The organism is Aeoliella straminimaris (genome assembly GCF_024054565.1).
GTDB classification, from domain to species: domain Bacteria; phylum Planctomycetota; class Planctomycetia; order Pirellulales; family Lacipirellulaceae; genus Aeoliella; species Aeoliella straminimaris.
In genome coordinates, this window is record NZ_JAMXLR010000026.1 from 173,015 (window position 1) to 230,685 (window position 57,671).

A 57,671-nucleotide genomic window follows, 5' to 3' on the forward strand; every position below is an offset into this window, starting at 1 on the left:
CTAAGCAATAACAGAGCTTCATGCACGAGCCTCGACCCATCCGGTCGAGGCTCGTTGCTTTTCCCTGAGGGATCTTCCCATGATTGATCTGCCAACGGTGCTGGCGCTTGCCATTCCGCTGGCACAGGGTGCGACCGAGCAGCGGGCGATGCATCGCACCGGTTCGGCCAGCCGTCCGCGACACGCCGAGTGGACCTTCTTCGCGGTGAACATTCCGTACTGGTTGCTCATCGGACTGGGCACTGCGGAGCACCTCGTTCGCCCAACGCGGCCAGGCTGGATCATGCTCGCGGTGGGCAGCGTGCTGGCGACGGCCGGTGTGGCGATTCGGGTGACGTGCCACCACCAGCTAGCGGGCGCCTTCTCGCCGTACGTCGAGCTAGCCCCCGAGCACCAACTGATCGACACCGGCTTCTACGGCATCGTCCGCCATCCGATGTACCTGGGCACCTTGATGATGCTGGTCGGCTTGCCACTGCTGCTGGCCTCGCCTGTTGCGGCAGGGTGCGCGGCGGCGGCCACGGCCGGGCTGGTATTTCGCATCGTCAAGGAAGAGCAGTTGCTGCGGGGCGAGCTGCTCGGGTACGACGAGTACATGCAGCGGACCTGGCGGTTGGTTCCGGGCGTCTGGTAGCAGTGCAGGCGGCCCGGCTGCGCGGTGCTAGCGGCAAACTCTGCCGACCTTTGTCTACCGGTATCGGCAACCCATGCCGATAGGGGGCCAGCTATCGGCGGCCCGCGGGCGTGCTGTCACGGACGCGGAAACCTGTTTTCTTCTTGCCTGTCAGGCACTTAGGGACATTCTGAAATTCCCCTTTGGCAATTGGCACGCGTCGTGCTTTAGACGTGACAAGTCCGAAGGGGGGCGTGACGCTAGCACTATATGTTGTCATGCCATACGGAATGTACATGTCGGCCGAAGGCGCACAGGTCCAGCAGCAACGGCTGGAGGTGATCGCTAATAATCTGGCCAATGTTAACACCGTCGGCTTCAAGCCCGACGTGGTGAGCTTTCAATCGCGCCTGGCCGAAGCCTTTCAACAGGGCGACGGCTACGAGGGCGACCGCACCAAGAACAACGTGGGCGGCGGTGTCAACGTAATCGACACCACCACCGATTTCACCGCCGGGCGGCTCCAAACCACTGGCAACGACTTGGACCTGGCCGTCATTGGCGATGGGTTCTTTCAGGTCCGCGACCAATCCGGCCAACAACTGCTCACGCGAGCAGGCAACTTCTCGATCGACAGCCAAAACCGCCTGGTCACGCAGAACGGCATGCTGGTGCTCGACTCCGGCGGCAGCGAAATCACGCTCGACCCGCAGTTACCATTCGAAATCTCGGCCACAGGCCACGTCAGCCAGAATGGCTCGCGGGTCCCCATCGGACTCGTTGGTCCCCAGTCGCTGGGCGACCTGGTGAAGGTGGGCCACAACCTGTTCCAACCGCTCGGCCCCGTAAGCCAACTGGAAGCCGGACGACGAGAAGTTCGCTCCGGTGTACTCGAAATGTCGGGCACCCAAAGTGTACGTCAGATGACGGACATGATCGAAACCCAACGAGCTTTCGAAGCCAATGTTCGCATCATCCAAAGTCAGGACAGTATGACGGGCAATCTGATCAGCAGAGTACTGCAAGCCTGATAGCGTCGACGACCTTCCACAGACCAAATCACTCTTCCCCCATCCCCCGATTCCATCATGAGTGTTCAAACCCTCTACACGGCCGCCACAGGCATGGAAGCGCTCGAGACCAAGCTCGACGTGATTGCCAATAACATGGCCAATGTCAACACCACGGCGTTTAAGAGAGACCGGGCGAACTTCGAAGACCTGTTCTATCGACAGATTCGTGCCCCCGGTGCCGAGAACGCCGACGGCAGTCGCACACCGACCGGCATCGAGGTCGGTCTTGGTGTTCGGGTTCAAAGCACGCAGACCGAGCAAGTGCAAGGTGCATTTCAAACCACCGAGAAGCAACTCGACGTCGCCATCGAAGGCCGTGGTTACTTCCAGGTGCAGAATCCCAACGGCGGCGATCCATTTTACACTCGGGCCGGCAACTTCGGCATCAACGCCGACGGCGAATTGGTGCTGGGTTCGGCCAATACCGGCTACCGCATCGAGCCCTCCATCAACATTCCCCAGGACGCGGTGGAGATTGTGATCTCCAACGACGGGGTCGTGCAGTATCGCAACGCCGGTGAGACCGACCTGACTCAGGGAGAACAAATCCAGATCGCCACGTTCGTCAACCCGGAAGGACTGATGAAGCTGGGCGACAACCTCTACAGCAAGACGGTCTCGTCAGGAGACCCCACCATCGGCAATCCGGGCGATCCCGGCTTCGGTCAGCTCCGCCAAGGCTTCCTGGAAGCTTCGAACGTGGAACCGGTTACCGAACTGATCGACCTGATCACCACCCAACGGGCGTTCGAGCTCAACAGCCAGGTGGTACAAGCGGGCGACCAGATCATGCAAGTGGTGGCCAACATCCGCCGGTAGTCTCCCCAGCGAACTCTAACCCCTCGAACTGAACCGTGAATTTCGACCTGATAACAAAACGGATTGCCATCACGACCTTCGTGGTCTCGGCACTGGTTTGCGGCCATGCGTTGTCCGCCGACGTGGTGCTTCGCGAGAAGGTCACGCCCGTCAAGTCGGTCATTTCACTGGGCGACATTGCCGACATTCAGAACGTGGACAAGGCCGAGCAGCAACGACTGGCACTGATGCCGCTGTGGGTGGCGCCGCCGGTCGGCGAAAAACGGTACGTTACCACCAATCAGGTTCGCGAAGTGCTGAAGAGCCGCGGCTTCGATGCCACCGACCTGAAGGTGTACGGCGCGCCGCGAGTGGCCATCGGCTGGGACAACCAACCGCGCCTCGAGCCAACTCCACCTGTTGCCCCCCAGCCCGAACCAAGCCCTGTGGCCAGCAACTCCATGGGTTTTCGCGTTCCGCCAACCACCACGCTCGGCCCGGCTCCTCAACCGGTCAAACGCGATCCAATGTTTCTCTCCGGCGAGCAACAGGATCAACTGGCCGACCAGGTTCGCGAGGCCATCGTACGTTACCTCGAAGATCAGTCCGGCAAGATCGGATTGGTGGACGTCGAATTCGATCTGTCCCGCCGTCATGGCGAACTGCTCTCGGCTCAGCAGAGCGAAATCCTGGTCAGCGGCGGTCGCAGCCCGTGGTTCGGCCGGCAGTCATTGGAAATATCCTTCGTGGGCGAGAAGGGACCGCTCGAGCTTCCGCTCAGTGTCACGGCCTACGACCTGACCCCCGTGTTGGTGGCCAAGCGATCGTTGGCCAAGGGCCAACTTATCTCGGCGGCCGATGTCGCCATTGAATCGCCCCCTCGCGATGCCCGGGTTGCGTCCAACCACACGATGGTCTACTCGCTGGAAGGAGCGCTGGGGCACGAAGCGGCTCGGGCCATTCGCGAAGGCGACGTCGTCGCAGCCGAGATGTGCCTGCCGCCGCAGATGATCACGCGTAACGAAATCGTCGAACTGGTTTCGGCCAGTGGCGGCATCATCATTCGTCGCCAGGCGAAAGCACTTACCGACGCCCGCCAGGGTGAAATCACCGAGGTGGAACTGCCCAATTCGAAGGAGCGGTTGGTGGCCCGCGTTGTCGGCCCGGGCAAGCTGGCCACCATGGGCAGCACACTCACCACAATTCGCAGCAGGCAGCCCCTGCCTCCTGCAGGATACCGATAATCGATTGCAGCGCCACGGCGAACTACCAACTCCACGAATCGAATCATGATGAACTACTTCACCCCACGCCACCTGACGCTCTTTGCGGCGATGCTGATGTTGTCGGTGGCGATGGCCTCGGCGCAAGAAGGCAGTTTGATGGCCCAGCCGCAACAAGCGGACAATGGCGATCTGCTGCCATCCGGTCCATTGACGCTAGATCAGACTTCGTTCCTGTTCCGCCCTGTGCCCCCCGAAGCGCAACGCGAGGTACGGCCGAACGACAAGATTATTGTGATCGTCGACTACCGCACCGCGATGTATAGCGATGGCACCACCCGGAGCCGGAAGACCTCCAACTTCAACGCCGCGTTGCTGGACTGGATCGGCTTCGACGGCCGCGACATCTTCGCCGCACCGCAGTCGCGCGGCGACCCCACGATCGCCGGCCAGCTGAACAGCCAGACGCGAGCCCAAACCGAATTGGAACTCGAGGACTCGCTCACGTTCAAGATTGCCGCCACGGTTGTTGACATCCGTCCGAACGGCGACCTGGTGATCGAGGCCCACCGGCAGGTTCGCAACAATGAAGAAGTTTGGATGCAGTCGCTGCGAGGTGTTGTGGCGCGGCAGTTCGTGAACCCCGACCGCACGGTCCGCAGCGATGCAATCGCCGAACTGGCCATCGATAAACGCGAGATGGGCCAGGTTCGCGACGGAACCAATCGTGGTTGGCTAAACAAGTGCTGGGGCAAGTGGAAGCCGTTCTAAACGGACGTTCCTCACCAAACTCTGTCTTTTTCTTCTTCCCTACCAACACGAGAGAGTCTTTCAGGATGATCCTCCCTCGAATTCAGTTCCCGACGCTTCCCACCGTGCTGGCGATCGCCCTGCTGGCCTTGGGCCAAAGTGCGTCGGCGGAAACGGAGCTGCGGAACATCTGCCGCCTGAAGGGGCAGGAAGAAAACACGCTTACCGGCCTTGGCCTGGTGGTGGGACTGAACGGCACTGGCGAAGCCGGCGATCGTGCCACGATGGAAGCCATCGCTCGGGTGATGGACCTGCTCGGCAGCCCCGTAACTGCCAGTGGCGGCTATCTCGATCCGACAGCGGTGAACGAACTGAAGAAGATCAAGAACGTCGCACTCGTCATCGTTCGGGCCACGGTGCCGGCCACCGGCGTACGACGGGGCGAACAGCTCGACTGCACGGTATCGGCACTGAACGGAAAGAGCCTGTACGGCGGCCAACTGTCATTTGCCGCTCTGCAAGGCCCGAATCCCCAAGATGGCCAAGTGTACGCCACGTGCGCGGGAGGGATTCACGTGGAGAGCATCGACGCCCCCACGGTGGGCTTCGTCCACAAGGGCTGTCGCATGGAAGCCGACGTCCGTACGCCGTTTTACCTGGAACGCAACGGCGAGAAGTTCATCACCCTGGTTCTCGATCCCAACCACGCCAGCTTTCACACGGCGGCCAACATTGCCGAGCGGATTCGCATGGACTACGCCGGCTACTACACAACCACCGACCTGACCGCCCGCGGTCTGCAAGGCAATACGCAGTTTGTTCGCGCAATCGACGCCACGAACATCGAAGTCAAAGTGCCGACAAGCTATCGGAATCAGCCAGTACAGTTCGCCTACGAGTTGCTCGAACAGAAGATCAGCGAGGAGGACGCCGAAGCTCGCGTGGTGATCAACAAACGCACCGGCACCGTGGTGATTAGCGGCGATGTACGAATTGGCGATGTGATTGTCGTCCACAACAACATCGTGGTCGAAGCCGGCACGCCAGTTGAATTCACCCAACTGGTCGACAACGCCTCGGTGAATCCCAGTCTGCAACGGCTGGTCACCCAGCTGAACAATTTGAAAGTGAACGAGCAGGACGTCATCGAGATCATCCAGCGAATCGCCATCGCCGGCAAGCTGCACGGCAAGCTGATCATCGAATAATTGCGACCATTCACCTCAAGAACTTCGGGACCACTACCGTGAACATCGCCTCGACTCTTGCCTCGGCCAACTACGACCTGCCCCAGGTTTCGACCTCGGCCAACCGCCTGCGTGCGGAGCAATCTACGTCGTCGCAGTCGGTGAAGAACGCCGAGCGTGTATACGACGCCTTCTCGAAGTTCGTCGGCGAGACCTTCTACGGCCAGATGACCAAGTCGATGCGGTCGACAGTCGACAAACCGGCCTATTTCCATGGTGGTCGGGGCGAGGAGGTCTTCCAAAGCCAACTCGACCAGCAGCTCGCGCAAGAGTGGGCTGAGCAATCGGGCGACCGCTTCGCGGAGCCGATGTTCGAGCAAGCATTCCCCGAGCATGCCCAAGTGCTTCGCGAGGCTCGCCAGGCAGCCAATGTCGCCGAAACCAAGAACGCCCCGTCGCTGCAGGACCTGAACGGACTGCGACGCTACTAACCTGAGATTCCTGATCGGCCTCGTGACGTCCAGCTCACCCACTTTCACCAACAGCCCTTGATATGACTGATCAAGCCACTACGCAGCCCGCGGCCACTCCCACCACCGATTGGGAGGCACGCATCAGCCAGCTGCTATCGAATCTTTCCAGCGTGCAGGGGGACCTGCTCGCGTTGCTGGGCGAGAAACGCGAATCGTTGGCGGCCGGCGAGTACGAAAAGCTCGACTCGTTCACGAATCGGGAGGCTGAGCTAGTGAGTCGGCTGGAACACTGCCATACCGAACGCGAACAACTGCTGGGCGAAGCCCGCCGCGAGGGTCTGCCCGCCGGCAGTGTCCGCTCGCTGGCGCAAGCACTGCCAGCGACCGAGCGGAGCGATTTGCAGACCTCTGTCGATCAGGCACGCAAGCAAAGCCGATTACTACAACATCACAGTCTGACGAACTGGGTAGTGGTGCAACGCACGTTGCTGCACCTGTCGCAAATGATCGAGATCATCGCCACCGGCGGCCGCATGAAAGCCACCTACGGCACCAGCGCCCATGCCAACAGCAGTGGGGCGTTGGTCGACCAGGAAGCGTAACCGCAAACAGCAAACATCCCGACGAGGCGTCGCTCGTCGGCGGTTGGGCCAGCCTGCCTACTCACCTACTCACCTACTTACTAGCAACCTCAACCTAACATGTCGCTCTTCGGTTCCCTTCAGATGGCCAGCAACACCCTGCAAGCAATGCAGGTGGGTTTGCACGTGGTGGGCAATAACATTGCCAACGCCAATACGCCAGGGTACATCCGCGAAGAGGTGGTCTACGCTCCCGCGCCCGTGCAGAAAAAGGGCGATCTGGTGCTGGGCCTGGGCGTGGTGGTCGAGGGCATCGTCCAGAAGGTCGACAAATTCCTCCAGGAACGGCTCCGCAACTCAGCCAGCGACCGGTCCAACGCCGAGGTGCAGGAGAAAGCGTACGCAGACCTCGAACAGATCCTCGGCGAACTCTCCGACACCGACCTGAGTTCCTCATTTAGCAGCTTCTTCGGAGCGATCGACGAGGTACTCAATGTGCCGGACGATCTTTCGAATCGCAATCTGGCCGTGCTGGCCGGCAAGAACCTGGTGCGCGACTTCAATCGCTTCTCCACCCGCACCGAAGACTTGCACGAGCGACTCGACATTCGGGTAAATGAGATCGCCGGCGAGATCAACGAATTGTCGGAGGAAATCCGCAAGCTGAACCTGCAGATCACGGAGGTGGAAGGGGGCGGCCTGTCAGGTAGCGATGCCGGTGGGCTCCGCGTGCAACGCGACAACGCCGTGGCCGCCCTGGCCGAGCTGGCCGACGTTCGAGTGGTCGAACAACCAACCGGCGCGTTGACGGTCACCGTGGGTGGAGAGTACATCGTCACCGATGGCATCCGCCGCGAGGTGTTTGCCGACGACAGCACCACCGCCGGCAGGAATACTTCGATCATCCGATTCCACGACACCAACGCTGAACTGGATGTTAGTGCCGGCGAGATTCGCGGCCTGTACGCCGCCCGCGACGAAATCACCGGTGGAGTACTCTCCGACCTGGACGAACTCGCCGCGACGCTGGCATTTGAGTTCAACAAGATCTACTCGCAGGGTCAGGGCGTCGAAGGGTTCAGTCGTGTGAGCAGCGTCGACACCGTGATCGACAGCGCCGCGGCGCTCGACGAAGCGGGTCTAGCATTTACGCCCGTCAACGGGGCGTTCGATATCCTGATCCGCAATACCAACACCGACAAGGTGGTTACCCAGACCATTCGCGTCGACCTCAACGGCTTGGACGACGACACCTCGCTGGAGGACCTGGCCGCTGAGATATCGAGCGTGTCCGGTCTCACGGCCTCGATAACATCCACCGGTGGGCTGAACATTGCCACGGACGCGGCCAACACCGAATTTGCCTTCTCGGGCGACACCAGCGGCGTCCTGGCAGCACTTGGGATCAACACCTTTTTCACCGGTTCGACGGCCGCCACGCTGGGCGTCAACCAGCAACTCGAAGGCATCGACAACGCGGGCCTGTTCGCCGCCAGCCTGGGAGGCATTAAGGAAGACGCGCGGAACGCCGAGCGGATGGTGGAGTTCTTCACGCAGTCGCTCGACTCGCTTGGCGGGGCAAGTCTTTCTGATAAATACAGTCAGCTGGCCAACGGCATCGCCCAAGGGTCGGCCGCCGCCAAGTCGGTGGCCGAAGGCTTTCGCACGTTCGAAACCACCCTGGAGGGAGAGTCGCAGGCCTTGAGCGCCGTGAACATCGACGAAGAGGCGGTGAAGATGATCTCGCTGCAGCGCAGCTATCAGGCTTCCGCAAAGTACATCCAGACCATCTCGCAACTGCTCGACATGCTGGTGAATTTGTAGGTGAGTAGGTGAAATAACCGTCGAGCTGCGCCTCGTCGGAATGGAATTCTGTTAACGCATTGACCAACCTATGGCAATTCTTCCCGTACCGACGACGCGAGTCAGTGACCTGCTGGCAACTCGCCGCATCACGCAACAGGTCCAAGCGGATCAGTTGGCCCTGCTGCGCTCGCAGACGCAGATCTCCACCGGGCGGAGGATCCTGTCGCCCAGCGACGATGCACCGGCCTCATTGCGGGCACTGAACCTGCAGCGAATTCTCGAGCGAAAGCTGCAAACCCAAACCAGTTTGCGCGATAGTGTGCTGTTTCTCAGCGAAGCGGAAAGCTCCGTCGACGAAGTCTCCAACATCCTCAACAGCGTGAAGTCCGAGGCCCTCGGCATCGACTCTACGACCTCCACGGAGGAAGAACGCCTGGCGGTGGTCAACCAGATTGACCGCGCCCTGGAGCAGTTGGTCAATATCAGCAACAGTCAGTTTCGCGACCGCTACCTGTTCGCTGGTTCGCGGTCGCAGTCGCTGCCCTATGATTACGAGGGCGAGTACATTTCCTACAACGGCAACGAGGACCAGCTCCGCAGCTTCGTGGACATTGGCTACCTGTACGAAACCAATGTGCCTGGAAGCGAAGTCTTTGGTGGCATCAGCGAACAGATCCGTGGCTCGGTCGACCTGAATCCCCATCTGTCCCGCACCACTCAGGTGCAGCATCTCAACGGCGGTGCCGGAATCGATCGCGGAGCGGTCGAGATTGTCTACGTCAACGCATCGAATCAGGCCACCAGTTCGGTGGTCGATCTTTCGAATGCCGCCACGATCGGCGACGTCGCTCGTTTTCTGCAGAACGGTGTTCCTGAAGGATCGGGTATCACCGTCGAGGTCACCGGCACGGGGCTGCAACTCAACACCGCCAGTGGCACCGAAGGGGTCATGATTCGCGAAGTGGGCGAGGGCCGCGTGGCGCGCGACCTGGGCATTTACAGCGTTACACCCCAGTCGTCGCTGACCGGAGACGATATCACCCCCTCGATCCTCAAGACCACCCGCCTGGCCGATCTGCTGGGCACCAAGGCGCAGGCCACGGTCACCTCGATTGGCAACAACAACGATTTTTTTGTTACCGCCACCCAGAACGGGTCGAACGTCGACCCCGCGGATGCCTTGTCCGATCCGCTCAATGGGGTGACCATTCAGTTCGTCGATGGGACCCTGTCCGGCAGCGAGTCGGCCACCTACGATGGTTCGACCGGCACGCTCACCGTCACCATCGAGGCGGGCGTCTCCACATCAGCCCAGGTGGTCGATGCCATCAACGCCGAAGCCTCCGGACTGTTTACGGCCGAGGTGGACTACCGCGACGCGGCGCCCGGCGCCGGGGGACTTGGAGCGGTGGAAGTCGGCACATCGGCCGTCACTGCGGGCGGCAGCGGCACCGTGCTCGACCAATCTTCGGGGCTCAATCTCACCAACGGCGGGCAAAGCATCACTGTTGATATTAGCCAGGCCGAGACGGTCGAGGAACTGCTGAACATCCTTAACCAGGAAGAACTCGGCCTGCAGGTCGAGATCAACGAAGCAGGCACCGGCATCAATATACGCTCGCGGCTAAGCGGTGCCGATTTGACCATTGGCGAAGTAGGCGGTGGACTAACCGCCACGCAATTGGGGGTTCGCACTCTGACGGAGACCTCGCGTCTGGAAAACTTCAACCGCGGCGTCGGGGTGCTGGTCGACGGGGTGACTACCTTCGAGATTGATTTGACCACCCTTGGCCCGCCGGATTCTACCGTCACGCATACGATCGATCTCGATAGTTCGACCACCGTGCAGGACGTGATGGACGAAATCGCCGCCCAGACCGGCGGCGACGTGACCGTGTCGCTAGCGGCCGATGGAAACGGCTTGGTGCTGACCGACAACTCGGGTGCCGACTCGATGCGGGTGTCGGGTCAACCAGCGGAGTATCTGGGGTTCGTGGAGGATGGCGCGGACGACGCGGTAAGCACCAGTGGCGCGCTCACTTCCAGCGATCGCAATACAGTGGAGACCGATAGCGTGTTCAATACGCTGCTCCGCCTGCGAAATGCGATACAGGATGCCGACTACCCGGCCATCGGCCGCGAGATCAACCAGATCGAAACCGATCTGGACCGCGTGAACTTCGCCCGCAGCGAGGTGGGTGCACGGTTGCAGAACCTCGAGATGCTGGAGCACCGCCACCAGGACGAGGAAGTGGCGATTCGCAGTGCCTTGTCCGAGGAGATCGATGTCGACCTGACCGAAGCCATTTCCGATTTCACCGCTCGACAATACTCGCTGCAGGCCTCACTGCAAGTGGCGGGCAGCATGCTGCAGATGACGTTGCTCGATTTCATCTAACCAGTGGCGTCGAAATTCACGAAAGATGCCTGGCCCAGCGTTCGCGGTAGACACGGATGCTAGCAACGATGGCACGATTCACTTTACCCAGGTCCACCTGCGCCGATTTTTGTGATTCCATCTACTGTAGCGGCCGATGGAGTTAGCAGGCGCCGGTATACCGCGATACCGCGCGCAGAGTTTGATGCCGCCACCCGCATCTGAATTTTGGAGCAGGCGATGTACGTGATGACCACCCGCTTTGGCAATGTCCCGATCGAACCCTCCGACGTACTGCGGTTCGACCAGGGCTTGATTGGAATGGAAACGTGCCGCGAGTGGGTGCTGCTGGCGGACGAATCGAACAGTTCGTTGGCCTGGCTGCAGTCGCTGGACCGCTCCGAAGTGGCCCTGGCAGTGGTGAGCCCTCGCCGCTTCGTGCGCGACTATCAGGTCCGCATCAGTAGCCGCGACATCGCACCGCTGGGCGGTGGTACTGCCAAGTCGCTGCAGGTGCTGGCCATTCTCAATCGCCACCAGGACACGCTAACGCTCAATCTGAAAGCTCCGATTGTGGTCAATTTGACGACCAACCGGGGACGTCAGGTCGTGGCCAAGAACGACCACGAGGTGCAGTACGTGTTGGGCGCCACGATCCCGCTGCGACGATCGGCCTGAGTGATCCACGCCCCGCGAGCCCGCGGGCCGTCTCGCCAGTGGTAAGCTGTGCGGAGGGCAGCGGTTCTTCGCCTGGCAATTACAGCGGGCACTGCATAATCCCTACCTCTACGGGGTGATTGCAGTTTTCGTGGTCGGGCATCCGAAGAACCATGACAGGCAGCCAACAGCTAGCGACGCGTCGCCGATTGATAGCCGACGTGACAACTGGCTGTTGCAGGCTACGGCTTGCAGAATCGGCGTGCCTACCTGTACTTACTGTCCCCAACCGTCAGCAAAGCTGCCCCCGCAGGCACGCGGCTCCAGGCCGCCAAGGAGTCCACCATGTTGGTCCTATCACGACAGCGCGACGAAAGCATCATCATCGGCGACAACGTGGTAGTTACCATTGTCGACGTGCGTGGCGACAAGGTTCGGCTGGGAATCGAAGCTCCCATCGAAATTCCGGTGCACCGTCAAGAAGTGTACGAGGCCATTCAGCGCGAGAATCGCAAGGCGGCCGAGATGAAGCCTGAGGACACCGAAGGTCTTCCCAAGCAATAGCGGCCGCTGGTTAGTGACCGTTCCGTGTCATAGTTTCGAGCTGATTTTTCTCTTCGTATTGCGCACTCGCGTGCTGACTTCTCGCTGGCGTGGACCGCTAAGCCCACCTTGCATTGAGCACCTGCGTGTCTCTTTTGCAAGTCCTCTATTTGCACCAGTCAGTTGCGACAGGGGCATTCTTCGGCACTCCACAGCACCCGCCCTTCAACCGGCAAGCTGTAACACCTGTGCTGATTGAGCAATCGATGTCAATTCAGATTACCTGAAAACCAGCTGGTCAAATCAAGCCCCCAAATTCACAGACCGATAGCTTGGTCTAGACGGCAAGGTCGTTCCGAGCCGTTGCTGGCGCTCGCATCATGTAGTGCGCGGGGCAGCCCAAAAGCCATGTGGAAAATGCTCCCATTTTTTTCCGCACGCGCATTGAACGCAACCTAGTGTTGCACAGCAAGCCGACAAAATAGGCGGACTTGCTAGCCGACTAGAGAGACAGGCCGGGGTCATTCACTCCCGATCCAACCGTCCAGTCCGGTCAAACTTTGAAACAATTTCTTGTTTGTTTAAGGGGTGTTTGCAATGACTCGAATTAACACCAACGTGAGCTCGCTCATCGGCCGCAATAACCTGAATAGGGCCAACGCGGGTCTGTCGCAAGCTCTCACTCGTCTCAGCACAGGTTTGCGGATCAACACCGGTAAAGATGACCCGGCTGGTTTGATCGCCAGCGAAAATCTGCGTAGCGATATCACCTCCATCAAGCGTGCGATCAGCAATACCGATCGCGCCAACCAGGTGATCGCCACGGCCGACAGCGCTCTGGGACAGGTCTCCTCGCTGCTCAACGACATTCGCGGTCTGGTGACCGAATCGGCCAACGCCGGTGCTTTGTCGGACGAACAGGTTGCTGCTAACCAGTTGCAGGTCGACTCCTCACTCGAAGCGCTCAACCGAATCGCCCAAACCACCACGTTCCAAGGCCGACGGCTGTTGGACGGAACGCTCGATTTCATCACCGATTCGGCCGATAGCGACTTCTCCAACATTTCGGACCTGAAGATCGACCAGGCCAACCTGGGCAGCGCCGGTTCGGTGGATGTGGACATTGCCATCACCACAGCGGCCACCCAAGCCACCGTCGAGGTTGCCGACTTCCCGGCCGCGACCACGGCCGCTCAAGCGACGGGCGACTTGGACCTCACGCTCAACCAGTCCGCGGTTGCCGGTAGCGTAACCGGCGGTGGCAGCTTTGCCGTCGATACCCCGGCTGAACAGGCGACCGGAACGACTGCCGCGCTGACGAACGGCGACGCCCTGACCATTACGGCCCTGGCCGGTGGTGCTGCGGACGGTACGAACGGCAACGACATCGACATCACCTTCGTCGACAGCAACGACTCGGGTGGTGCGGTGAACAGTGTGAACTTCGCTGCCGGCGTGATCACGGTGACCGCCGACTTGACAACTGGTGTTGGGTCGGACGTGATTGCCGCTGCGATTGCGGCCTCCAATGGTGGTGCCGACTTCTCGGCTACTTCGGACGGCACGGCCAACGTGGTGGCTGCCGATGTTGGAACGCTGACCGACGTCACCACTGGTGGTGTCGACGCCGCCACCGACGCCGCTGCAGCCTTCACGGCCACAACCACTGCTGGCGAAAACTTCGACATTACCTTCGACCTGACCGGTGGAAGTGGCACGGGTATCGTCGTCACAGGTGACGCGACGCTTGGCTACACCGTCACCATCGGCGACGACTACGTGGGCGACCTCGACAGTGTTGCCGCGGCCATCAACTCCAATGTTAGCGAAATCTCCGACGCGGCGTTCGACACAAACCTGACACTGGATGTTGCCGAAGGCGACAACGGCTCAACCATCGCCAACGTCGTGAACATCACCGGCGGTTCAGCCACCGGTGCGGTTGGTACGCTGGCTCTCGATATTGCGACGGTTGGCAACACCGATGCCTACAACGACTTCACCATCGACGTTACCGAGGGTGGAGGCACTGGCAACGAAGTCATCGTGTCGCTCGACACTGGCACGGGCAGTCTGGGCGTCGATATCACCGGTACGGTGACGGCGCAGGAGATCTTGGACGCCATCAACGCCTTCGAGGTCGACGGTGCCCAGGTCTTCGAAGCCACGTTCGACAGCACCAACTCGACGGGCGGCTTCACCGCCGCTGGTACGAGCTACGTCGAATCGTCGGACTCGGCTCCAGTCACTGCCCCAACCCTGACGGGCGGCGACACCGGTGGTGGTCTGGCCAACGACGTCGTGTTCGAACTGTCGGGCACCAACGGTGCCGAGGTTATCTCCTTCGGTGCTGGCACCTCGATTGACTCGGTTGTCGACGGCATCAACCTGGTGAGCGACGCAACGGGTGTGACTGCCACGGCCAACGGCACCACGCTCGAGTTCACCACCTCCGCTTACGGCACCGACGCCTTCGTCGACCTGAGCGTAATTGAAGACGATGGCGGCCTGTTTTCCGACACCCGTACCACGGGTACGGACGTGGTGGCCACGGTCAACGGCATCTCTGCCACGGGTAGCGGTAACGTCCTGTCGATCAACACCGCTTCGCTTGACTTGACCGCCACGGTGGATTCGAGCTTTACCGGAACGGCCAGCTTCACCATCTCCGGTGGTGGTGCCCTGTTCCAACTCGGTCCGGACGTCGTGTCGAATCAGCAAGCTCGCCTCGGTATCGGCAGCGTGAACACTGCCCGCCTGGGTGGTGCTAGCGGCAAGCTGTACCAGCTTGGTACTGGTGGATCGGCCGACCTGTCGACCGACACCACGGTTGCCGCCGACATCATCGGCGAAGCAATCGACCAGGTCACTTCGCTTCGCGGTCGACTGGGTGCGTTCCAGCGTACGACGCTCGAGACGAACAAGAACGCCTTGAACGACACGTTGAACAACCTGACCGAGGCCGAAAGCTCGATCCGCGACGCCGACTTTGCTGAAGAAACTGCCAACCTGACCCGGTCGCAGATTCTGGTCCAGTCGGGTACACGAGTTCTGCAGATCTCGAATCAGAACCCACAGAACGTGCTGTCGCTGCTCGGCTAAACCGCTAGCAGTTAGCAAAACCTACCAAACCGGTCCGAATCGCCAGATTCGGACCGGTTTTTTCTTTGTCAGGGGATCCTCGGCCAAACGCTTTGCTGGCATGGTGATTAGCCTGAACTCGGCTAGCTTGCCTGGTCGATAAAATCGATAGCGTTGCGCTTCGTGCCGCACCGCTGGTGTTGCGCGCCTGGCCGTGAGCTACCCTTGTGCGATCGCCCAGCGTGCCGCAACGAACCACTCAACCGAGCGTTTGAGAGCATGGGACAGTTTCAATCCAGCGTAGGCCTGATCACCGGTATTCCGATCAAGGATACCGTCGATCAGCTAATGCAAATCGCCGCGACACCGCGCGACACGCTGCAGGAACGCACCGACGCCCTGACGGCCGAGCGGACCGCCCTGGAACAAGTCACCTCGTTGCTATTGGGGATGCGATTCTCCGCCGGCTCGCTCAACGCCTCGAGCCTGTACACGGCCACCAAGGCCACGTCCAGCAACCAGAACTTGATGACGGTCGCCACGAAGACCAACCCTCCTCCTCAGCCGGGCACTTACACGTTCACGCCGCTGCAAACGGCCACCAATCACCAGGTGGTGAGCAGCGCGTTTACGGATGTGGCCAACCAGCTTTCCAGCGGAACCTTCCGCATTGGCGCGGGAGGCCACGTCGATCGAGGCATTCGCCTGAGCGAACTCAATTCGGGCGACGGTTTTGCCGCCGGCAAGATTCGCATCACCGACCGCAGTGGTGCTTCGGCCGAAGTCGATCTGCGTACTGCGCTGACGGTGGACGACGTGTTGGAGGCCATCAACAGCAATAGCGACATCGATGTCACGGCCTCGGTCGCGGGCGACTCGTTTGTGCTCACGGACAACACCGGTGGAGCGGGCAACCTTCGCGTGAAGGAAGTTGGACTCGGCTCCGCGGCTGCCAGTCTGGGGCTGGCCGAGGTGAACGTGGCCGCCGACAGCGTGACCGGCGACGACGTGTTCTCGCTGCACTCGGGTACGCTGCTGAGTTCGCTGAACGATGGCACAGGCGTGCAGGTCCACAGCGTGGGAGACGTGCTCACGGTTACCCTGGCGGACGAATCGGAACTGACCATCGACGTCAGCGGCTCCACCTCGCTGGGGGCCATCATCAATGCCATCAACGCCGCTGACAACACAAAGCTCTCGGCCGCAATTTCCGCCGATGGCAACAGACTCGAGCTGACCGACCTGACCTCCGGCAGCGGCGCCTTTGGCGTAACCAGCACCGGCACCGTAGCCGAAGACCTGGGGCTTACGAGCACGGCCGTTGGAGGAGTGATCACCGGCAAGCGGTTGATCTCCGGACTCCGCGACACCCTGGTCAGTTCGCTCAATGGCGGACAGGGATACAGCGAATTGACGAGCATCGATATTGTCGACCGAGCTGGCAACCCGCTGGTGAACGTCGATCTCTCCGCGGCCGAAACGCTGAGCGACCTTGTCGATACGATCAACGAGTCGGGCGCCAACGTCACCGCGGCGATCAACGGCTCGCGAAACGGCATTTCCATCACCGACAACTCGGGTGGCACCGGCAATCTAACCATCAGCAGCAGCGACACGACGGCCGCCGCGCTGGGAATCGAGGTGGACGACGCCGTGGGGTCAGTCAACTCCGGCAGTCTCAACCGCCAGGTGGTGAGCGAATCGACCCTGCTTGAGGACTTCAACGGCGGCAAAGGCGTTCGCCTGGGCGACTTCCGCATCACCGACTCGGCCGGCAACCGGGCTGCGGTGAGCCTGGACTCCAGCAATGCGGAAGCCGAAACGATAGGCGACGTGATCGACAAGATCAACGCGTTGTCGGTTCAGGTGGAAGCTCGTATCAACGATACCGGCGATGGCATTCTGATTACCGACCTGGCCGGCGGTTCGGGCACCCTGTCGATCACCGACAGCGATGGCGACAGCGCGGCCGCCGATCTGCGGATCGCAACCGCCTCGAGCGACACCGACGACAGCGGTCAACAGATCATCGACGGCCGCACCAGCTTCGAAGTCGATCTAAGCACGCTGGAGATTCCCGACAGCATCGCGCTAAGCACGCTGAATGGCGGCAGCGGCATTCAACTCGGCACCATCGAGGTAACCACCGGCGATGGCACCGCGTTCTTTGTCCAGCTCGATAAGCCGGGCGACGAGGCCTACACCGTGCAGGACGTGATCGACAAGATCAACGACGCGGCCACCGCCGCCGGCACCGAACTGGTGGCCAGCCTCAACAACGCCGGCAACGGCATTCAACTGGTCGACTCCTCCCTCGGCAACGAGACGCTCTCCGTCCGCGATCTCGGCAGTGGCACCGCCGCGGCGGAACTGCGGTTGACCAACAACGCGAACAAAAACCTGACCACAGGCATCCAACGAATCAATGGCTCGGGCGCCTTCACGGCGCTGGACGAGGATGCCGACGCCCTGGGCATATTGGTTCAGCAGATCAACGACTTCGACGGCGGCTTCACCGCCAGCACGTTTTTCGACGGCACCGGCTACCGGCTGTCCATCACCTCGGAGAACACCGGCAACGCGGCGGAACTGCTGGTCGACACGTCCACTGCCGGCTTCAGCACGCAGGACGCCACCCGCCCGCGCGACGCCGTGCTGCAGTACGGCAATTCGGGCACGGGTGGCATCGTTGTTACGTCGACCAACAACACTTTCGACAATGTCGTTCAGGGACTGTCGGTCACCGTGAACAGGGCCTCGAGTGATCCGGTCACGGTCGAGGTTGGCACCGATACGACGAAGCTGACCAACGCCACGCAGAATTTAGTCGACTCGTTCAATTCGCTACGGACGACCCTCGAGCAGCTCACCTCGTTCGATGCCGCATCGAACACGACAGGCCTGCTGTTTGGTCGTAACGAGGTGATTCGAGTTGAACTCGACCTGGCCAATGTCCTCACCTCGGCCTTCTCCAGCAGTTCCGAATTCCGCACGCTGTCGACCCTCGGCATCCGTCTGAATCAAGAAGGCGAGCTGGAGTTCGACTCTGCCCGACTGGCCGAAGCGCTCGAAGAAAACCCCAACGAGGTTCAGAAGCTGTTTACCTTGGATGGCCTGGGCGTGGTGGACAAACTGCAGGCGGCCATCGACAGTCTGGCCGGCGAAGAAAACTCCGCCCTGACCCGACGATACGACTCGCTCACCTCGACCATCGAGAACAACGAAGCACGCATCGAGTCGATGACGGAGTTTCTGGCACGCGAACGCGAGCGAACCCTGCTCGAGTTCTACACGCTGGAACAGACCATCAGCCAGCTGCAGTCGAACATCGATGTGATTGAATCGATCCAGTTTATCGCTCCGGTCAATCGCAGTAGCTCCTAGGTAACATCCAGCTGGCACCTCGCACACTACTAGTACTCATGAAATAGGAAGGAACCAACCATGCCGCAAGCCAATCCGAGCAGTTACCTCGAGTCAAAGGTGAAGACCGCCTCGCCAGCCCAGTTGCACCTTATGCTGATTGAGGGAGCGCTGCGTTTCTGTACCAAGGCGCAGCACGAACTGGGCGACAACAACGAGGGCCACGCCAACGAAGCCATGCTGCGTGCGATGGATATCGTCGGCGAGATGCTGGCCGGCGTGCGGGGGGGCGAGAGCGACATCAACCAAAAGCTGTGCGAACTCTACCAGTTCCTTTTCTACACCCTCACCTCGGCGTACGTGAATACGGATGCCACCAAGCTGAGCGACGTAATGCGGATTCTCGAATTCGAACGCGAGACCTGGCAGCTCGCCTGCGAGCGGGCACACACCCAGCAGAAGGGAAATGCTCGGCCAACCACCAGCACGCCCATCGTGGCGCCGCACATCGCGCAGCCAACCACTGCGGCCCAGGGCCTGTCGTTCGAGGCCTAGTGTACCACGGGCAGCGGGGGCACTCGAAAAACCACGCGGGGGCGGGTAGGCTAGGGCTTTGCAAATGCCTTTCTGCCGACCAACCTGCGAGTGTACTTGATGTCCGCCACCAAGCAGCTAATCCGCGTGGGACACAGCCCCGACCCCGACGACGCCTTCATGTTCTACGCCCTGGCGAAGGACAAGATCGATACGGGCGATCTGGAATTCACGCACGAACTCGTGGACATCGAGACGCTCAACCAACGCGCCTTCAGCGGCGAGTTGGAACTGACGGCCGTTAGCCTGCACGCCTACGCCCACCTGCAGGACAAGTACATGCTGTGCACCTGCGGCGCCAGCATGGGCGACGGCTACGGGCCGATGGTCGTGGCGAAGAGCGAGATGAGCCTGGCCGAAGTCGGCACCAAGACCATCGCCGTGCCGGGCAAGCTAACCAGCGCGTACCTCTCGCTGCGGCTATGCCTGGGGACCGACTTCAACTACGTGTTGGTGCCGTTCGACGAGATCATCCCCGCCGTGGTGGCCGGTGAGTACCAGGGCCAGGCGATCGACGCGGGCCTGATCATTCACGAAGGACAGCTGACCTACGGCGAACAGGACCTGAAGCTGATTGTCGACCTGGGCGTGTGGTGGCAGGAAGAGACCGGACTGCCCTTGCCGCTGGGCGCCAACGCCGTGCGAAAGGACCTGGGCGACGAGACCATCGCTGAGGTCCAACGACTGCTGCGCGAGAGCATCGACTACGGCCTTGCCCACCGCGAACCGGCACTGGAATACGCGCTGCAGTACGGACGTGATCTGGACAACCAAAAGGCCGACAAGTTCGTGGGCATGTACGTGAACGACTGGACCCAGGACTTCGGTCCTCGGGGACGACAAGCGGTTGCCGAGTTCCTGAAACGTGGCCACGAGGCCGGCGTATTGCCACAACTGGTGCAACCCGAATTCGTCGGCGACTAAAGGAGATAAAGGCCACCATATTCCTGGGGAATCGTGGTCGCATCGTTGGACGAGCCCCCGTCCGTAACCTACTCTTTTAATAGTCAGAGGCCTCACTCATCTCTCCCCCCGTTTCCCTTGGTCGCTCCCCTTTTCTCATCCGCAATGGGCGTTGCATCGCATCGAACCGCCCACCGATAATGGCAAACCTGCCGCGAGGCAGGGACGCAAAGCCGTGGATCTCCGCCTAGGAGACAGCCAGGTTGCCGGACAAATTGCCCAACCGTCCGCGTCCGGACATTAGGCATGTGATATGTACTTCCTCCCCGGCCAGGTTCGCAACTACGCAACCGCTTCCGACGTACTCTTTGACTTGCTCCCCCAGTGCGAATCCAACGCTGCCGCTGCGGCCGTCGACGTCCGCGCCGCACATCAGCAATTGGTGCACCACGTAGAAATTCCTCGCGAAGAGCCTATCGATTGGCAAACAGCCAAATCCACCTCCTCTGGGGGATAAATCCCCCCAGTAGTAGCAGCAGCAGGTAATGTTCCCCTGTCTTGGGATAGGCCCGGCCGCAGACGGCAAGCAGTCCCCCCAACAGCTTGTCCGCTCACCGGGTCTATCCCTCTGCCATTTAGCGACTTACTGTGCATCAACAGAAAACATTTGCAGCCTTGGCTCAGCTTGTGGTAGGCTCGTTCGAAGCGTGGAATATCCACCTTCATTCTTGCTACGAAGGATCGCCACCATGGCTGTTTACCGAACGTTGGTCGTCGCGTCCCTCGCTGTGCTACTTGCACTCGCAGCGGACTCCGCCCTGGCCGATTGCTGTGCGGGCCATCGAGCCAGCTATCTGGTAGGCATCGGTGGTCGCATTGGGCCCAGTAGGGCCACGCCATTTGCGGGCACCCTCAATCCGCGGTATGCCAATCCGCAGTACGCGTCGGCGTCATCCATTGGTGGACCGATGGCCTTGCCCGGTCCCACCGATTTTCTGGTCCGTCAGGCGGCCCTTCAGCAAGCCGCGCAGTACGAGCGGTACAATCCATCGTTCGATGCAACGGCCGATAGCGTCCAGTACGCTTCGGACGTCGAGCTCATGGAGTCCCCGGCAGAAAAAGAGTCGGCTGCTTCGGAAGAGCCGGCTGAAGAAAGCTGGTCGCCTAGCTACCCTGGCCAGCAGCCTCCACGGCACATGGCGGCGCAGCAGCCCCGGGCCACCGAAAGGCAACAGCCGCCGCGGCAGATTGCTGATGGCTCGCCCACTCGAGAGACAGCTCGCCAAGCATCTCCCCAGCGTCGCGTTGCCAAGCGTTCCCGCAGCAAGAACGTGGGGGCGTTTGGTTCGCCCGCCGCGATGCGGTTGGCCAACAGCCTGCAAACAGCCGGGTTAGGCAGATAGAAGCGGCGCGGTAGTTAAACGCCGATCTCAGCAAAAGGAAGGGCCGTGGGGCCTGGCCCGTTACGCTGGACTGGCCTTCAGGACGAGACGTCCATCAGTTCGCTGGATTGCTCGCCGCGAACCTTTTCCATGGTAACGCGGTTACCACGGTCGTTGTATTCGACCGTGGTCATGTAGGCTTTGATCAACATCAGCCCCCGCCCACCACATGCCTCGAGGTGCTTACCTTTGCGACAATCGGGCACGTGCTCGGGGATGAACCCTGGCCCTTCGTCTTCGACCCGCAGCCAGAATCGCTCGGGGCTGACTTTACACTCGATCGCCACATGCTTCGATTCGTCGCACTTGTTGCCGTGACGAATCGCGTTGGTAAGCGACTCCTCCAGGGCCATCTGCACGCCAAACAATTCGCGGTCGCTCCATCCGAGTTCCGTGAGTTGTCCGAGGATCTCCTCCATCGACTCAAGGTGAGCGTTCCTCCGGCTGGGGAAGCTGCGCTTGAGTGTCCAACTCCAGTTGTGCTGGTCCATGGCTCGCCTTAATCGCGGTTGCCACGCTGTCGACCGACAACGAGTCGTGGCGAAGGATTGAACATATGCCTGTGGAGAGATGACGGCCGCGCTTGCGAGCCTTGCCGTGCGCGTGCAACTCTCGTGAACTCTACAGTACCGCCAGGGCGTCTGCTTCGTCGTCCTTGATCTGGAACAACTTGGTCAGCTTGGTAATGGCAAACACCTCGTAGATCTCGGGGCGAATATTCGTCAGGATCAGTTCGCCATCATGCGTACTGACCTTCTTTTCAAAGCTAATGAGCTTTCCCAGCGCGGCGCTCGACAGGAACTCGACGTGCGAAAAGTTGAGCACGAACTTACGATGGTCGTGGCGTTCGACCAGATCGTACAATTCCTGGCCCAGCTCTTGAATCTCGTCTTCATCGATGATCTTCGAGTCCGCAAACGTGACGACGGTAACTCCGCCGGAATCGCTCGCTTTGATTCGCTTAGTTTCAGGCATCGGCCAGGGCCTTGAGGAACGTGGAGGGGGGCAGTGGGGCGCTCGACCCGAGCGCCATGACAGCTGTTTTTACCGTAAATAATAATACTCGCGGACACTCCCGGCTGCAAGTCGAACCAACCTGGTCGGAAAAGCGCACGCCCCGGGCCACCAGTACAGCGTTAGCTGGGCCGCGGCATCGCCAGGCTGTGCAGCACCAATACCGCACCAATCGAGATAAGGCACCACCCCAGCCATTCCGGCGGCTGGATCGTCTTATTGCCAATGGGGACTACCGAAGCGGCCGTTCCGCCGGCGGCGTCACTGGCCGAAGCCACCGCACCGCTGGATCGGTCGGCAAGAAACTTCGTGGCTTGGGACGAAAGCGTGTAGCTCTCGACCATCCGCACCTGAATGCCGAGAAACAGGATCAGAACACCCAGAAAGAAAAATTGATTGCGGTTAAACTCCATCGTCGCGGTCCTTCCAGAGGGTGCGGTGGCGGGCAACTGCTGTCCAATTAAGACGGACCCTCATCCACAATTATCGTGGATTGCTGGCGACCGGAATGAGCAAGAACGGCCGGCGCGCGGTGCTAGGAGTGCTGCTCTCCGGGAGGATCGCACGGATTGTGCGGGGGGCCACCGGAAATGGACTTCAGTTCTCCGCTGGCTGAGCTGGAGGCAGGATCTTGTCCAGCCCGCGACCCACGGCGTCGTTCACGGCCTCCACGGCCGCGTCCTGCAGCACCTTCTGCTTGCCGGCTTTTTGCAGGTCGAGAATCAACTCCGGATGGTCGGCCCAATCGACGGGTTTGAAATCGCGGACATCTACGTAGATCTCCGACAACCGGGGAACTTGCTTGGGCACCAGTTGCAGCCCATCCGCAGAGTTTACCATGCTGTAGTGCGACAGCGCATGGTACAAACCGAAGCCGAGGGCCAGGCCCAGCAGAAAGTTATAAAGTTTACCCACAGCAATACTCCCGGAGCGGCGCCCCCACGTTGGTTCTGAGCAACTCGCTATTATAGGGTACGCCGCAGTACCAATACACGGGCGGGATCCACGAAGCACTATGGGCGTGTCCGGGTGCGTGTTGGGCGGTTGGTACTGGACACTTCTCCCACTGTGGGACCCCTTAGACGGCCGCTGTGGTAGCCGTTACAACTGTATCTCCCGATAAATTCGGGCTTCCCTGCCCCGCTCCCCTTAGCTGTGCCGCCTGCCATGTCCGGCTCCGCCGACGCCACCGCCGACGCGATGCGCCTGCCGAGCGATTCGGGCGAGTTTCAAGAGCCGGCACCCCAGGCGGGCTTGAAGTCGGCTACGTTCATTGGCCTGCTGCTGACCCAACTGCTGGGCGCAACCAACGACAGCATTACCCGTTGGTTGGTGATCGGCATTGGCAAGGAAAATTTCACCGCAGAGCAGGCCAGCCAGATGCTGGTGGCCGGTTCGGTTTGCTTTATCCTGCCCTACCTGCTGCTGGCCGCACCGGCTGGCTACCTGGCCGACCGTTTCAGCAAGCGCGACGTGATCATCTGGTGCAAGGTGGCGGAGATCGCCTTGATGGTACTCACCGTGGTGGCAGTGTACTTAAACTGGAACTGGTTGCTGTTTGCGTCCGTGGCCTTGATGGGCGCGCAGAGCGCCCTGTTCGGTCCGGCGAAGCTGGGCAGCATTCCCGAAATGCTGCACCAGAACGCCATCTCCGCCGCCAACGGATTGATTGGCTTCGTCACGGTGTTTGCCATCGTCATTGGCACCGCCATCGGAGGCTGGCTGGCCACTGCCCATGTTCACCAGCGCTTCGGCAGTTACAACTGGCTGGTGGAACTGGCCGTGCTGGTCGGCATCGCCGTGGCGGGATGGTTCACCAGCTTGTGGATCACGTTCCTCCGCGCCGCGCAGCCCGAAATGCCGTTTCCGTGGGACTTCATCAAACGGACCTGGTCCGATGTGAAAATTCTGTCGTCCGATCGCGCGCTGCTGCTGGTGGCCTTGGGAAGCATGTTCTTCTGGTCGCTTGGTACGCTTTCGCAACTCAACATCGATCAGCTTGTCTACGAACATGGCGGCAGCGACCAGGTGCAGGTCGTGCCGGGGCTCGTGGCGCTGGTCATCGGCATGGCGCTCGGTAGTCTACTTGCGGGCATGTGGTCGAACGAGCACGTCGAACTCGGCATCCTGCCGCTGGCCGCGGGTGGATTGGTGCTGTTCACGTTTCTGCTCTACCCGCTGGACGGCAACTTCATCATCTCCGGTGCGGGCGGGGTCGAGTGGTCGATGACTCCCAGCTACATGCTGGCCTGTTTTTACTTCGCCATGCTGGGCATTAGCTCCGGGTTGTTTGTGGTGCCGATTACCGCGTTCCTGCAACACCGCAGTCGGCCTGAGGTGCGTGGCGCCGTACTCGCGGCGTCGAATTTCCTGATGTTCTCCGGCATGCTGTTTGTCACACTGGGGTACTTGGCACTGCGGACCACCCGGTTCACCGATGGCAAACCACTGTTCGACGCTCAGCAGATATTCCTGATTTGCAGCCTGCTGACCCTGCCGGTAGTGGTGTACATCGTGTACCTGATCCCCCAGTCGACCACCAAATTCGTGGCCTGGCTGCTGGCCCACACGGTGTATCGCATCAAACTGGTTGATCGCGACAACCTGCCCATCGAGGGTGGAGCGCTGTTGGTGGCCAACCACGTAACCTGGGCCGACGGCATCTTGCTGATTTCCAGCTCCACGCGGCGCATCCGGCTGATGATCAAGAGCGATCTGCTGAATGCCCCCTGGAAGCGGCGAATGGCCCGCATGATGGGGGTCATCGAGGTGCCCAGCTCGCCCAGCGCGGCGCGCAAAGCCATCCAGCAGGCTCGCCAGGCCTTGTCGAACGGCGAGATGGTAGCCCTCTTCGCCGAGGGCCAGGTGACTCGCAGTGGGCAGCTCCAATCGTTCACCCGGGGGCTGCTGTCGCTGGTCCGTGGGACGGGGGCACCCGTAATTCCGGTCTATCTCGATGAACTCTGGGGCAGTATGTTTAGCTATCGTGGGGGGCGACTTTTCGGGCGCTGGCCATCGCAGTGGCCACATCGAGTCTCGTTTTGGTTTGGTCGCCCCATCAAGAATCCGACCAGCGTCGCCCAGGTCCGCGAGGCGGTACAGCAATTAGGAGCCCAAGCTGCCGTGAGCCGACATGCACGAAGCACCAATGTGATCCGCACCATGATCCGGACGTGCCGCAAGGCCCGTTTCCGCTGGAAAATCTCCGATACCACCAACGATGGCATCACTGGCGGACAGTTGCTGATGCGGACCATCATCCTGCAGCGGCTACTGGTCCGCGAAGTGCTTTCGGCGGACGACCAGCACATCGGCGTACTCATTCCACCCTCGGCCGGTGGCGCCATGGTCAACGCGGCCCTCACCCTGTCGCGGCGCGTCGCGGTGAACCTGAATTACTCAGCCACCGAAGACGTGATGAATGCCTGCATTCGCCAGGCCGGTATCCGCCATATTCTGCTTACCCGCCAGGTGGCCGAACGACTGCCGGTGGATGTTTCGAAGCTCGAAGCCAAACTCATCTACCTGGACGACCTTCGCGAGAAGCTTACCTTCGGCGATAAGGTACTGGGGGCGCTGAACGCCTACCTGACGCCCGCGTGGCTGCTCGACTCGATGTACGGCTTGACCAAAATCCAGCCCGACGACGTGCTGACGGTCATCTTCACATCGGGCTCGACCGGTGAGCCCAAGGGCGTGATGCTGACCTACCGCAACGTGGCCTCCAACGTCGACGCCATCGATCAGGTGATTCAGCTCCGTCCCGGCGATACGATGCTCGGCATCCTGCCGTTCTTTCACTCCTTCGGGTACACCGTCACGTTGTGGGGTCCGCTCTCGCTGGACATCCACGCCACGTACCACTTCAGCCCGCTCGACGCCAAGGCTATCGGAAAGCTGGCCGAAAAACACAAAGCGACCATTCTGCTGTCGACTCCCACCTTCCTTCGCTCGTTCACGAAGCGCTGCACGCCCGAGCAGTTTGCCACGCTGGACGTGGTGGTGGTGGGCGCGGAGAAGCTGCCCAGCTCGCTGTCCGACGCCTTCGAAGAGCGATTTGGCGTGCGACCGGTGGAAGGATACGGCACCACCGAGCTGGCGCCGCTGGTGAGCGTGAACATCCCGCCCAGTCGTTCGCACCACGAGGAAGTCGACGCCAAGGAAGGTACCGTGGGCCGGCCCGTGCCCGGCGTGGCGGCCAAGGTGATTCACCCCGAAACGTTCGAGGACCTGCCCGGCGGGGCCACTGGCATGCTGCTGATCACGGGCCCCAATGTCATGAAGGGGTACATGAACCAGCCGCAAAAAACAGCCGAAGTGCTTCGCGATGGCTGGTACGTCACCGGCGACATCGCCCGCATCGACGCGGATGGTTTCATCCAGATCACGGGGCGCGAGAGTCGATTCTCCAAGATCGGTGGCGAAATGGTGCCCCACATCGGTGTGGAGGAGGCGATCGAAAAGTGCGTTGGCATCGAAGACGACGACGAATCGCCCCGCGTGGTGGTCACGGCCGTGCCCGATGCGCGCAAAGGTGAGCGTCTGATCGTGGTGCATCGCACGCTGGAAAAAGACCCCGCTACGATCTGCTCGGAGCTGAAGCAAGCCGGCATGTCCAACCTCTGGATCCCCAGTACCGACAGCTTCATGCTGGTCGACGAAATTCCCGTACTGGGCTCAGGAAAACTTGATCTGAAGGGCATCGCCAACCTGGCGCAAGAGAAGTACGCCGCGGAATAGGTGTTGTTTCACAGTTGGCCACCCATGGGCCACATGCCGCGTAATACTACCTGTTGCGAATCGATCGATATCCGCCGGCATGCTGCTCGGTGCGTTCTCGATATGAGCACCGCTTGCCGAATAGACCTGAGAAACAAAGCGATCTCGTATCGGATCGCCTACCGGTAGTCCAATTGAGCGGTGGCTACGGTGTTCTCCGACGACTTGAACCTCAGCCAATAGGCTCCAAAACCATCGGCGAATCGGTACTCGAGTTCCTCCGAAGGTTGAACGTCGAGTTCTGCGACCGTTGCCCATTCGCCCGTCCCGGTGAAGTCGGCTTCAACGATGATTCTCACCGGCCGCGGGTGCTGGTGCGAGAGCGTGAGCACCGTCTGGTCGTAGCCCGTAGCCAGGTAAGGATCACTCGCCTTTCCTTGCTCGACTTGGGTATCGAGCCACGGACCGCCCTGCCCTCGCGGTTTGCCTAGCGACCATAGATCGTCGACGGAGCCAACCCACAGAGCGCACTTGCCATCTTCGCTTCGCACAATGTGATCGCCCTCGGCGTTGTGGTCGATGCCGCTCATGACGAGCAGGCCACGATAGCTGGCGTAGTCGTGGATCTGTCGATCGTGTGTGGCAATCGGTCGCAACTTGGCGAATCCGCCCGCGTTGGGCGCTGGCAATTCGTAGAAAGTCCCCCCCACATTCAGCAGATTTCGTTCGGTACACACCTCGCGGCAAACTCGCGCCATCACCCCCGTGATAGCTTCATCCTGCATCGCATTGCCCTTGGGCAGTCGCCAGCGGTTTCCATCGGGATCGATGTACAGCAGTGATGCGCTGTCGACTTCGATCTGTGGTGACGTGATGCCAACGTTCTGCTCCATCCAGGCTGCACCTTCCTCGTCTTCCACTTGTCGGAGCACTAGTTGGCCGTCGAGCTCGTAGCATCCAAGCGGGCCGGCATCATCCTCGGCGAGAAAGCGAAGTGAACGCATGTCGTCGCCCTGCGCGTAGAGCAATCCACTGCTGGTCGCTTGTCCTGATGGCTTGGCGATGCCTTCGAATATCTCGGCGGCCTGCTCCGGTCGGCGATCATCGTCGCGGTAGTGGAAAAAAGCGGAAACCTGGTGGCCATCCAGGTCCAGAGATAGCCGAATCCACTGCCCTTGCTGCTGTGAATCGAACTCCACCCAGAAGTCTTCCCCCGGCGGGACGATCTCGCGCCGCAATTCGTGCCATTCGCCTTGCCCGCTGGTATCGACTTCGATCGTCAGCGTAAGGCTTTCGCTGCTCTGGTGCGTAAAGTACATCGAGCGTCGGTCGAAGCCGGAGAACAGAAATGGATCGCTTGCCATGTACGATGGGACGTCATCGTTGAGCCATACAGCCCCACGTCCGAGCGGTGGTCCGAACGTGTCGAGCTTCCCAGGCTCGACGAACCACAGGTTCGACTGCGATTGCCCGGGCGCGGCCAAACCGCCCTTGAGCGGATCTTTGTTCAGAAACTCACCGCGTGCTGTATCGTCGCAGCCAAACACCACACGGTCCTGCCAGCGACAGAAGTCGCCAATCACCTTCAGGTAGCTCGATCGCGGGACAATCCCGGCCGTATTGCCGGCAGAGAACGTTTTGGGAAACTGCCAGAACTGTCCATGCATGGTCATCAGCAGTTTCTCTTCGCCAATGTCTCGTATACGCGGCCATTCGGTGTTCCAGCCGTGAGCACCGTCGTAGCAGTGCGAGGTCTTTGGCAGGCGAAAACTGTGCCACTGCCCGTTCTCCAGCAGGGCAAGAATCAACGAACGATTGTCCCAACCAATGCTCCACAGCCGATCGTCCTCGGCTCCGTTCCCCTCAAGGCCGCCAGGACCGGTCACCTCGGTAAACTGATTGCGACGGACTACCGTCCACTCTTCGGCCTGGCCATCCCAGGTGGCCAACACTCCACTGGGAACATTGGGATCCACGCGAGCGGCGGCGGCATGATCGCCATTGTTGGCGTACACGTAACGTCCTTGGGCGGAGTAGAATCCTTTGCCGTGATAGCCCGGCAGCGCCGCTTTTCGCCCACACTCCTGCTGTTCGTCGGCCCACAGTTCTTGCACGGCTAGCGTATCGACGTCCACTTCATAGATGCCTTCCTCCATGGTGGCAAACACAATCTTGCTTGCCGGATCGGACAAATGTCGCGCCAGGCCGGTGGGGCGGCCAAACATTTCCGAGTAGGGAATCGCACGGACGTTTCGCTCCGCATCGATAGCGTAGGGGCCAATGAACAGCTGCTGCGACTCGCGATGGATCATTCGATTGGCCGGCGTGCCACCGATGCTTTCGGCGCGAACGATTTGCTGCAAATCGGGCGTGATCTCGTACAGCTTGTCGCTCGATCCTTCAGGTGAATGCGGTGCGTAGGTGACCACCCACAGGCGATCGGCCCACGGCACGACGGCTCCCGTACCGCACTCCCGTTCATCGTTGAACATGGCAAGGTGCGGATAGATACCGGATACCTCACGGCGACCTGTCTCCGCGATCGCGCTGCTCGCCAGAATCAATAACAACGTCGCGAAAATGCAGATTGTACGAGGCAACATATTCCTAAAGTCGTCCGCAGATGCAAGATGGATCGCAAGGTCAAGTCGCCCCTTCACACGAACAGCCCTCAGCACCAATGGCCTGTACACGGGCGGCCTCTACTCTGGAGGTACGCTGCTGCGTGCGTTCACGCAGAGCTAGCGGACGCGTCCTGCCTCACGAATCATCTGTCTCGTCCAGGTCGCTCGGTTGGATTTGGGCCGGTCGCTTGCGCCGTTCCGTCCGCGCTTTGTCGACCATCGTGGCCAGGCGACGTTCCAAAGTGGCCGTGGCTTGATGCACGGCTTGATCAACATTCGCCGCCCGCACTTCGATACTCACGGGCGACTTGCCGGCGGGGCGGGCCTCCATCAGGCAGCGAATGTCGTCCGGGCCGCCCTTGGCGTGGCTATTCTCATCCGTCAGGTGCACTTCCACCCGGGTCAACCAATCGCCGAACCGCGATAGGGCCGTGGCCACTTCGTCTTGCCATTTTTCTACGGACTTTTCGTGGACGTCGATGTGGTTGTCGCTGTTGATCTTGACTTGCATATCCGCCTCTTTCGAAATCGATTGCTGGACCCCACGATGGGTCTTCTACTACCAGCGTACGCTCTGGCCTGGGAAAAAAACAGACGCGTTAACCAGACAATTCCCGTGCCACTATTCCGCGAAATCGACTATTGACTCGCGTCCGGTGTATTACTATATTAATACACATGGACACATCGCCCCTCCAATTCGATATCGCGCCCTCCAGCGGCGTGCCGATCTATCGGCAGATTGTCGATCAGGTCGTGGCGCTCGTCGCCGGGGGGCGGCTGACGCCGGGCGATTTCCTGCCTAGCGTGCGACAGGTCGCCCAGACGGCGGACGTCAATCCCATGACCGTCAGCAAGGCCTACGGGTTGCTCGAATCCGATGGCGTGGTCGAGCGGATCCGCGGCCAGGGCATGTGCGTCTCGGCGACGGCCACCAGTGGCCCCTTGGCCGAACGCCGGGAGCAAGCCCAGCAGTTGCTCGCGCCGGCCATTCATCGGGCCCGTCTGCTGGGACTCACAGACAAGCAAATTCGTGCTCTTTTCGAAGCCTCACTCAAGGACTCAGCAAAATGAACCAGCTCAGCCAACCCGCGGTACTTGCTGATGGGCTATGCAAGAGCTTTGCCGCCAAGCAGGTACTCAGTAATCTCGACCTCGCCCTGGCGCCCGGCACCGTATTGGGCCTGTTAGGGGCCAACGGTTCGGGCAAGACAACACTCATCAAGTGTCTACTGGGCCTGTTCCGCACGTCCGGCGGTCGCGCCCAGATTTTTGGCGAGGACGCCTGGAACCTGTCGGCCACCACCAAAGAGCGAATCGGTTACGTGCCCCAGGAGGTGGCTACCTACCCCTGGATGCGCGTGCGGCACGTGATCGACTACACGGCCGCCTTCTACCCCCGTTGGAATCGCGAACTCGTGGCCGATCTCTGCCGGCGGTGGCGACTGCCGCTCGACGAGCGCTCCGGCTCGCTCTCGGTCGGACAGCTGCAAACCCTGGGCATCGTGCTCGCGTTGGGGCACGAACCGGAGTTGTTGATCCTCGACGAACCGGTGGCCAGCCTCGACCCGGGCGCTCGTCGCGAGTTCCTGCGTACGCTTATCGACCTGGTCGAACATCCTGACCGCACGGTGCTGTTCAGCACGCACATCACCAGCGACCTGGAACGCGTGGCGAGCCAGATCGCACTGCTGCGGGACGGACAGATTGAATTCTGCGGCGAACTCGACCTGCTGAAAGACCGCGTTAAACGCTTGCGAATTCTCGCCCCCGACGCGCTGCCAGCCAGTTTCGCTGTCGCCGGAGCGCTCTCCTGCCAGGTCGATGGCAAATTGGCGGTCGCCACCGTGGCCGACTTTTCTCCGCAAGAGATCGACGAGCTGCGTCAGACCTGGAACGCCGATGTCACGGTGAGCGACCTGAACCTCGAAGAGATCTTTGTCGAACTGCACGACAGCGAATCGCCAAAGCTTTCGCAGGGCGAACTGACGGGAGCTGTACGATGAACACCACCCACTTTGAAGTTGTTCGCACCTACACCTCGCGGCGGTGGTTGGTCGTGGCCGTGTGCCTGGGCGCAGTTTGGATTGCCTTCATGTTGTTCCTGATGGGTAACGACATCGACAACCAACAGGGCGGGGTCATGGGCATGAACTTCCTGGGACTGCCGTTGATGATCGGGGGGCTGCTGCTGGCCATGCAGGCCAAATATCAGTTCGTTCACTCCCGGGCACGGTTGACGCCTGGTTACGCCAGGCCGCATCTGGTGGTGCTGGTCGCGCTACTGGTTGGCCTGGTGCTCGTCTACCCGGTCTTGACCAGTTGGCGTCTGCACTACGCACCGCTGGGCGTGCTGGCGTTCAGCACATTGTTCGCGGCGCTAGTGGTGTGGCAGATCCAAGTCATGAGCGGCCTGCTATCCCTGGCAAGCCTGGCGCTCTACTTCAGCTACTTCCAGCCCACCATCGCGCAGCTGTGGGTTGCCGACTCGCCCTCGCTGCTGCTGCCTCGCCTGGCGCTGTTGCTGATCGGCCTGTCCGGCATCACGGCCTGGCTATGGCGACTCACCCAAATGAAAGAAGAGGACAGCGACTACCTGGTTCCCGTGCAGTCGGGTTTCAGCCAACAGTCGCGGATGGAAAAGTCCGAGGCCCGCCACCTGGTAACGCGTTGGATCTCGCGCAGCCCGGTGCACCGCTGGGTGGTCGACGGCTGGCACGACCGTTTGGCCGGCATCGAAACACCGTCCGAGTCCACCCGGCCGCGACTGCTCCGCTACGGCATGTGGATGCTGCCGATGCCGCTGGTGGCCGTGCAGATGCTGGTGATGATCTTGGCCATCGCGTCGATGCAATTTTTCATCTTCAGCAACATGCACGCGGGCGAGGGTTCCGTCAAAGCCGGACCGATGATGCTGGGACAGTTTGGTATCCTCTGCATGGTCATTCCCGCCATGGCGTGCCACCTGCTGGCCACGCGGCGGACGCGTCTGGGGCAGGACCTGTTGTTGCCGCTGTCGCGCGAAGCACTGGTCGATGGATTGCGGCGCCAGTTTGTCGCCATGGTGCTGTGGACCACCGTGCCGGCGGTCCTGCTTGCCGTAGCAATCGCGCCGTATGTAGCGGCCGAGTTATTGACGCCGGAGAACATGGTGGCCGTGGTTGCCACGGCGCTTGCCATTCAACCGCTGTCGATCGGTCTCTCGTTACGCCTGGCCCTCGTCCAATCGGGCCTGCAACGCATGGCCGGAATGATTCTGTTGCTCTACCTGCTGATGGGTGTCGCGGTAGGCACGTACTTCGCATTCGTCAACGCAGGCCTGGGCTGGGGAGCATTCCTCGCGCTGACCGTACTGGCCCTGGGCATCATGTGCCTTCGCTGGGCCCACAACGCCTGGCTGAATGCGGAGTTGGGGTGAGGAGCCGGACCGCACTGCTGGTTCATCGAACACCAGAGGCAGACGAGAAATGGGCCGATGGACTGTGGCGCAAACTTCCGAATTTGGTTAGACTAGTAGGAAAAAGGTAGTTGCAGCATTGAGAGCCAGTCGCTTAGGCTCTCCAGGGGCAGTTGATTGAGGAACTGGGACATGAATGCATCGGCTCTTCTTCTACCAATCTCCTTTTTCGTGGCGTTTTCGGTCCCGTTGTTGTCTCAAGCCGACACGTTCGGCACCGGCGAGAACGCGTTCACGATCGATTTCGTGACAATCGGCGATCCGGGCAACGCAGCGGACACGACGGGCGACCCCAATCCGGCGGGCGCTGTCTCGTATACCTACCGCATGGGCAAGTACGAAATCCCTGAGCACGCTATCCGTCGAGCCAACGCGGCCACGGAGAATACCGCCAATCCGCTGGGCATCACGCTCGACCAGCGTGGTCCCGATAAGCCGGCCACCCGGGTTAGCTGGTTCGAGGCGGCACGATTCGTCAACTACCTGAACGAAGACCAAGGGGCGCCGCCCGCCTATAAATTCGATTCGGCTGGCGAGTTTCAACTGTGGGAGCTTGGGGACCCGGGGTACGATCCGGCCAACCCTTTCCGCAACAGCCTGGCTCGCTACTTTCTGCCAAGTGCCGACGAATGGTACAAGGCGGCGTTTTACGATCCGGAGAGCGATACTTGGTTTGATTATCCCAACGGGATGAATACGCCGCCGCTGCCAGTGGCGAGTGGGGCGGATGCGAATACCGCGGTAATTGAGCAAGATGCTTCTATGGATCCGGCAGATGTCTGGTTGGCAGGTGGATCAAGCCCATTCGGGACGGTTGCCCAAGCTGGCAACGTATGGGAATGGGAAGAGTCGGAAACTGATCTAGTTAACGACGAGAGATTTGCCAATAGAGCTTTTCGGGGGGGGGATCGGATTTCGGGCTCTAGCTCATTGAGTATTTCTTCGTCTTTTCGTCACGATATCTACCCGCCTGATCAGTCTATTGGCGCGGTTGGGTTTCGGGTTGCATCACGCAACGTACCAGAACCGAATTCAATGGTCTTGCTGCTCGTGGCTCTGGTGTTCGGAGTTGCCGCTAAGCGCTGGCACATATAGTCTTTACACATCTGATTCAGGACGGACAAGGGAGTTGGCAACGATGTCAAACGCGAGAAGGATGCAACGTTTATTGGCGACACAGCTTCGCTATGGCCATCGGCGGTTGAAGTGTGAAGCACTGGAAGATCGTCGCGTTCTTGCAGTTGTTACCGTGACTCAGGCGGGTGACCCTGGTATTGATACGGATGATAACGCCATAGATCTCCGGGAAGCAATCGCTTATGTGAACCTAGATGAAGTTCCAGTTTCAGATGTCAACCATATCGATCTCACGGAAGGTTGGGGCCAAAACGACAAGATCATCATCCCCAGCAGCATTGGTTCCACTATCACTCTCACTGAAGGGCAAATGGAGATCGAGCGCTCCGTCGAGATTCAAGGGCCGGGCAGCGGCATGCTGACCATCGACGCCGATAGCGACGACGATGGTGTTGGCGACTCCCGCATCTTCTACATTTCAGATGGTGCTAGAGACACTCTTCAAGATGTCCGCATTTCGGGGCTGCCGTTTGCCGGTTGCTAGAGTAAGTGGTTCGGACGGCGCGGTGCTTCGCCATCTTGCACGATGTTCCTCCGGCTCACTTCACCCACGCTACTGCTACACGAGCGGTGCGTGATAACCAACAATCCCCAGCAGGTAGAACAGCCCGTTGGCGACTGCGGCCGTCACCAGCGCGGACTTTCTGACGAGCGGTGGCACCATCAGGGCCATGGCGCCGCCCACCAGGAATGCGATCCCACTGGGAATTGCAGCAAAGAACAATGAGTATCCCAAATCCACCTGCTGCAGCCCCAGCACGCTGCCAACAACGTGGCGGCTCGTCCATCCCAGCAGCAAACAGACAGGCAGCGTGACCGGCAACAGCAGCACCAGTGCCAAGGCGTTTCGCTCGTTCATCAAGGAAGTACTCTGCATAGGTTTCGTTATGGGAACCACCAGGGCGCGTTCTACTTATCTGATCAAGTAGCTTGTGCCCTATGCTGCCACGCCAAGTTGCTCCCCTCGGCGCACTCTGTGTGCTCTGTGGTGAACTCTCTTCGGTGTTAGTGTCTATCCGATTTCTTCGGTTTCCACGATTTTCCTTGTAGAAATCTTACACCGGGCGCGGGAGAACTAAGTTGGAGAATTATGTCCTGTGCGGCGCCCGAACTCTTGCGAGTCCGGCTACGCTGGAATTGCGCGCGGTGGGCATTGGGCGGTCGGCCTTCTGTTTGCCGCCTTCGTCATTTTACTTGCCCCCGGAATCTTCAAGCCTCAAAAGGTTTTGGGACAACGCGCTACCCACGCGGGGAACAACGCACGGGGTTATGACCCCATGCGGTTCAAAATACACCGAGAAAACAAGGGGCTTTGCCAGACCGCCGGGGACAAAACCCCTGGAGTTTTGGGCCCATGAATTCGAATGGGGGAAGTTGTCCCAAAAAACGCTCCCGTGGCGTGCCAGCTCGCTGTTGGATTTCCACCGTCTGGCGACGGTGGCTACCAGCGTGGATTACTCCGCCGGGGCGAGTTTCACCACCACGGGATAGTGGTCCGAAGGATAGAGCCCGTCGAAGTCGGTGCGGATGTACTCGGCCGAGAGCACCTTCCACGATGGCGAGCAGAAAACATAATCGATCGGCCGGCCCTTGGTTTCGCCGCGGAAGCCGTTGAAGGTCAACTCGTTTTCGCTGACCTCGGGGTGCACCTGGCGGTAGGAATTTAGCAGGCTCAAACGCTTGTCGGCCAGCAGTCCCTTGATCTCGGGGCTGTCGGGACGGGCGTTGGTGTCGCCGCACAGGATGACTCGGTCGACCGAGTCCATGGCGGCCAGTCGATCGGCAATCAATTCAGCGGCGAACTGACGTGCCTCACCGCCAACGTGATCCCAGTGCATGTCGAGAAACACGAACTGCATGTTGTCGTTCTGGTGGTCCTTCAAGTGCACCCACGAGGCGATGCGGGGGCAAGCCGCCTGGGGATGCTTGGCACCGGGCTTTTCGGGAGTCTCGCACAACCAGAAGGTCCCGTCGTCGACCCGCTCGAAACGGTCACGGCGGTAGAAGATCGTGCAGTGCTCGCCAGCATTCTTTCCGTCGTCGCGGCCCACGGAGTAGACCTCATAGTCGGAGAGGTGCTGCTTGAGGTCTTCCAGTTGGTTCGGCCGAACTTCCTGCAGTCCCAACAAGTCGGGCGCGGCCTTGTCGATCACTTCCAAGACCATGTCGCGGCGGTTGGGGCCGGAGTCGGCGGACCAGGCAGTTTCCCGCGGTGGCAGTCGACGATTGCCGCCGTCGTAGCGGATGTTGAACGTCATCACTTTCATTGGCTCGGCGGCGCGGAGTACGTGCGACTGGAGTGTCCAAGTCGCCAAGAATAGCAGAACCAGTACGGTCGGTTTGGTGTTGATAGGCATGATGCGGTTGTCTTTCCTGCGGCGGCAAACTTGTCGCCAGGGTATCGAGTTACTAACGTGTTTTACAGCGGCGACGGCCGCCGCCCGCCTTTCCATCCCCCTCCATCTCCCCCACCTTATGATATCAGCATCCCCCCAACGCCGCACCCGGTCTGGCTTCACACTCGTCGAACTTCTGGTGGTCATCGCCATCATTGGCGTGCTGGTAGCGCTGCTACTACCGGCCGTGCAGGCGGCCCGCGAGTCGGCTCGTCGCACTCAGTGTAAGTCGCAGCTACGCGAAATGGGCCTGGCGGTCCAGAATTACCACGACGTGCACCAGCACTTTCCGACCGGCCGGAACACGAGCGACCAGTATGGCGTGTCGTGGGCGCACGAAATCCTGCCACAACTCGAGCAGCAAGCCGTGCACGATGCCTACGTCGAAACAGAGCGGGTCGACTCACAGGCGAACGCCGCCGCAATGCGAACGCCGATTGCCGTGTACGCGTGCCCCAGCCGTCGCCGCGCGGCAGCGGATCGGGACTTCGACAACGACGACGGACCTTCTCTAGTGCGCGGGTCGGCCACACTGGGAGACTACGCTGCGAACGCTGGTTTGGAAGAGGACATGGGCATGGAGGCCAACGATTTTGTCGGTGGCAAGATCGATCCGACACTGGCCGGTCCGATTTTCAGCGGGTCGGAGATCAGTGCACGACGGGTCACAGACGGTCTCTCCAACACGCTGGCCATCGGCGAGAAACACATCAGGCCGGCACAAGATGACTGGACCGAAGGGACCGAGCATCGCTTGCAGGGCGACAGTTGTTTCCTCGCTAGCGACTCGCTAAAGACCATTCTTCGCGGTACAGAAGATGGTCTGGCCAATGGACCGGAGGACAATGACGACGAAGTGTTTGGAAGCGCGCACCCCGGCGTTACGCAGTTCGTCTTCCTGGATGGGCACGCCGAAGCGTTTGCCCACGATAACGGTGCTACCGCCACGGGGGTGAACCCCGATCAGGTGGAGGACATTCGAGTCGACGACCAGTGGTTGTGGCTAGCAGCGTTGAGCAGTATCGCGGGAGGCGAGATCGTCCAACAGTAGTTGCGTAGCCCGTTGGGCAACCAGGGCGCTCAGCCAACCACGATGTGGGCGTCGACCGGCGACTCGATGAGGCCCACCTCGATGTTGAAGTTGCCCCACTTCGATTGGAATGGCAACGACAGCGGCTTCACCTTGGAAGGGAAGCGAATAGAGTGATTGTGCCCCACAATCACGGTCGGCAGGGCGAGACTCATCTCGAGGCTTTCGAGCTGCGTCTTGGCGTTGCCGGCAATCATGTTGGTCAACTCGCCCACGGTGTCGACCACATCTTCGGTGATTTCGCCGCAGGTCCCGCCGACGAGTGCCTCGGTGGCCTTCAGGGCGACGTCTCGTTCGAAGCTGATCACGACGTCGCCGTGAGCTCTCCCCGACAGACCAATAATGCCGGTGATGTCAAACTGCGGACAGAACGTCTGGTTGACGGCCAAGCCGGTTCGCTCGACTTCGCATCCCAGCATGGTTTTGAAGACGTCGACCGTTGCTTCGATAAACGGATTGATGTATTCCGCTCGCATCTGGTGCTCCCAACAAAAAGCTGTCTATTCCGGACGACTATGCCAACGAAAGCTTCTCGATCTTTGCCAACAGCGCATCCGCTTCGAACGGCTTGGTCAGGTAGTCGGAAACACCTGCTTGGATTGCCTGCAGCACGCTCGCCTTCTCACCTTCGGTGGTGACCATAATGATTGGCACCGTGCTGCCGGTGTCGCGAATCTCTTGGATGACTTCCAAGCCGGACTTGTTCGGCATATTCCAGTCGGTCAACACCAGATCGAAGTGTTCCTGACCGAACTTGGCAATGGCGTCGGCACCGTCCACCGCTTCGGTGATTTCGGAAATGCCAGCGGCCGTAGCAGCACGCACGATGATCTTGCGCATCACGCCGGAGTCGTCAGCAATAAGTGCTTTGATGCTCATCTGAATCAAACTCGTTATTAAGGGTCGAGACAGTCGGATACAGGACTGGTGTTCGATAAACGCAGTCCGTTCTCAGATAGATAGGTCCCAATTCCCTGCCAGGCAAACGTCGGCCGCCCATGATTCTGCCGAGTACCGGGGACATAACTGCCGGTTGGTAAGGCCAGTACGGTTGGGCGGCTTGCTTATGAACGGCCTCTTGTAAAAACCGCAAATTTGCGTTGGCTATCCGAAAAGCATTCTATGTTTGCTCGTCACGCCTAGTGCGCAACCTCGAAGCGCGGGGCAGGCGGATATGCCTCACGACTATTTGCGGTCGTGTGGAAGGCACCATTCGAAACCACTCTACATAGGCAACTACATGGCAATCGAAGACGAAGAACTTCTGGCTGAGTTCATCGTGGAATCGAATGAGCATCTGGCCGACATCGAAAATGAACTGCTCGCCATCGAAGAGGCGGGCGCCAGTATCGACGTCGATCTGGTGAACAAGGTGTTCCGCGGGGTGCATTCCATCAAAGGTGCCGCCGGCTTCCTCGGTCTGACGACCATCAAGGAACTGGCCCATAGCCTGGAGAATGTCTTGAACAAGGTGCGCAGCCAGGAACTGGTACCTGACGCGGAAAACACCACCGTCATGCTGCGGGCCGGCGACACGCTGCGTGTGCTGATCAACGACGCTACCAACTCCAACGGCACCGATGTCTCCGATCAGATCGCGGACCTCAGCCGAGTGCTGGAAGCTGCAGAAGCTGGCGGCAACACAGCACAATCGGCCGCAGCCCCGACTCCTAGCGCAGCGGAGGTCGAAGCCCCGACGCCCGAGCCCATCGCCCCGCAGGCGGCGGAAGCAACTCCGCCTCCGGCTCCGGTACCCGCCGAAGTTGTTTCGCGGCCCGCGCAGGCTCCCACCGCAGCAGAACCCGCCACAACCAAAACATCGTCCTCGCCCGCCGTGGAATCAAGCATCCGCGTATCGGTGGGAGTGCTGGACCAACTAATGAACCTGGCTGGTGAGTTGGTCCTGAGCCGCAACCAGTTAATGCAAGCGGTGATCTCGCAAGAGCGGATGGGCTTGGAAGCCGCTGCGGCCGATCTCGACCAGGTCACCAGCTCGCTGCAAGAAGCCATCATGCAAACCCGCATGCAGCCGATTGGCAGCGTGTTTGGCAAGTTTCCGCGAATCGTCCGCGATCTGAGTTCGCAACTCGGCAAGCAATGCAAGATCGAGATTGAAGGCAAGGATGTCGAGGTCGACAAGACCATCATCGAGGCCATCGGCGACCCGCTCACCCACTTGATCCGCAACTCGGTGGACCACGGCGTCGAGTCGCCTGAAGTTCGCGCCAGCCGGAAGAAGAATCCGGAAGGAACCGTGTGGCTGCGAGCCTTCCACCAGGCAGGCAAGGTCTGCATCGAAATTCAGGACGACGGCGCGGGCATCGACCCCGCCAAGCTCAAGAGCAAGGCCGTGGACCGAGGCCTGATCACCGCCGATCGCATTGAGCAAATGAGCGATCGCGAAGCGGTCCGCCTGATCTTCCATCCTGGCTTCTCCACCGCCGAAAAGGTGTCGGACGTCAGCGGCCGCGGAGTCGGAATGGACGTTGTTCGAACTAACATCGAAAAGCTCGGCGGAAGCGTGGATGTCGACTCCGATGTGGGGGTTGGCACCAACATCCGTGTTACCCTTCCCCTGACCTTGGCCATCATCCCGTCGATGATTCTCAAGTGCAGTGGCGACCGGTTCGCTCTGCCGCAAGCCAACATTGCGGAACTGGTACGGTTACGTCCGGGTGAAGTGAGCTCGCGCATCGACCGCGTCAAAGATGCCGAAGTGCTCCGCCTGCGTGGGGCGTTGCTGCCACTGGTCCGGCTAGACACGGCTTTGGGAATGGCACCGACCGACCGCGCCGACATCAACTCCCCCATGAACATCATCGTCGTCGAAACCGGTCAAGTACGATACGGTTTGATCGTCGACGGGATTCACGACTCGGAAGAGATCGTCGTCAAACCACTGGGGATGCACCTCAAGACATCGAACTGCCTGGCAGGGGCCACCATCCTGGGCAATGGTCGCGTGGCCCTGATACTCGACGCTGCGGGAATCGCCGCGGAGTCGGGTGTCCAGCTTGCGCATGAAGCCAACGAGCAGGAAGAGTCGTTGAATCAAGGCAACGAAACCAACAGCGTGCAAACGCTGCTGCTGTTCTCGTCCGACCCGGCCGACCGATTCGCCGTGCCGATGGGAGTGATCGCCCGCATCGAGCGAGTTCGCTGCGATCAGATCGACACCGTGGGCGGCCAGGAACTGCTACAGTACCGTGGAACGACCCTGCCGTTGGTGGCGGTGGACGCCCACCTCAAAGTCAACCCGCGACCCAAACTCGACCGCATCTACGTCATCGTCTTCACCTTGGGCGAACGAGAAGTCGGCTTGGTCGCACCGCAGTTGGAAGACATCTGCGAGATCGTCTGTGCGATTGACGACCAGACCTTCCGCGAGCCAGGCGTGGCCGGCAGCATGGTGATTGACGAACGCGTCACCCGACTGCTGGACGTGTTCGAGTTGGCCGAAGTAACCCACCCCCAGTGGTTTGCCGAGGCCCGCGAAGAACACGCCCCGGAGGAAGGGGACGCCCCCAAGCGAATTCTGCTGGCTGAAGACTCCTCGTTCTTCCGCCGTCAGGTGGCCGGGTTCTTCAAGAACGAAGGGTTCGAAACCTACGAATACGAAGACGGTGCCGAGGCCTGGCAGGCACTAACGACCGGCGGTGTGGAAGTCGACATCGTCGTGTCGGACATCGAGATGCCCAACATGGACGGGTTCGAGCTGTGCCAGAACATCCGACACAACTCTGCCCTGCAACATTTGCCCTGCGTGGCGTTGACCTCGCTCTCGAGCGAAGCGGATATCAACCACGGCAAGGAGGTCGGATTTGACGACTACCAGGTAAAGATGCATCGCGAGAACCTGATTCGTTCGGTTCGCAGTCTGTTGGCCGCCGCGGGCGAGCCCAAGAAGGCGAAGCCACGCCGCAAACTGGTACAGGCCGGGAGCTAAACATGACCACCGAGACTTCGTCCGCCACCTTCGTCGACTCCCGCAGCCTGCGACTGGCCACGTTCTACGTGGGCGACATGTTGCTGGGACTGGAAATTGATCAGGTGCAGGAAATCAATCGCTGCCTCGATGTCACCACGGTGCCGCACGCTCCCAATTGGGTGCGGGGGGTCATCAATCTGCGTGGAGATGTTGTGACCGTAATCGACCTGCGCACCGTGCTGGGCTTGGAGCGGGGCACCGTGACCAAAGACAGCCGCAACCTGATTGTGAACTTGTCGGGAGAATTGGTCGGACTGTGCGTCGACCGCATTGCCGACATCATCACCGTCGCCAAGGACGACGTCATTCCACCTCCGTCGAACATCAGCGTGGTAGATCAAAAGTTCTTCAGTGGCGTGGCAACGATCGAGCAGGACATAGTCGCTGTCTTGAATCTCAACGAGGCCCTGGAGACCAGCAACTAGCCAGCTTGGTCTCCGCCATCCGGGGCAATCGACCAGGCAGTTTCGCATATAAGTCATTCGCTTCACGATCCAAGAACGCTTTCCCTCAAAATACTCCAACAATCATTTCCAAAGTCACACGGAGATCATAAGATGCCAGCTCGCAAGACTGCCGCCAAGTCGACAAAGGCCCGTACTTCAACTACTGCCAACAAGTCGGCCCTACAGAACCTGCAGGGTCAGATTGATGCCATCTATCGCTCTCAAGCGGTGATTGAGTTCGATCTGGACGGCAACATCCTCACTGCCAACGACAACTTCCTCAATGCGTTGGGCTATTCCCTGGACGAAATCCAAGGCAAGCACCATCGCATCTTCTGCGATCCAAAGTTTGTCAGCACTCCCGAATACGCGGATTTCTGGGCCAAGCTCAATCGCGGTGAGTTCGACTCCGGCGAGTACAAGCGCTTCCGCAAGGACGGCTCGGAAGTCTGGATTCAAGCCTCCTACAACCCTGTGCTCGACAACAAGGGTACCCCCGTCAAAGTGGTGAAGTTTGCCAGCGACGTCACCGAGCAGAAGCTCCAGACGCTGAACTACCAGGGTCGAGTCGATGCGATGGATCGGTCGCAAGCAGTGATCGAGTTCAACCTGGACGGCACCATCATCACTGCGAACGAAAACTTCCTGAATGCTGTTGGCTATTCGCTCGCCGAGATCCAGGGCCAGCATCACCGCATCTTCTGCGATCCCGAATACGCCAACTCGCTGGAGTACGACAGTTTTTGGAAGAAGCTCAACCGCGGCGAATTCGACTCGGGCGAGTACATGCGGGTTGGCAAGGGGGGGAAGGAGATCTGGATCCAGGCTTCTTACAATCCCATCTTCGACGCGAACAGGAATCCCGTGCGAGTGGTGAAGTTCGCCAGCGATATCACCGAGCAAGTCAAGTCGCGTCAGGAGGCTTATCGCCTGCGTAGGGTGGTCGACAACTCTGAAGCCGCCTATATGATGATCGACCGCGACTTCTACATTACCTACTTCAACGATGCCACTCGCGAGCTGCTGACCAAGCACCTGGCAACGCTGCGTGCCCAATGGCCCAATCTGGATATCGATAAGCTCATGGGAGCCAATATCGACCAGTTCCACGTCAATCCCAAGCATCAGCGAGAATTGCTGGCTGATCCGTCGAACCTGCCGATCAAGACCGACATCGAGGTGGGTCCGTTAACGATCGCCCTCACAGTAACCGCCCAGTTGGACATCGACGGCGAGTACGTCGGTACCAATCTGGAATGGAAAGACGTGACCGACGAACGAAAGCGAGAGATCGTCGACCGCAAGAACTCCGAGTTCCAGGCCCGCGAAGTTTCCGAGTTATCCGCCATTCTGCAGGGCATTGCCAGTGGCGACCTGAGCCAGGACTACGAGGTGGCCCCCGGCGACGAGGACACCCACGAAACCCGCTCGGTGTTCAGCAACATCGCCAATGCAGTGAACTCGATGAGCGACAACCTGCGTGGACTCATTCGCAGCCTGTCCAGCAACGCCAGCCAATTGGCCAGCACCTCGCAGCAACTCTCCTCCACCGCCAACGATCTGGCGAGTGGTGCCGAAGAAACCACCGGCCAGAGTGCTACGGTGGCCGCCGCTGCTGAAGAGATGTCGACCAACATGACCAACATGGCTGCGTCGACCGAAGAAATGACCACCAACGTCCAGTCGGTGGCCAAAGCGGTGGATGAGCTCACAGCCAGCATCAGCGAGATTGCAAAGACCTCCGAGCAGGCTTCGCACATCGCACAAAATGCCACCCAGCTAACCGAAAGCAGCAATCAGACGATTGGCCAATTGGGCGAAGCTGCCGAGGAAATTGGCAAGGTAATCGAAGTGATTCAGGACATTGCCGAGCAGACCAACCTGCTGGCTCTGAACGCCACGATCGAGGCTGCCCGGGCTGGCGAAGCCGGCAAGGGATTCGCCGTGGTTGCCACCGAGGTGAAAGAGCTGGCCCGTCAAACGGCAGACGCCACGCAGGATATCCGGGTCCGCATCGAGGGCATTCAAAGCTCCACCAAGGAAGCGGTTCGCTCGATTGCCGACGTCGGCGAGGCCATCCAGCAGGTGAACAGCACCTCGAGCACAATCGCCTCGGCGGTCGAAGAGCAGAGCATCACCACCAAGGAGATCGCGGCCAACGTCAATCAGACCGCTTCGGCAACCACTATGGTATCGACCGGTGTGGCGGAGAGTGCCTCAGCCTGTACCGAGATTTCCCGCAACATTGTGGGAGTCGACCAGGCCGCGAAGCAGACTGCCCAAGGTGCTTCCGAGACGCAGACCGTCGGCAGCCAATTGTCGGAACTGTCGGAGGAACTGCAGCGTATCGTCGGACAGTTTAAGGTCGACACCAGCACCCTGGCGAATGCGGCGACTGCGGCCGAGCAGAAGTATGGCGAGCCCGTACTTGCGGGCTAAGTTTGAGTAGAGAAGAGCTTGGACGCCGTACCGCAAGCCCAGGTGCTTGCGGTGCGGCGACCAACGGTTTGGTCTTCGGTGCGGCGTGCTGGCGGATGGCACCCTCCAGCACGTCGCCCCCAACACCCAACCTTTGCACCAACGAAATCCAACCTTGACTACTCCGCTGCCCAACATGGATCCTCTTCGCGTTTTGGTAGTCGACGACTCGGCCCTGTACCGCAAATTCGTTTCTGAAGTACTGCAAGAAGCGGAAGGCGTGGAGGTGGTCGGCACCGCCATCAATGGACGCATTGCGCTAGAGAAGATCGAACAACTGCAACCCGACTTGTTGACTCTGGACCTGGAGATGCCCGAGCTGGACGGCTTGGGGGTTCTGCGTCACCTGCAAGAAACGCATTCCTCCGTAGGTGCCATCGTGCTCAGTGCTCTGTCCGCCGAAGGTGCTACCGCCACGACCCGAGCGCTCGACGCCGGAGCGTTCGATTTTGCTCTGAAGCCCACAGGCAATTCGCCCCAGGCCAGCATCGCCGAACTGAAGCAGTCGTTACTTCCCAAGGCACACGCGTTTGCCGAAACGAAGTCGCGGCGCGGTTCGCAACGACAGGCTAAGCCCCATCTGTTCACCACCCCCAGCGACCACGAAGTGGCGCTGTGCGACAGCCATGTGGCCCGCGCCAATCCGCGAATTCTGGCCATTGGCGTATCGACGGGTGGCCCCAAGGCCCTGATGGAGTTGATTCCCCTGCTGCCCGCCAGCTTCCCGATCCCCATCGTGTTGGTGCAGCACATGCCGCCGGTGTTCACCAAGACGTTGGCCGACGAACTGAATCGGCACTCCAAAATCAATGTCGTCGAAGCCCAGCATGGAGACGCTTTGCGTCCCGGCACCGTGTACATTGCCCCTGGCGGAAAGCAGATGAAGCTGGAACGCAAAGGGCTTTCCACGTCCGTTGTCATTGCCGACGACCCACCCGAACGCAACTGCAGACCGTCGGTCGACTACCTGTTCCGTTCGGTGTCGGACATCTACGGGGGCGACGTGCTGGCCTGCATCCTTACAGGCATGGGGGATGACGGGCTGCTAGGCTGCAAACTATTGAAGCGCCGCGGCGCGATCGTCATGGCACAGAACGAAGCAACTTGCGTGGTCTATGGCATGCCACGCCAAATCGTCGACAGCAACTTGGCCGACTGCGTTCTCCCCTTAGAGAAAATCGGTGAAGAAATGCTGCGACTCACGGGCCAGGAGACGTCAACATGTCGCTAGCCGCACAAGTGCAACAGACGCTTTCGTCCGCCGGTACGAAGGACGCCGACATCTCGGCGCTGATCGATCTGGTCGACGAGCTTTGCGGCGTCTACCTGGACGAGTCGAAGGGCTACCTTATCGAATCGCGGTTGGCGCCCATTGTCAAACGGTTCGAATGCCGTGACTACTCAGACCTGGTCCAACGAGCCAAGTCCCTGGCGGGCAACGACGTACGCACCGAAATCGTCGACGCCATTACCACGCACGAAACGCTGTTCTTCCGCGATGAGTCGCCGTTTAACGCGCTGCGGTTCAAAGTGCTGCCCGACCTGATCGAAGCCATCGAATCGTCGGGCCGACCCCGCCGCATCCGCATCTGGTCGGCCGCCTGCAGCACCGGACAGGAAGTGTACAGCATCGCCATGGTGCTGCACGAAATCGCACAAGCGCTGCCCGGTTGGGACCTGCAAATCTTTGGCACCGACGTCTCGCCAGCCTCGGTCGAGACCGCCCGCAGGGGGTGGTACTCGAACCTCGAGGTAGGGCGTGGGCTGGACGACATGAACAAGTCGAACTACTTCATCCACGAAGCATCGGGCTGGCAGGTCGCGCAGGACTTGCAGCGACTGGCCAAGTTCGAAGTCCGAAATCTGCTCAGGCCATTTCCGGAAAAGAACCAATTCGACATCGTGTTCTGCCGGAACGTAGCCATCTATTTCAAGCCTGATCAGCGTGCCGACATGTTCCACCGCATCGTGGAAACGATGACCCCCGGCGGCTGGCTGTTTGTGGGATCCGCCGAGCGTTTGAGCGATCTGGGGTCCGCCTTTGCGCCGCAGACTCACTGCAACTGCACTGTCTATCGCCCTAAATAACCCACTTTTGCGGTTATCTGCGATCCCCTGCCCCATCGCGGCGCACTCTTCGCTTACATGACTGCTGGCCGGCAAGTTGTTGTTGCTGCCAAGTACAGTTTTGCGTACATTTACATGTCCCTGTTGCAGGATGCGCGAAGCGTCATGCCAAATGGGCCAGCTTGTTATTCACCATGGCTTTGGCGGACTGAAAAAGCATGGATAGTGTCCGATACTCCTGCTGCGCGCTGTTGGCGATGCTCGCCTTCGGTATCTGTGGCGTCGCTTCGTCTCAGGATATCTTCCTCTCGCCCGAGGCAGAGCAAACACGCGACAATGCGTTTTCTCGCGAAGACAATCTGCTGCTCGATGAAGTCGAGCGGGGATGTTTCAACTACCTGTGGAACGAAGTCGGCGACCCGGCCGGATTGGTCCGCGACCGACTGAACGCCAACGTATCGAGCGTCGCGGCGGTTGGGTTTCAACTCTCCTCATTGCCCATTGGTGTAGAACGAGGATGGATCTCGCGACACGATGCAGAGAAGCGTGCCACCAGCATCCTCCGCGCGCTGGTCGAAGATCAGGGCAACAAGAAATACGGCATTTATCTGCACTACGTCGACCAGAACTCTGCAAAACTACGAACCGATGCTCCCGAGGTGCAAACCAGCACTGTGGACCACGCCCTGCTGCAATCGGGCGCCATCCCGGCCGCTATTTACTTTGGTGGCGAGGTGCGTGAACTCGTCGACCAATTGATCGACGAGGCCGATTGGAAAGCCTACGCTCGCGATGGCGACAACCTGTTGTCGTTCGGCTGGCGTTCGCAAAAGCTGGAAACCCTCGACGCCGATGGCGAGTTGCGCCCCTGGGTATGGCACGTCTCTGGTGCCGAAGAAGCGCTTTGCTATCTGCACGCCGTGGCGGCGCCCCAGCAAGACCACGCAATCGATGCGAAGGTGGCTTACCAACTGAAACGCAAAGTGGGGCAACATAGCGATCTGCCCCCCTACGTGGTGACGTGGAACGGGGCAATGTTCACCTACTTCTTCGACCATTGCTGGATCGATTATCGCCGCTACCAGGCCGACGACCCCAGCAAATTCGGTGGCAATGGTCCGCGAGTCAACTGGTTTGAAAACACGCGACGTGCGTTCCTGGCTCATCGGCAACGCTGTATCGAAAAGTCGTCGCAGTTGGCTTCGCTGGGTGAAAATCGGTGGGGACTCGGCCCCTGCGTGGGACTGAACGACATGCAACAGGTAGGTTATCTGGTGCCTGAGTTACTGCCCAATCACAGCGGCATGGATCAATGGCTTGGCGGTACCGTGGCCCCGTACGTGACGGCCTCTGCCCTGCCCTTCATGCCAGAGGAAACGCTGGCCGCGCTGCGAGAAATGAAAAATCTTAAGAACGAGCAGGGCGAACCCCTCGCGTGGCGGTCGCCCGACAAGGGTGGGTACGGTTTCCTGGACAGCTTCAATTTGCAGCAGGGGTTTGCTCCCCAGGAGTATATTGCCATCGACGTTGGCCCCATGTTGTTGCTGATGGAGAATGCCCGCACGGGACTCATCTGGAACCTGTTTCACCAGCATCCGCACGTTCGCCGGGCGGTGGAGCGATTGGGTTGGCAGCCTCGCTAAGCGCCCAGCTGAACCGGCCCGCTTCTATTGGCATTCCATTATCGCGCCGCCGCTGGCAGGCTCGGGCTCTTTGCGCGTCACCAGGCGTATATCAACCAGGAATGCCACCACGCCTAACCAGATGAAGGCAAACGACACCAGGCCCGCTAGGGTTAGCGACTCGTTGTTCAGCGTCACGGCAATCAGCAACTGCCCCGTCGGCACGATGAACTGCATGAACGCCACGGTACTGAGCGGCAATCGCTTCGCCGCACTGGCAAACCAGATGAGCGGCGCGGCCGTCGCCACGCCCGATAGCACTAGTAGCAGACTCACCATCCAGTCGCGGCCGAAGGCCGGCGGCGGACCGGCAACCTCGCGGTAGCATAGGTACCCCGCCCCCAGGGGCAACATCCACAAACCCTCGACAAACAGCCCGGGGATCGCTGCGGCACGTATCTGCTTGCGGAACAAACCGTACAGCCCAAACGAAAATGCCACCAACAGCGAGATCCACGGCAGTTGCCCCAGTCGCCACGTCTCCCACGCAACGCCGATGGTGGCCAGCACGACCGCTAGCACCTGGACGCGCCGCAGTCTCTCGCCGAGGACTACTATCGCCAGTGCAACGCTGAGCAACGGATTAATGTAGTAACCTAAGCTCGCATGGCTGAGCCGGTCGGTGGCTGCGCCGTAAACGAACCCGGTCCAGTTGCCCAACATCAACAGTGCGGTCATCCCCAACAGCAACTTGGAACGCCGCGACGACAGCAACTGGCGGACGTCTCCCATGCGACTTAGAGCAGCAAGCAGCACCAGGCACGTAACAGTGGACCAGATGGCGCGATGGGTCATGAACTCCAGACTCCAGTCGGCCCTCGTCGCTCCCCCGGTGTCGAAGTGCCCCATCTGCTGCACGCGATGGTTGAGCGTGACCACTAAAATGGGGAACACCACGGCCCACCAGCCGAAGGCCAGCAGTGCATAGATCAATCCCCCACGCGCGGTACTCGCGGAGCTGGAGTGATCGGCGGGACGCGACATATTTCGAAGTCGGGGGCGAGAGGGGACCGGACTTTGCGAGGGCCAATAGCAACGCTAGCAGGTTCGCAGACGGAAACGGGCGGGCCCCTAAGGATACGCGGCAACAGGGCCACCTGGATAGACACGCCTGTTAAACCTTGCGGGTTGGGCCGATTATTCCGAATTTCCAGGTGAATTGGGTCAGGATAGTTGTACCGCTTGCCGATTAGTCATTTCAGACGATGCCTCTGCACACGGTATGGGCACTCCACACCAGGCAGGGCAGCATCGCTAGCTCGCAAAATCGCTTGTCGAATTTCTCAGATTGGTGCAGCGCCATGATCAAGTTGGTTCGTGAACTCCCTGTTCTTAGCCTGCGACTGGTTCGCACGACTGGCCTGGCGGCCGCACTCGCCGCCGGTGTCGCTGGTGCCCAGACCGACGGGGTGGTGTTCGTCGAAGACATAGAGCAACAAGCTCAACGGATGGCTCAGCAAACGGCAGCCGCCCGCTCGAGCCAATTCCAGGTTCCGGCTCCATCGCAGCAGTCGCGGTTTCCGCAACCCACGGTCAAGGGTTGGCCAAATGGCGGTCAGCAACTTCCGCTCAAGCAGCAGCTTCAGCAAAAGAAGCTGATGCAGCAGCAGGAAGAAAAGAGTGGTTGGTCGCTGAAGAAGACGCTGGGTGGCCTGTTCGGTGCCAACAAGCGAGAGCAATCGCCGCAAATCGTTCCGCCGCAAGCTCCTGCCGGTCGCACGGGTTCGATGGCCGCGATGCCGGCTAATGCCCCCAAGCAGAGTCTTCTTGGGGCGCGTCCTTCGCAACCCGGAGCTTCGTCGCAATCTAACCAGCGTTCGGCACGCCCGACGCTGTTCGGTGGATCGGACAACGGTTCGTCCACTCCCGATATGCGAGGTCGCAGTCTGGCAGCGTCCAGCAAGCGAGGTTCCAACAAACCTGGTGGGCTGTTCTCGATGTTCGGCGGTGATGGACAACAGGGTGCCGAACAATCGGACGCCCCCTCCGCACCGATAGCATCCATGCCCATGGGCCAGCCCAATACCGGTCCTGCCCGCTCGCCCCGCATGCCTGGCGGCGATGAGATGGTGGCAATGGTAACCGACCGCGAAGAGCGAAAGGCTCCCCAGGTCAAGATGCCACTGCCCACCAATCCAAGTGCAGCCATGAGTGCGTCGACCATCAGCGACGCCAATGAAGCTCCGCTGCCGATGCTTACTCACCGCTCTGCTCCGACGTCGATGCCGGCTGCGAAACTGCCGGTCGTCACCACTCCATCGGTGAGCAGCGATACGCTGCAGGCCAGCAACCGAGAAGTACAGTCGACTGCCGTGCAGCAACCTATGCCCCGGCCGATGAACTCCATCCAACAGGTCGCCGCCGAGCAGCCCGATCGCGGTCCCAAGGAAATCGTCAACCAACACGCCATGGCCAAAGCCGCGGCAATGGCGCGATCGATGCCGGCCGCCTCGAGCATGCCTGCGAAGTCCGCACCAAAACAGCCGGTAACTGTAGCTCAGAATATCCCTTATCCGACGGCCCAACCGGCCAACCCGGTTGCACCGCCGGAAGCCGATTCGGCTCAGCCCTCGGCGAAAGCCATCGAGCTGTTGACCGCGGCTAACCAGCTATCCACCACCGCCAAGACGGAAGAAGAGCTGACGCAGGTGGTTCAACTCTGCCGCCACGTGCTGGCCATCGACAACAGCCAGGTTTGTATTGACTACAGCCACAATCTGGCGAGCTGGGCCTTGAATCGACGTGGCGAGGTTCGCACGGACGAAGGTCGCATCAAAGAAGCCCTACTCGACTTCGAGGACGCCCTGCGACTCGACCCCGAGCGGTACCGCGCCATCCACAATCGCGGAGTTCTGGCCGCCCAGGCGGGTCGCTTCGCCGATGCCTTCGACGACTTCAATCGCACGATCGAACTGAATCCCGACTTCGCCAAAGCCTACTCGAACCGCGGTGCCCTGTGGATGCGGGCCGGTGAGCTGGAGAAATCGTCGGCCGACTATCGCCAGGCCATCGCGCTCGATCCCGATCTGGCCGTGGCTCACAAGGGGCGTGGCCGGGTATGTCACATGTTGGGTCAATTCACTCTCGCCCTGCAGCACATGGACGCCGCGGCACACCTTTCGCCGGAAGATGCTCACATCGCCTGCAATCGGGGTGACCTGCTGATGGACATGGGCCGGTACCGCAGTGCCCGGGCCGACTACCAGCGTGCGATCGAACTCGACAGTTCGCTGATTGCCGCTCATCGCAACCTGGCATGGCTGCAGGCCACCTGCCCCGACAGCGAATGTCGCGATGCCCGGCAAGCGATTGCTACCGCGCAGCACGCTCTGCAATTGTGCAGCGAGCCAAGCGACTTGGAATACGACACGCTGGCCGCCGCCTATGCTGCAGCGGGCGACTTCGACGCGGCCCAGGCGGCCATGGAGAAGTGCCTGGCCACGGCAAGTGAGAAAGACAAGCCGAACTACGAGTGGCGAAAACAACTGTACGCCAAGGGCCAACCGTACATCACGGAACCGGCCAGCGACGTTCAGCAGGCCAGCTACGCCGAATAACGGCGATAGCCAATCGACCAATGGGAGGGGGGGACGCAAGGGCTCAGCCGCTAACACGGCTGGGCTTTTCGCGTTTCTATCTCCAGTTTTTGCGCAATTGGCGAACCACATTTCTAGAGCGCCCTCCGCCGACTCAGTCCGCATGGTCGACTTCGTGTATACTCAAGCCGAAGTCGTCGCGTTGATTCGCAGAACTGCCATTTGGACTGAACTCAGGCGATACCCATGAAATGCCCTCGATCGTTGCAGCTCTGTCTGCTCGCTTTCTGCTGCTACTTGCTTCCAGCTACTGAAGTTGCTCAGGCGGACGAGTCACGGCCGCCGAACATTGTGCTGTTCCTGGTCGACGACATGGGCGTGATGGACACGTCGCTGCCGTTCTTGACCGACGAAGCGGGCAACGCCACCCGGCATCCACTGAACGAGTACTACCGCACGCCCAATATGGAGCGGCTCGCCGAGCGGGGCATGCGGCTCAATAACTTCTATGCGATGAGCGTCTGCTCGCCAACGCGGACCTCGATCATGACCGGCCAGAACGCCGCGCGGCATGGCACGACCAACTGGATCAACCCTTCGTCGAATAACCGCGGCCCTTACGGCCCCGAAGATTGGAACTGGACCGGCCTCGGCGATCACGACGTTACGCTGCCAAGGCTGCTAACCAACGCCGGCTATCGCACCATTCACGTCGGCAAGGGACACTTTGGACCGCGCGACTATCCGGGCGCCGATCCACTCAACCTGGGATTCGAGCGGAATGTCGCCGGGCACTCAGCCGGTCATCCGGCTAGTTACTTCGGCCTGAAGAACTTCGGCAACGGCCCCAAACCCAATCTGCACGCGGTGCCCGACCTGGAGGCCTATCACGGGCAAGACATCTTCCTCACCGAGGCCCTCACCCGCGAGGCCAAGCGCGAAGTGTCGGAAGCCGTGTCCGCGGATAAGCCATTCTTCCTGTACATGGCCCACTACGCGGTGCATTCGCCGTTTCAGTCGGACGACCGCTTCGCCGAACACTACACAGGGTCGGGCAAGAAGAAATCGGCCCAGGCGTTTGCCACAATGATCGAGGGCATGGACAAGTCGCTGGGCGACCTGCTCGACCACGTCGAGTCGCTCGGTGTGGCGGACAATACGCTGTTCGTCTTCCTGGGCGACAACGGTAGCGACGCCCCACTGGGCGGCGCCCATGCAATCGCCTGCGCTGCGCCGCTGCGTGGCAAGAAAGGTTCTCATTACGAAGGCGGTATGCGAGTCCCCTTCATCGCCGCTTGGGCCCAGGCCGACCCCGAGAATCCAGCCCAGAAGAAGCTGCCCATCGCCGCCGGCGCGATGCGCGGCGCAGTGGCCTCGGTGTGCGACCTGATGCCCACGCTACTGGAGGTGGCCGATGCATCTGCTCCCAGCGATCACCCAATGGACGGTTACACGTTGACTCAATTGCTCACCGACCAGGCGGACCCCGAGCATCAAGACACGTTCCTGATGCACTACCCCCACTCGGTGCACCGCAGCGACTACTTCACCACCTACCGCCGCGGCAACTGGAAAGTGGTGTACCACTACTACCCTGAAGACACGCCCGAGAAGCTGCGGTACGAGTTGTTCGATCTATCGACGGATCCGTCGGAGTCCAACAACCTAGCCGCGGCGGAACCGGAGAAGCTCACCGAGATGATGGGTGAGTTGATCGCCGAACTCGAGCGGCAGGGGGCCAAGTATCCAACGACGCGTGATCGAAGCGGGGAATTGCGGCCAGAGATGCCGGGAAGTGTCTGACGAAGGTCAGCTTATTCGAGGCGGGGTAGAACGGGCATGCGAGTACCTCTTCGATTCATGTCAGGGCCGATTTTCTTCAGCCACGGAGTGGCGACCGCGCATAGCCCGGGACGCAAGTCCCGGGAATGTATTACAGAGTGATAGGTAGCCGCGGAGCGGCGACAGCGGCCCTCAGCCGACGTGTTCTTGCTCGAATGCGTACTTCGGGTCGTACTCGATCTGGTGCCGCTCGAGCAATTCGATGAATTCCTCTTTGAAGCTCCGCTGGCGATGATGAGTTTGTTGATTCCTGATGTATTGGCAGACTGATTCGCGTTGTGAGACGCTAACAGTGAAAGCGGCGTAGCCGATTTGCCACTGAAACTTCGCTACCCGATCGCTTCTTTCGTTTACCCACTTCGACGAGCTGGCTTTCAAAATTCGAATCGCATCGGAAACAGCAATTGTCGGAGGAATACCAACAAGAAGATGAAGATGGTCAGGCATGCCGCCAATTTCGCGAAGGCAACCTTGCTCGGCGCGGATGATCCCTCCCAGGTACTGGTAGAGTTCTTCACAAAATTCTTCGTGTATCCAAGGCTTCCGATACTTCGTGCTGAATACGACGTGGTAATCCAGACAAGTAAACGTGCTGGCCATTTTTGCCACTCCCCCATGTCGCTAAATAATTGTAGGCCAAGTGGATGGCGGGTTCGCTGTCGCCACTCCGTGGCTAGCTGTTTTCTGCTAATGCGTCCCTGGGGCTCGCGCCCCAGGCTATGCGCGGTCGCCGCTCCGCGGCTGAGGGGAATCAGCACTGGTGAGATGCTTCGACGCGTTCCACTGTCCTCGCAGACGCTAACGCAGCCCCGCCAGATACCTCACAAAATCCACCAGCCCCGCGAACTTGTACTCACCGTCGATGTAGTGCTCGATCACATAGAACGCAAAGTAGTAAGCCCGGCAGAATGCCCATACGGCCAGTACCAAGAGCAATGCGACTCGCCAGTCGGGGGCGAGCAGTAGCAGCAGCACCGAGCTGACGATGCCAATCGCCAACAGCAGCGCGCCCTTCAAATACATCAGGCGAGGGGATTTGAGGTCAGACATCGGAGCAGTCACTATCCTGTCTTTTAACCTGTTAGCAGACTTCCCTGCCCCCCGCCCCCTGTATCCGCTCCCCTGCCCTTACCACAGTTCCCACCACCCGGTGAGCACAACCACCACGCCCAATAGGAAGTTCGTCACCGCGTGGGCTGCGACGCAGTCCCAGAAGTTCTTGGTGCGGACCATCAACCAAGTGACCAGGCTGAACCACACCAGGGCGGCCAGTTTCTCGGGGTGGTACAGCACGGGAACCAGGATGCCGGTTGCCACGGCCAGGCGGTTCACCTCGCCGAACGGGATTTCGGTCCAGTTATCGTGCATCACGTACCGCATGAGGAATGCCCGCAGGAAGGCTTCTTCGATCACCGGCACCAACAGCGCCAGGCCAAAGAACCGCACGGCCAGGAAGGCGTAGCCCCAGCCATTGCGGCCCAGAGCCCCCAGCGGGTTGTACTCGGCCCGGGGGCCGAGCCCCAGCCAACTGATCACTTGATGGTCTTCGCCCAGCCAGTCGACCAAGTGTCCCTCGAGATTCAGCCAGCAACAGCCAATCCACAGCAGCACCCCCACGACCCCCACACCGATGGCCAATGGCGAGACTTTCAGCGGCCACTGGAGGTAGACCGGCAGGAACCACAGGACCACCGCCAGCGTGACGACGATCTTCCCTGTGTAGATGATTGGGTAATACTTACGTGGGATATCCATCCCCAGTCGTCGGCTGGTGACGCTGAAGTCGGTGCCTTCGATGTCCGGGTCGTCGAGCAAGTCATCTTCGAGCGATGGCTCCTCGAACGGCAACTCGAACATCTCGGCGTCGCCACCGGCCGCATCGGCAGTGGGCGCCGCCAAGGGCTTTGGCTCCAGACTTTGCAGCAGCATGTAAATTGCTAGCGGTAGCACAAAAGCCAACAGGGCTCGGCGCTTGTTGGCGTTGGCCCCAGACTGGCTGGATGGGTTGTCAGGATTCGAAGTGTCGGACATCGTGTGGTTTCCGTCAGGAGGAGTGGGGCGGTGACGAATTCGGCTAAAACGTTACCTTGAAACAGGTTGCGACGCCAGAATCAAAACCGAGCGGCAACTGACCAGGATACTCACTGGGCGGCTTACCGCGAACCGGCTTCACCCGATTTTAATGGGCGAATGTCGTAGTTGGGCTAGCAAGGGGCTATTTTTTGGCTAAGATACAGGCTTCGATTGCCAGCCCGCCGCTTAAGAAGTAAAGCCCCCTATCCGCTGTGACAGGGTACGCCCACCGATGGAAGCACCACCCGAGCGTGTTGGTGGCGTGAACCCATCGACGCGCGAGGTGTGTCAATTCGAGTCCACGAGTTTCGTAGCCAGGGATCGGCTCTTGCCTCGTCCCGCCTGTTTACCAAGCCGTATTCGCAGTCAGCGAGTCCGTCGCCGGCAAGCAACGTTCGCTCATAGGTTAGAGAGAAAAATGGACCTTCGTAAAGTTCGTAACATCGGTATTTCTGCTCACATCGACTCGGGTAAGACAACCTTGAGCGAGCGGATCCTGTTCTACGCCGGTCGAATCCACAAGATCGAGGACGTCCGCGGCGGTGGCGACGGCGCCACGATGGACCACATGGAACTCGAGAAGGAACGTGGCATCACGATCACGAGTGCCGCGACCTCGCTCGAGTGGGACAAGCACAAGATCAACCTGATCGACACCCCGGGTCACGTCGACTTCACGGTCGAGGTGGAACGCAGCCTCCGCGTGCTGGACGGTGCCGTATTGGTGCTTTGTTCGGTGGGTGGTGTGCAATCGCAGTCGATGACGGTCGACCGTCAGATGAAGCGGTACCACGTGCCCCGCCTGGCGTTCATCAACAAGATGGACCGCACCGGTGCCAATCCGGATAGCGTGATCAAGCAAGTCAAGGACAAGCTGGGCGCTCACGCCGTGGCGATGCAGTTGCCCATCGGCAAAGAAGACAAGTTCGAGGGCGTGGTCGACCTGATTGCGATGAAAGCCTTGTACTTCGACGGCGCCAACGGCGAGACCGTCCGTACTGAAGAGATTCCCGTCGACCTGCAGGAAGAAGCTGCCGAAGCCCGGCACCACATGCTCGAAGAGCTGTCGATGTACAGCGACGAAATGATGGAGAAGTTGCTGGGCGAGGAAGAGATCAGCGAGGAAACGATCCACGACATTACCCGTCACGCCGTGATCGAACAGGAGTTCACTCCCGTGTTCATGGGCAGTGCCTTCAAGAACAAGGGTGTGCAACCACTGCTGGATGCCATCACTCGCTACCTGCCATCTCCGCGTCAGGTGACCAACTACGGTTCGAATCCCGAGACGGGCGAGAAGATGGCCATGCAGAATGATCCCGAAAAGCCGCTGGTGGCGATGGGATTCAAGATTACCGACGACGAGTACGGCCAGCTCACCTACTTCCGCATCTACCAGGGTAAGGTCGAAAAGGGTGGCACCTATTTCAACCAGCGATCGGGCCGCAAGGAACGTTTCAGCCGCCTGGTGCGGATGCACTCGAACAAACGCGAAGAGATCGATACCGCCGAGGCGGGCGACATCATCGCCGTGATGGGCGTCGACTGCGCCAGCGGCGATACCTATTGCGAGACGACGAACTACTGCTCGCTGGAGAACATTTTCGTCGCCGATCCGGTGATCAAGATGTCCATCGTGCCGCTCTCGCGTGACAACA

General features: G+C 60.1%; 48 protein-coding genes and 1 riboswitch (1 of these 49 cut by a window edge). Of the genes, 33 read left to right on the top strand and 15 right to left on the bottom strand.

What is annotated here, in order from left to right; translation table 11 throughout:
• Positions 1-79: 79 nt before the first annotated feature.
• The 16 genes from NG895_RS07585 to NG895_RS07660 all read left to right on the top strand — a co-directional run bounded on the left by NG895_RS07585 (position 80) and on the right by NG895_RS07660 (position 20,043).
• Entirely contained in the window at positions 80-634 is a 555-nt protein-coding gene (locus NG895_RS07585) for a methyltransferase family protein (RefSeq protein ID WP_252851870.1), read from the top strand.
• A 257-nt stretch (positions 635-891) separates the two neighbouring features.
• Positions 892-1,644 carry a flagellar basal-body rod protein FlgF gene (gene flgF / locus NG895_RS07590; RefSeq protein ID WP_252851871.1) on the top strand — a complete coding sequence of 251 codons (753 nt, stop codon included), beginning with the start codon at positions 892-894 and terminating at the stop codon, positions 1,642-1,644.
• Between the two features lie 57 nt (positions 1,645-1,701).
• A complete protein-coding gene (gene flgG / locus NG895_RS07595; protein ID WP_252851872.1) occupies positions 1,702-2,505 on the top strand; it encodes a flagellar basal-body rod protein FlgG in 804 nt (267 codons plus the stop codon).
• A gap of 35 nt (positions 2,506-2,540) precedes the next feature.
• Positions 2,541-3,728, top strand: coding sequence for a flagellar basal body P-ring formation chaperone FlgA (gene flgA, locus NG895_RS30545; RefSeq protein ID WP_252851873.1), 1,188 nt, complete (start codon positions 2,541-2,543; stop codon positions 3,726-3,728).
• A 45-nt stretch (positions 3,729-3,773) separates the two neighbouring features.
• Entirely contained in the window at positions 3,774-4,478 is a 705-nt protein-coding gene (locus tag NG895_RS07605) for a flagellar basal body L-ring protein FlgH (protein WP_252851874.1), read from the top strand.
• A 65-nt stretch (positions 4,479-4,543) separates the two neighbouring features.
• A complete protein-coding gene (locus NG895_RS07610) occupies positions 4,544-5,665 on the top strand; it encodes a flagellar basal body P-ring protein FlgI (RefSeq protein ID WP_252851875.1) in 1,122 nt (373 codons plus the stop codon).
• Between the two features lie 38 nt (positions 5,666-5,703).
• Positions 5,704-6,135 carry a rod-binding protein gene (locus tag NG895_RS30550; RefSeq protein WP_252851876.1) on the top strand — a complete coding sequence of 144 codons (432 nt, stop codon included), beginning with the start codon at positions 5,704-5,706 and terminating at the stop codon, positions 6,133-6,135.
• Positions 6,136-6,197: 62 nt separating this feature from the next.
• Complete coding sequence (flgN, locus tag NG895_RS07620) at positions 6,198-6,719, top strand: flagellar export chaperone FlgN (protein ID WP_252851877.1); 522 nt, start codon at positions 6,198-6,200, stop codon at positions 6,717-6,719.
• Positions 6,720-6,842: 123 nt separating this feature from the next.
• Positions 6,843-8,522 (top strand): flagellar hook-associated protein FlgK, encoded by a 1,680-nt coding sequence (gene flgK / locus NG895_RS07625; protein WP_252851878.1) that lies wholly within the window; start codon positions 6,843-6,845, stop codon positions 8,520-8,522.
• 70 nt (positions 8,523-8,592) lie between these two features.
• Positions 8,593-10,902: a flagellin N-terminal helical domain-containing protein gene (locus tag NG895_RS07630; RefSeq protein ID WP_252851879.1), complete on the top strand. Its 2,310-nt coding sequence runs from the start codon at positions 8,593-8,595 to the stop codon at positions 10,900-10,902.
• Positions 10,903-11,130: 228 nt separating this feature from the next.
• A complete protein-coding gene (gene fliW / locus NG895_RS07635; RefSeq protein WP_252851880.1) occupies positions 11,131-11,559 on the top strand; it encodes a flagellar assembly protein FliW in 429 nt (142 codons plus the stop codon).
• A 324-nt stretch (positions 11,560-11,883) separates the two neighbouring features.
• A complete protein-coding gene (gene csrA, locus NG895_RS07640) occupies positions 11,884-12,102 on the top strand; it encodes a carbon storage regulator CsrA (protein ID WP_252851881.1) in 219 nt (72 codons plus the stop codon).
• A 576-nt stretch (positions 12,103-12,678) separates the two neighbouring features.
• Positions 12,679-15,183, top strand: a complete 2,505-nt coding sequence (locus NG895_RS07645) for a flagellin N-terminal helical domain-containing protein (RefSeq protein WP_252851882.1) — start codon at positions 12,679-12,681, stop codon at positions 15,181-15,183.
• A 258-nt stretch (positions 15,184-15,441) separates the two neighbouring features.
• Positions 15,442-18,546, top strand: a complete 3,105-nt coding sequence (gene fliD, locus NG895_RS07650; RefSeq protein ID WP_252851883.1) for a flagellar filament capping protein FliD — start codon at positions 15,442-15,444, stop codon at positions 18,544-18,546.
• Positions 18,547-18,606: 60 nt separating this feature from the next.
• Complete coding sequence (gene fliS, locus NG895_RS07655; protein ID WP_252851884.1) at positions 18,607-19,080, top strand: flagellar export chaperone FliS; 474 nt, start codon at positions 18,607-18,609, stop codon at positions 19,078-19,080.
• A gap of 99 nt (positions 19,081-19,179) precedes the next feature.
• Complete coding sequence (locus NG895_RS07660; RefSeq protein ID WP_252851885.1) at positions 19,180-20,043, top strand: menaquinone biosynthesis family protein; 864 nt, start codon at positions 19,180-19,182, stop codon at positions 20,041-20,043.
• Positions 20,044-20,214: 171 nt separating this feature from the next.
• Positions 20,215-20,293, top strand: a riboswitch (cyclic di-GMP riboswitch).
• Here the strand turns inward: NG895_RS07660 and NG895_RS07665 are convergent.
• Positions 20,270-20,473, bottom strand: a complete 204-nt coding sequence (locus NG895_RS07665) for a hypothetical protein (protein WP_252851886.1) — start codon at positions 20,471-20,473, stop codon at positions 20,270-20,272. Its footprint overlaps the riboswitch before it by 24 nt.
• A 298-nt stretch (positions 20,474-20,771) precedes the next feature.
• Here NG895_RS07665 and NG895_RS07670 point away from each other — a divergent pair, with 298 nt between their 5' ends.
• Positions 20,772-21,425 (top strand): hypothetical protein, encoded by a 654-nt coding sequence (locus NG895_RS07670; RefSeq protein WP_252851887.1) that lies wholly within the window; start codon positions 20,772-20,774, stop codon positions 21,423-21,425.
• A 77-nt stretch (positions 21,426-21,502) separates the two neighbouring features.
• Here the strand turns inward: NG895_RS07670 and NG895_RS07675 are convergent, their stop codons facing one another.
• The 4 genes from NG895_RS07675 to NG895_RS07690 form a co-directional block, all read right to left on the bottom strand.
• Entirely contained in the window at positions 21,503-21,955 is a 453-nt protein-coding gene (locus tag NG895_RS07675; protein ID WP_252851888.1) for an ATP-binding protein, read from the bottom strand.
• Between the two features lie 130 nt (positions 21,956-22,085).
• The gene (locus NG895_RS07680; RefSeq protein WP_252851889.1) at positions 22,086-22,439 is read right to left on the bottom strand and encodes an STAS domain-containing protein; all 354 of its coding nucleotides are present in this window, start codon (positions 22,437-22,439) and stop codon (positions 22,086-22,088) included.
• A 161-nt stretch (positions 22,440-22,600) separates the two neighbouring features.
• The gene (locus NG895_RS07685; protein ID WP_252851890.1) at positions 22,601-22,891 is read right to left on the bottom strand and encodes a hypothetical protein; all 291 of its coding nucleotides are present in this window, start codon (positions 22,889-22,891) and stop codon (positions 22,601-22,603) included.
• A 184-nt stretch (positions 22,892-23,075) separates the two neighbouring features.
• Positions 23,076-23,393, bottom strand: coding sequence for a hypothetical protein (locus NG895_RS07690; RefSeq protein ID WP_252851891.1), 318 nt, complete (start codon positions 23,391-23,393; stop codon positions 23,076-23,078).
• A gap of 252 nt (positions 23,394-23,645) precedes the next feature.
• On the opposite strand from NG895_RS07690, the gene NG895_RS07695 reads away from it, so the two are divergent.
• Positions 23,646-27,218, top strand: coding sequence for an acyl-[ACP]--phospholipid O-acyltransferase (locus NG895_RS07695; protein ID WP_252851892.1), 3,573 nt, complete (start codon positions 23,646-23,648; stop codon positions 27,216-27,218).
• 158 nt (positions 27,219-27,376) lie between these two features.
• Here the strand turns inward: NG895_RS07695 and NG895_RS07700 are convergent, their stop codons facing one another.
• Positions 27,377-29,800 carry a hypothetical protein gene (locus tag NG895_RS07700; RefSeq protein ID WP_252851893.1) on the bottom strand — a complete coding sequence of 808 codons (2,424 nt, stop codon included), beginning with the start codon at positions 29,798-29,800 and terminating at the stop codon, positions 27,377-27,379.
• A gap of 157 nt (positions 29,801-29,957) precedes the next feature.
• Positions 29,958-30,332 (bottom strand): HPF/RaiA family ribosome-associated protein, encoded by a 375-nt coding sequence (locus NG895_RS07705; RefSeq protein ID WP_252851894.1) that lies wholly within the window; start codon positions 30,330-30,332, stop codon positions 29,958-29,960.
• Positions 30,333-30,499: 167 nt separating this feature from the next.
• On the opposite strand from NG895_RS07705, the gene NG895_RS07710 reads away from it, so the two are divergent.
• From NG895_RS07710 to NG895_RS07730, 5 genes are all read left to right on the top strand, one after another.
• The gene (locus NG895_RS07710) at positions 30,500-30,895 is read left to right on the top strand and encodes a GntR family transcriptional regulator (protein WP_252851895.1); all 396 of its coding nucleotides are present in this window, start codon (positions 30,500-30,502) and stop codon (positions 30,893-30,895) included.
• Positions 30,892-31,827 carry an ABC transporter ATP-binding protein gene (locus NG895_RS07715; RefSeq protein WP_252851896.1) on the top strand — a complete coding sequence of 312 codons (936 nt, stop codon included), beginning with the start codon at positions 30,892-30,894 and terminating at the stop codon, positions 31,825-31,827. The genes NG895_RS07710 and NG895_RS07715 overlap by 4 nt, the downstream gene beginning before the upstream one ends.
• On the top strand, positions 31,824-33,239 hold the full coding sequence (locus NG895_RS07720; RefSeq protein WP_252851897.1) for a hypothetical protein: 1,416 nt from the start codon (positions 31,824-31,826) through the stop codon (positions 33,237-33,239). Before NG895_RS07715 ends, NG895_RS07720 begins: the two co-directional genes overlap by 4 nt.
• 171 nt (positions 33,240-33,410) lie before the next feature.
• Positions 33,411-34,373: an SUMF1/EgtB/PvdO family nonheme iron enzyme gene (locus NG895_RS07725; protein ID WP_252851898.1), complete on the top strand. Its 963-nt coding sequence runs from the start codon at positions 33,411-33,413 to the stop codon at positions 34,371-34,373.
• Positions 34,374-34,416: 43 nt separating this feature from the next.
• Positions 34,417-34,899, top strand: a complete 483-nt coding sequence (locus tag NG895_RS07730; protein ID WP_252851899.1) for a hypothetical protein — start codon at positions 34,417-34,419, stop codon at positions 34,897-34,899.
• Between the two features lie 75 nt (positions 34,900-34,974).
• Here the strand turns inward: NG895_RS07730 and NG895_RS07735 are convergent, their stop codons facing one another.
• Positions 34,975-35,292: a hypothetical protein gene (locus NG895_RS07735; RefSeq protein WP_252851900.1), complete on the bottom strand. Its 318-nt coding sequence runs from the start codon at positions 35,290-35,292 to the stop codon at positions 34,975-34,977.
• Between the two features lie 577 nt (positions 35,293-35,869).
• On the bottom strand, positions 35,870-36,772 hold the full coding sequence (locus tag NG895_RS07740) for an endonuclease/exonuclease/phosphatase family protein (RefSeq protein ID WP_252851901.1): 903 nt from the start codon (positions 36,770-36,772) through the stop codon (positions 35,870-35,872).
• Between the two features lie 118 nt (positions 36,773-36,890).
• Here NG895_RS07740 and NG895_RS07745 point away from each other — a divergent pair, with 118 nt between their 5' ends.
• Positions 36,891-37,862, top strand: coding sequence for a DUF1559 domain-containing protein (locus NG895_RS07745; protein ID WP_252851902.1), 972 nt, complete (start codon positions 36,891-36,893; stop codon positions 37,860-37,862).
• 29 nt (positions 37,863-37,891) lie between these two features.
• On the opposite strand, the gene NG895_RS07750 is transcribed toward NG895_RS07745, so the two are convergent.
• Positions 37,892-38,377: a chemotaxis protein CheX gene (locus tag NG895_RS07750; protein WP_252851903.1), complete on the bottom strand. Its 486-nt coding sequence runs from the start codon at positions 38,375-38,377 to the stop codon at positions 37,892-37,894.
• Positions 38,378-38,414: 37 nt separating this feature from the next.
• Positions 38,415-38,780, bottom strand: a complete 366-nt coding sequence (locus NG895_RS07755) for a response regulator (protein ID WP_252851904.1) — start codon at positions 38,778-38,780, stop codon at positions 38,415-38,417.
• Between the two features lie 361 nt (positions 38,781-39,141).
• On the opposite strand from NG895_RS07755, the gene NG895_RS07760 reads away from it, so the two are divergent.
• From NG895_RS07760 to NG895_RS07785, 6 genes are all read left to right on the top strand, one after another.
• Positions 39,142-41,847: a hybrid sensor histidine kinase/response regulator gene (locus NG895_RS07760; RefSeq protein ID WP_252851905.1), complete on the top strand. Its 2,706-nt coding sequence runs from the start codon at positions 39,142-39,144 to the stop codon at positions 41,845-41,847.
• Positions 41,848-41,849: 2 nt separating this feature from the next.
• On the top strand, positions 41,850-42,314 hold the full coding sequence (locus NG895_RS07765; RefSeq protein ID WP_252851906.1) for a chemotaxis protein CheW: 465 nt from the start codon (positions 41,850-41,852) through the stop codon (positions 42,312-42,314).
• A 132-nt stretch (positions 42,315-42,446) separates the two neighbouring features.
• A complete protein-coding gene (locus NG895_RS07770; protein WP_252851907.1) occupies positions 42,447-44,774 on the top strand; it encodes a methyl-accepting chemotaxis protein in 2,328 nt (775 codons plus the stop codon).
• 175 nt (positions 44,775-44,949) lie between these two features.
• Positions 44,950-46,044, top strand: coding sequence for a protein-glutamate methylesterase/protein-glutamine glutaminase (locus tag NG895_RS07775; protein WP_252851908.1), 1,095 nt, complete (start codon positions 44,950-44,952; stop codon positions 46,042-46,044).
• Positions 46,035-46,901, top strand: a complete 867-nt coding sequence (locus NG895_RS07780; protein ID WP_252851909.1) for a CheR family methyltransferase — start codon at positions 46,035-46,037, stop codon at positions 46,899-46,901. The genes NG895_RS07775 and NG895_RS07780 overlap by 10 nt, the downstream gene beginning before the upstream one ends.
• Before the next feature lie 197 nt (positions 46,902-47,098).
• On the top strand, positions 47,099-48,523 hold the full coding sequence (locus NG895_RS07785; protein ID WP_252851910.1) for a glucoamylase family protein: 1,425 nt from the start codon (positions 47,099-47,101) through the stop codon (positions 48,521-48,523).
• Positions 48,524-48,547: 24 nt separating this feature from the next.
• On the opposite strand, the gene rarD is transcribed toward NG895_RS07785, so the two are convergent.
• Positions 48,548-49,546 (bottom strand): EamA family transporter RarD, encoded by a 999-nt coding sequence (gene rarD / locus NG895_RS07790; RefSeq protein ID WP_252851911.1) that lies wholly within the window; start codon positions 49,544-49,546, stop codon positions 48,548-48,550.
• Between the two features lie 317 nt (positions 49,547-49,863).
• Here rarD and NG895_RS07795 point away from each other — a divergent pair, with 317 nt between their 5' ends.
• Both NG895_RS07795 and NG895_RS07800 read left to right on the top strand, forming a co-directional pair.
• A complete protein-coding gene (locus NG895_RS07795) occupies positions 49,864-52,119 on the top strand; it encodes a tetratricopeptide repeat protein (RefSeq protein ID WP_252851912.1) in 2,256 nt (751 codons plus the stop codon).
• 225 nt (positions 52,120-52,344) lie between these two features.
• Positions 52,345-53,901 (top strand): sulfatase, encoded by a 1,557-nt coding sequence (locus tag NG895_RS07800; protein ID WP_252851913.1) that lies wholly within the window; start codon positions 52,345-52,347, stop codon positions 53,899-53,901.
• Positions 53,902-54,072: 171 nt separating this feature from the next.
• On the opposite strand, the gene tnpA is transcribed toward NG895_RS07800, so the two are convergent.
• The 3 genes from tnpA to NG895_RS07815 all read right to left on the bottom strand — a co-directional run bounded on the left by tnpA (position 54,073) and on the right by NG895_RS07815 (position 55,971).
• Positions 54,073-54,540, bottom strand: a complete 468-nt coding sequence (gene tnpA, locus NG895_RS07805) for an IS200/IS605 family transposase (protein ID WP_252851914.1) — start codon at positions 54,538-54,540, stop codon at positions 54,073-54,075.
• Positions 54,541-54,738: 198 nt separating this feature from the next.
• Positions 54,739-54,990 (bottom strand): hypothetical protein, encoded by a 252-nt coding sequence (locus NG895_RS07810; protein WP_252851915.1) that lies wholly within the window; start codon positions 54,988-54,990, stop codon positions 54,739-54,741.
• Positions 54,991-55,068: 78 nt separating this feature from the next.
• On the bottom strand, positions 55,069-55,971 hold the full coding sequence (locus tag NG895_RS07815) for a CAAX prenyl protease-related protein (RefSeq protein WP_252851916.1): 903 nt from the start codon (positions 55,969-55,971) through the stop codon (positions 55,069-55,071).
• Between the two features lie 460 nt (positions 55,972-56,431).
• On the opposite strand from NG895_RS07815, the gene fusA reads away from it, so the two are divergent.
• Positions 56,432-57,671 carry the 5' portion of an elongation factor G gene (fusA, locus tag NG895_RS07820; RefSeq protein ID WP_252851917.1) on the top strand. It continues 869 nt past the right edge of the window, so 1,240 of the gene's 2,109 nt are visible here — the first part of the coding sequence; its start codon is at positions 56,432-56,434; the stop codon falls past the right edge of the window.

Excerpts from the sequence above, each read along its gene's own strand:
- NG895_RS07585 (WP_252851870.1), top strand. The coding sequence starts at position 80 with ATGATTGATCTGCCAACGGTGCTGGCGCTTGCCATTCCGCTGGCACAG.
- flgF (WP_252851871.1), top strand. The coding sequence starts at position 892 with ATGCCATACGGAATGTACATGTCGGCCGAAGGCGCACAGGTCCAGCAG.
- flgG (WP_252851872.1), top strand. The coding sequence starts at position 1,702 with ATGAGTGTTCAAACCCTCTACACGGCCGCCACAGGCATGGAAGCGCTC.
- NG895_RS07605 (WP_252851874.1), top strand. The coding sequence starts at position 3,774 with ATGATGAACTACTTCACCCCACGCCACCTGACGCTCTTTGCGGCGATG.
- NG895_RS07610 (WP_252851875.1), top strand. The coding sequence starts at position 4,544 with ATGATCCTCCCTCGAATTCAGTTCCCGACGCTTCCCACCGTGCTGGCG.
- flgN (WP_252851877.1), top strand. The coding sequence starts at position 6,198 with ATGACTGATCAAGCCACTACGCAGCCCGCGGCCACTCCCACCACCGAT.
- flgK (WP_252851878.1), top strand. The coding sequence starts at position 6,843 with ATGGCCAGCAACACCCTGCAAGCAATGCAGGTGGGTTTGCACGTGGTG.
- NG895_RS07630 (WP_252851879.1), top strand. The coding sequence starts at position 8,593 with ATGGCAATTCTTCCCGTACCGACGACGCGAGTCAGTGACCTGCTGGCA.
- fliW (WP_252851880.1), top strand. The coding sequence starts at position 11,131 with ATGACCACCCGCTTTGGCAATGTCCCGATCGAACCCTCCGACGTACTG.
- csrA (WP_252851881.1), top strand. The coding sequence starts at position 11,884 with ATGTTGGTCCTATCACGACAGCGCGACGAAAGCATCATCATCGGCGAC.
- NG895_RS07645 (WP_252851882.1), top strand. The coding sequence starts at position 12,679 with ATGACTCGAATTAACACCAACGTGAGCTCGCTCATCGGCCGCAATAAC.
- fliD (WP_252851883.1), top strand. The coding sequence starts at position 15,442 with ATGGGACAGTTTCAATCCAGCGTAGGCCTGATCACCGGTATTCCGATC.
- fliS (WP_252851884.1), top strand. The coding sequence starts at position 18,607 with ATGCCGCAAGCCAATCCGAGCAGTTACCTCGAGTCAAAGGTGAAGACC.
- NG895_RS07660 (WP_252851885.1), top strand. The coding sequence starts at position 19,180 with ATGTCCGCCACCAAGCAGCTAATCCGCGTGGGACACAGCCCCGACCCC.
- NG895_RS07670 (WP_252851887.1), top strand. The coding sequence starts at position 20,772 with ATGGCTGTTTACCGAACGTTGGTCGTCGCGTCCCTCGCTGTGCTACTT.
- NG895_RS07675 (WP_252851888.1), bottom strand. The coding sequence starts at position 21,955 with ATGGACCAGCACAACTGGAGTTGGACACTCAAGCGCAGCTTCCCCAGC.
- NG895_RS07680 (WP_252851889.1), bottom strand. The coding sequence starts at position 22,439 with ATGCCTGAAACTAAGCGAATCAAAGCGAGCGATTCCGGCGGAGTTACC.
- NG895_RS07685 (WP_252851890.1), bottom strand. The coding sequence starts at position 22,891 with ATGGAGTTTAACCGCAATCAATTTTTCTTTCTGGGTGTTCTGATCCTG.
- NG895_RS07695 (WP_252851892.1), top strand. The coding sequence starts at position 23,646 with ATGTCCGGCTCCGCCGACGCCACCGCCGACGCGATGCGCCTGCCGAGC.
- NG895_RS07700 (WP_252851893.1), bottom strand. The coding sequence starts at position 29,800 with ATGTTGCCTCGTACAATCTGCATTTTCGCGACGTTGTTATTGATTCTG.
- NG895_RS07705 (WP_252851894.1), bottom strand. The coding sequence starts at position 30,332 with ATGCAAGTCAAGATCAACAGCGACAACCACATCGACGTCCACGAAAAG.
- NG895_RS07710 (WP_252851895.1), top strand. The coding sequence starts at position 30,500 with ATGGACACATCGCCCCTCCAATTCGATATCGCGCCCTCCAGCGGCGTG.
- NG895_RS07715 (WP_252851896.1), top strand. The coding sequence starts at position 30,892 with ATGAACCAGCTCAGCCAACCCGCGGTACTTGCTGATGGGCTATGCAAG.
- NG895_RS07720 (WP_252851897.1), top strand. The coding sequence starts at position 31,824 with ATGAACACCACCCACTTTGAAGTTGTTCGCACCTACACCTCGCGGCGG.
- NG895_RS07725 (WP_252851898.1), top strand. The coding sequence starts at position 33,411 with ATGAATGCATCGGCTCTTCTTCTACCAATCTCCTTTTTCGTGGCGTTT.
- NG895_RS07730 (WP_252851899.1), top strand. The coding sequence starts at position 34,417 with ATGTCAAACGCGAGAAGGATGCAACGTTTATTGGCGACACAGCTTCGC.
- NG895_RS07735 (WP_252851900.1), bottom strand. The coding sequence starts at position 35,292 with ATGCAGAGTACTTCCTTGATGAACGAGCGAAACGCCTTGGCACTGGTG.
- NG895_RS07740 (WP_252851901.1), bottom strand. The coding sequence starts at position 36,772 with ATGCCTATCAACACCAAACCGACCGTACTGGTTCTGCTATTCTTGGCG.
- NG895_RS07745 (WP_252851902.1), top strand. The coding sequence starts at position 36,891 with ATGATATCAGCATCCCCCCAACGCCGCACCCGGTCTGGCTTCACACTC.
- NG895_RS07750 (WP_252851903.1), bottom strand. The coding sequence starts at position 38,377 with ATGCGAGCGGAATACATCAATCCGTTTATCGAAGCAACGGTCGACGTC.
- NG895_RS07755 (WP_252851904.1), bottom strand. The coding sequence starts at position 38,780 with ATGAGCATCAAAGCACTTATTGCTGACGACTCCGGCGTGATGCGCAAG.
- NG895_RS07760 (WP_252851905.1), top strand. The coding sequence starts at position 39,142 with ATGGCAATCGAAGACGAAGAACTTCTGGCTGAGTTCATCGTGGAATCG.
- NG895_RS07765 (WP_252851906.1), top strand. The coding sequence starts at position 41,850 with ATGACCACCGAGACTTCGTCCGCCACCTTCGTCGACTCCCGCAGCCTG.
- NG895_RS07770 (WP_252851907.1), top strand. The coding sequence starts at position 42,447 with ATGCCAGCTCGCAAGACTGCCGCCAAGTCGACAAAGGCCCGTACTTCA.
- NG895_RS07775 (WP_252851908.1), top strand. The coding sequence starts at position 44,950 with ATGGATCCTCTTCGCGTTTTGGTAGTCGACGACTCGGCCCTGTACCGC.
- NG895_RS07780 (WP_252851909.1), top strand. The coding sequence starts at position 46,035 with ATGTCGCTAGCCGCACAAGTGCAACAGACGCTTTCGTCCGCCGGTACG.
- NG895_RS07785 (WP_252851910.1), top strand. The coding sequence starts at position 47,099 with ATGGATAGTGTCCGATACTCCTGCTGCGCGCTGTTGGCGATGCTCGCC.
- rarD (WP_252851911.1), bottom strand. The coding sequence starts at position 49,546 with ATGTCGCGTCCCGCCGATCACTCCAGCTCCGCGAGTACCGCGCGTGGG.
- NG895_RS07795 (WP_252851912.1), top strand. The coding sequence starts at position 49,864 with ATGATCAAGTTGGTTCGTGAACTCCCTGTTCTTAGCCTGCGACTGGTT.
- NG895_RS07800 (WP_252851913.1), top strand. The coding sequence starts at position 52,345 with ATGAAATGCCCTCGATCGTTGCAGCTCTGTCTGCTCGCTTTCTGCTGC.
- tnpA (WP_252851914.1), bottom strand. The coding sequence starts at position 54,540 with ATGGCCAGCACGTTTACTTGTCTGGATTACCACGTCGTATTCAGCACG.
- NG895_RS07810 (WP_252851915.1), bottom strand. The coding sequence starts at position 54,990 with ATGTCTGACCTCAAATCCCCTCGCCTGATGTATTTGAAGGGCGCGCTG.
- NG895_RS07815 (WP_252851916.1), bottom strand. The coding sequence starts at position 55,971 with ATGTCCGACACTTCGAATCCTGACAACCCATCCAGCCAGTCTGGGGCC.